The organism is Paenibacillus sp. NPDC055715 (genome assembly GCF_053617595.1).
Map to the genome: position 1 here is coordinate 518,068 of NZ_JBSHGA010000001.1, position 57,285 is coordinate 575,352.

Genomic DNA, 57,285 nt, shown 5'->3' on the forward strand with positions numbered 1-57,285 from the left:
ACGAATTTGAAGTCGATGAGCTGATCGGCCCCCTCGTTTCAGAGCTGGCTCGTCAAAAAGATGTCGTATCTCTGCTGTTAATCATGGAGCGGGGTGATCACTATACGTACAATCATTCTCTCCAAGTAGGTATACTGTCATATTACATTGCCATATGGCTAGGATATACGGAAGAAGAAGCCTATACCGCCGGTAAAGCCGGATATTTACACGATATAGGCAAGTCCATGATACCGAATGAGATTCTGAATAAACCTGATAAGCTAACACCTGAAGAATTTAAGGAAATGAAAAAACATTCCCTCTACGGCTATGATATCATTCGCAATTCAACCAGCGATGAGATTTCAGCAATCGTCGCCTTGCAGCATCACGAAAGAGAAGATGGAAGCGGATACCCTCATGGACTGTTCAAGGAGGATATCCATCCTTTCGCTAGTATTACGGCGGTTGCGGACGTATATAGCGCTATGATCTCCAACCGTGTGTACCAGACGAGGCAGGAGCTGCTCACCGTACTGCGCGAGCTGCACAGCATGAGCTTCGGACATCTGAACCCGGAAGCCACTCAAGTCTTCATCCAGCATATGCTTCCGAACTTTATTAACAAGCAGGTCCTTCTGACTTCGGGTCAGACGGGAACGATTATTTTGAACAATCCTGCCGATTATTTCAGACCTTTAGTGAAAATGAATGAAAATGAGTATATAGATTTGTCCAGAGAGCGACATGTATCCATTGATGAAGTTTATTTGGAATCCTGATTTGTGACCCCGCACTGATTTCCAATTACCGCCCAACGGTTCTTCGGTAGAACAGAACGGAATGTTCTGCCGAGGCACATGCTACGCGAAAGAGACTGTCCTTAAATCCGTAGATTCTTTCTACGAAGGACAGCCTCTTTTTATGTTACAACAAATGCTTGGTGGTTATCATGGCTCAGCTCCAGGCTAACCCTTATAAAACAAGGATAGCACATTTAAAGTTGGAAAGTTCAACGTTTATCGACTTTACGAGTATCCCGATCACGACGTCTTAAACCGAGTAATCCAACTAAACCTAAAAGGCCAAGCCATCATCAATACCGTTAAAAACATCATCTTAACCTTTTTTAACATATGATCGACTCTTCTAATTTAGTGTTTACAATAGATTAAGTATGTCCAATGTATTATTCTGTATGCAGCATACTTTTAATACCTATTAATATGAAGTGTCTATGTGAAAATTATGTATTCTTAGCTCATATCTGGTCTTACTTAATTTTTTCATTGTTGGGCACTCTATATTTGCACGAAATAAAATATAAAGGAGCGACAAATACGATGGGTATCCTAAGCGGTAATCCAAAAAATGAACCTATGCACTATGGAGAAATTTATACCGTGTGGCAGTTTTCTACATTAGCAAAGGGCAGCGTTTCATTTTACCAAGCATTTTTAAACCACGCTGGAGACAAGGAACTAAAAAAAGTACTGGAAAATCTTATTGATCAGGCTAAACTTGAAATTAAAGAATGCGATACATTGCTCACTGATAACGGAATTGCTCCCGCTCCTACCATGCCAGAAAGACCACCTGTGAAACTTGAAGATATCCCTGCTGGGGCTAGGTTTACTGATCCCGAAATAGCAGCTAAAATCGCATTAGATACATCAGTCAGTTTGGCGTCTTGCAGCCAAGCTATGGGCCAATCAATTAGAGAAGACATCGGTGCTTTATTCGCTAAATATCACCTCACTAAGACCGCTTTAGGGGTTAGAATACTCCAAATGAACAAAGAAAAGGGCTGGCTTATTCCCCCACCTCTTCAAATAAAACGCCCTGAACCTGTTCAAGCATAAATTTATTTAGGAGCTTGTTCGTAACGACACATATGTACAAAAATCCCCGCCGACTCATTATGGTTAGCGGGGATTTCCTATTTAAAAGCGTCAAGATCACCACAGACACGTATTTACATGTTACTGAAGAGATTGAAGACGATGCCCTTACCCTTTATGAACAAAAAAGGGGCAAAAGACGTTTAGCAAACCAGGAAACCCCACTATATCAGGCTTAACCGATGCTACCTTCCATCTCGAATTTGATCAAACGGTTCATCTCTACCGCGTACTCCATTGGCAGTTCTTTCGTGAACGGCTCGATAAAGCCCATAACGATCATTTGTGTCGCTTCCGCTTCGGTAAGGCCACGGCTCATCAGATAGAACAGCTGATCTTCCGATACCTTGGATACCGTTGCTTCGTGCTCCAGCGTAATATCGTCGTTCATGATTTCATTATAAGGAATAGTATCCGAGGTCGACTGATTATCCAAAATCAACGTATCACACTTGATATTCGATTTTGCCCCTTGAGCCTGACGACCGAATGAAGCCAGACCACGATACGTTACTTTACCGCCATGCTTACTGATCGACTTGGATACAATCGTCGATGTCGTATCTGGTGCCAAGTGGATCATTTTCGCCCCTGCATCCTGATGCTGGCCTTTGCCTGCAACTGCAATGGACAAGACCATGCCTTTGGCTCCACGGCCTTTCAGTACAACGGCTGGGTACTTCATCGTCAGCTTGGAACCGATGTTGCCATCGACCCATTCCATCGTTGCATTTTCTTCTGCAACCGCACGTTTGGTTACCAGGTTGTAGATGTTTGGTGCCCAGTTCTGAATCGTTGTGTAACGAACGCGCGCGTTCTTCTTACAAATGATTTCCACCACGGCGCTATGCAGCGAGTTTGTGCTGTAAATTGGAGCCGTACAGCCTTCTACATAATGCACAAAGCTGTCTTCATCGGCAATAATGAGCGTACGCTCAAATTGTCCCATGTTTTCCGAGTTAATACGGAAGTAAGCCTGCAATGGAACTTCACATTTTACACCCTTCGGTACATAGATAAAACTTCCGCCTGACCATACCGCACTGTTCAGTGCTGCAAACTTGTTGTCCGCAGGAGGTACAACTGTTGCAAAATACTCTTTCAGAATTTCAGGATGCTCACGCAGCGCTGTATCGGTGTCCATGAAAATAACGCCCTGATCTTCCAGTTCCTTTTGCATGCTATGGTAAACAACCTCGGATTCATACTGTGCGGATACACCAGCCAAAAACTTTTGCTCCGCTTCAGGAATCCCCAGTTTATCAAAGGTTTCCTTAATTTCCGTAGGAACCTCTTCCCACGTTTTTCCTTGCTTCTCGGAAGGTCTTACATAGTACTGGATATCGTTGAAATCCAGCTCATTCATATCTCCGCCCCAGTTTGGCATAGGCATTTTTTCAAACTGCTTTAGTGCTTTCAGACGGAATTCCAGCATCCATTCTGGCTCATCCTTAATTTTGGAGATTTCTTTTACGATTTCTGGAGTGAGACCCTTACCTGTTTGGAAAATGGATTTGTGCTCGTCACGAAATCCATATTTATACTCTTCCATTTCCGGTGCTTTCTTGGCCATGTTTCTCAAACCTCCTCTATTCTAGTTAATTATTGTTCTTCATCAATTCCTTTGCGCAGCGCGTTCCAGGCCAAAGTCGCACATTTGATACGGGCCGGGAACTTATTGACACCTGACAAAGCTTCCAGTTCTTCATAATCGTCGAATTCAGCGGCTTCACCCTTCATCAGAGAGGAGAAGCGATTCGCCATATCCAGCGCCTGATCAATCGTTTTTCCCTTAACCGCCTCTGTCATCATTGAAGCGGAGGACATGCTGATTGAACAGCCTTCCCCTGTAAAACGAGCAGCCTCGACAACGCCGTCCTTCGTCTTGAGTTGAAGAGAAATCCGGTCGCCGCATGTAGGATTGTTCAAATCCACCGTGACCGCGTCATCCTCAAAACGTCCGCGATTCCGCGGATTTTTATAATGATCCATAATTACACGTCGGTACAAGTCATCAAGTTGCATCGCCAAAATACTCCTTCGTTTGGATTAAGGCGCTGATCAAAACGTCGACTTCCTCTTCTGTGTTATAGAGATAAAAGCTGGCTCGCGCCGTTGCACTGGCTTTCAACCAGCGCATCAATGGCTGGCAGCAGTGATGGCCTGCACGTACAGCCACCCCTTTACTATCCAGCACGGTCGCTACATCATGCGGATGCACATCATCCAGATTGAATGTTACGAGTCCCACATGACGTTCAGCAGGACCGTAAATCGTCAAGCCTTCCACTTCACGGAGACGTTTGAGAGCATAGTTCGCCAGACGGCTTTCATGCTGTGCAATCGCGTCGAGTCCGATGCCTTCCAGAAAATCAATAGCTGCTCCCAAGCCAACAGCTCCAGCGATAATTGGAGTTCCACCTTCGAATTTCCAAGGCAGCTCCTTCCATGTGGATTCATACAATCCCACATCGTCGATCATTTCCCCGCCGAACTCAATCGGCTCCATGTTTTCCAGCAGTGCCTTTTTGCCGTACAGTGCCCCGATCCCTGTAGGACCACACATTTTGTGACCAGAAAAGGCATAGAAATCAGCATCTATGTCTTGTACGTCTACTTTCATATGCGGCGTGCTTTGTGCACCATCGACAACGATGATCGCGCCTTTGCGATGTGCAATAGCCGCAATTTCTTTGACAGGATTCACAACGCCAAGCACATTGGAGACATGCGCAATAGCTACAATTTTGGTGTTTTCTGTAATGATTTTTTCCACGTCAGCCAGATCAACGCTACCATCCTCTTGAAGCGGAATATATTTTAAAGTTGCGCCTGTGGCTTTGGCTACCTGTTGCCACGGAATCAGATTGCTATGATGCTCCATCGGTGTGATGACAATCTCATCACCTACCTGACAGTTGGCTCTACCATAGGAAGAAGCGACCAGATTCAGCGCCGTTGTAGTTCCTCTTGTAAAAATAATTTCCTGACTGCGCTTCGCATTCAGAAAACGGGCTACTTTCTCCCGCGCACCTTCATAAGCATCCGTAGCGCGACTACCCAAGGTATGCACTCCACGGTGAACATTCGAATTGTCATATTCGTAGTAGTGCTTGATCGCCTCGATGACCGCCAACGGTTTTTGCGAAGTCGCCGCATTATCCAAATACACCAGCGGATGACCGTTAATCTCCTGATGTAAAATCGGGAATTGTTCACGGATTAATGCAGTATTCATTGGCCCAACTTCCTTTCAACAAGGCTTTGCAGCTGCTGTTGAAGTCCTTCGAGCGGAATTTCAGATACGACAGGTGCCAGAAAGCCATAAATAATCAGACGTTCGGCTTCTGCACGACTAATCCCGCGGGACATCAAGTAATACACTTGTTCGCGGTTAACCTGACCGACCGATGCTGCGTGACCTGCCGTCACATCATCTTCATCAATCAACAGGATCGGGTTAGCGTCTCCACGCGCTTTCGGGCTAAGCATCAGAACACGTTCTGTTTGCTGACCGTCTGCTTTAGTAGCCCCTTTTTCGATTTTTGTAATTCCGTTAATAATGGAAGAAGCTTCTTCACGCATAACTGCACGCGTAATCATCTGACTTGCGGAATTTTTACCAAAATGCTGTGCCTGTGTCGTATAATTCAGCTTTTGCGAGCCGGAACCTACAGCAATGACCTTGGCATCCGAGTTGGAGCCGTTGCCTTTCAGCACGGACATGGTATTGCTCGCTGTGTTGCCATTGTTCATTTCGCCCACAATCCATTCGATGGCTGCGTCATTTCCCAACGTGGCACGACGAATCGAAATATCCGTTACTTGCTCTCCAAGCTGGTGCACCGTCGCAAAACGAACTTTAGCTCCTGCATTCGCAACCACTTCTACTGCACCGTTATGAATAACAGGTGTCGCCATATCCGCAGATACATAGTTGTCTACATATGTTACAGAGCTATGGCTTTCAGCAATGAGCAGCACATGCGGTGCAAACGTTGCTGTCGCATCATCCGTCAGGAAAACAGCCTGAAGCGGAACGTTCAGTTCTACGTTTTTAGGCACATAAGCAAATACTCCACCGTTCCAGAGTGCTGCATGCAATGCAGACAATGAATTTTCCTCAGCCTTAACAACTGTGTTCAGATGGGCTTTAACCAAATCACCATGTTCCTTGACCGCTGTTTGTAAATCCGTGAAAATGACACCTTGTGCTGCCAGTTCCTCGTTCAGCTTTACATATACCGCGCCGGAGTTGCGCTGAATAATCAGACCGCCCTCCTGCTGTTCTTTAACCAGATCAGCAATCGCTGCGGGAACCTGCTCCAACGATGCAATGGCCTCACTGTTTTTATGTTGACCGTAATCGTTCAAATTCCAACGCTCAATTTTGGTTTTTTCAAATACCGGAAGTTCCAGTTTGCCTGCAAGCTCAAGTGCTTTTTGTCTGTCTTCGATCAGCCAAGACGGCTCGCCGTTACGCTCAGACAGAACACGCAGTTGCTCGGAATCTACCGGAAGGATTGTTTGTGTACTCATCAGTTTTCCTCCTCGATTCCGGCTTACGCCTCTTGTCCTACAGTTTCATCAACGATGCCCAGCTCTTCCTTGATCCAGTCGTAACCGTCTGCTTCCAGACGTTCAGCCAGCTCAGGACCGCCGGATTTAACGATACGTCCTTGCATCATTACATGTACATAATCAGGTTTAATGTAGTTCAACAGACGTTGGTAGTGAGTAATCACAAGAAAACCACGGTCTTCAGAACGCATAGCGTTCACACCGTTAGCCACGATTCTCAAAGCATCGATATCAAGACCGGAGTCGATTTCGTCAAGAATGACAATTTTCGGATCAATCATCATCATTTGCAGAATTTCATTCCGTTTTTTCTCACCGCCGGAAAAGCCTTCATTCAGGTAACGGTGAGCAAACTCCGGATTCATTTCAAGCTCCTTCATTTTGCCTTCCATCTGACGGATAAACTTGATCAGAGAAATTTCTTGTCCTTCTTCACGGCGTGCGTTAATTGCACTACGCAAAAAGTCGGAGTTCGTTACCCCTGCAATTTCACTCGGATACTGCATAGCCAGGAACAATCCCGCACGTGCGCGCTCATCCACTTCCATGTCCAGCACATCTTCTCCATCCAAAGTTACTTTGCCATCTGTGACTTCATATTTGGGATGCCCCATCAAAGCAGAAGCTAATGTACTTTTACCCGTTCCGTTAGGACCCATGATGGCATGGATTTCTCCACCCTTCATTTCGAGGTTGATGCCTTTCAGAATTTCCTTGCCTTCAATGGTCGCTTTGAGACCTTCAATCTTAAAGTTTGTAGCCATATTCGGAATACCCTCCAAAATTTGTAGTGTGGTGTCGAAATCAGAAAGTATATTTAACAGGGGAGCCCCCTGATTTCAAGCAAACGAAGTATTTAAAAATTTATTTATAATCATTCTAAACTGATTATCAATGATTCTCAAGTTATTTTATAATAAATATCTTTAAGGGTGCAACCAACAAAAACAGGTTAAGCAACTTTCTTCATAAAATATTCATAATAACTCAGCTCAATAACATACGAACCTGACTAAATTATGAAGTGTGTTCAAAAGCCAACGTGATGAACAATGAAGAAGAAAGGTACCAAAAAGCAATCAAAATGCTGTAAATGTCTTTTTCAGCTATAAAAACGCTACCGACAGCATGCCGTCAGTAGCGTTTTTCGTTATATTTAGCTATATCCAATTGAAATGGTCGGTTTAATATTTTAGCATTTTCAGAAATCGACTTATGCACATTTTATGGAGGTGACTTCGTTGTCCCAATATCATCCTCTAACGACAGAAGAAGCTATTGCATTCGTGAAGGGCATCCCCGGATTTTTTAGTCAGGACGCCCGTCTGGAATGCCGCGAAATCGGAGATGTCAACCTGAATCTGACAAGAGTATCATTGCCAAGCAGGCGCTTCCCTATGTAAAAATCGTGGGTGATTCCTGGCCGCTGTCACTGGATCGTGCCCGTATTGAACGCGAGGCACTTCAGCAGAAGCACCACATTTGCCCTGAGCTAGTTCCCGCGGTGCTCGGTTATGACGATGAACTTGCCTTGACTGTGATGGAGGATCTTAGCTCATACACATCATGCGTAATGGATTACTCGAAGGAAACGCATATCCGCATTTTGCTGACCATATTGGAGAGTTTCTGGCACGTACGCTCTTCTTCACCTCGGATCTGGGCATGAATCAAGCAAGACAAAAAAGAGTGGGTCAAACGCTTTATCAACCCGGACCTTTGTAAAATCACCGAGGATCTTATTTTGGATGAGCCTTATCGGTTTTCGGACAATAACAACTATGGTTCGTACATCGAAGACGAGGCTGAGGCACTTCGTACAGATCATGCCATTCACCTGGAAGTGGCTTTGCTGCGCGAGAAATTTCTGACGCGAACAGAAGCGCTACTGCATGGTGATCTTCATACAGGTAGTATTTTTGTAACAACGGAGTCCACTAAAGTCATTGATCCCGAATTTGCCTACTACGGACCGATGGGCTTTGATATCGGAGCAGTGATTGCCAATCTGCTGTTGAACTACGCAGCACAGCCCGGATGGACTTCTGGCGAGACAGCTGTACAGGAGCGCCGTGACTGGCTTTTAGAGACTGCCATTCAGGTATGGGAGCGGTTTGAGAGCGGGTTCCGCAAACTGTGGGACGAGCATGTTGCTGACCACATGGCCCGTACACCGGGATATCAGGACTTGTACCTCCAGAAAGTGCTGCAAGATACGATTGGCTTTGCTGGCTGCAAGGTCATCCGCCGCATCATCAGCTTGTCACATGTGGCCAATATAGACACGATTGCCGATCCTGCGATCAAGGAAGCAGCGGAAAGACTGGCGTTATCTATCGGGAAAACCTTGGTTCTACGCAATCGTGAGGTGCATTCGATTCGTGAATTGGGAGACATTATTCAGATAGCAACGGCTGCCTCAATTAAAGGAGCTTAATGGATATGAGTGAAAATAAAGAATCTGTGACTAAAGCTTCCAATGAAGCAATAGTGCCTGGTCAGGCTCTATCGTCGCTAGTATGGAAAGGTGACCACCTGTCCATGCTGGACCAGCGCCTACTGCCTGAATCCATCGTGATGTTGGATTTATTCACAGCCGAGGAAGTGTGGGATGGCATCCATGCCATGAAGGTACGCGGTGCGCCGGCCATCGGGATGGCTGCGGCCTACGGTGTTGTTCTGGGTGCTTCCGCTTACGGCGGAACCGATGTTGCTGGATGGCTGGAGCATGTACACAGCGTTTGCGGGCATTTGGCTACATCACGACCGACCGCGGTGAACCTGTTCTGGGCACTGGACCGCATGAAGAAGCGAGCCAAGGAACTAACCGCCGAAGCGACCGGAGGACGGGTCGAGGATTGGAATGCCGGATTGGAGCGTGAAGCTATATCCATTCAGGCAGAAGATGAGGAAGTATGCCGCCTGATCGGCGTCCATGCTTTACCTCTATTCCAAGACGGCATGGGCGTGCTCACTCACTGCAATGCAGGCGGGCTGGCGACAGCGAAGTATGGGACGGCGCTCGCGCCCATGTATCTCGCACATGAGAACGGCATACACCTGAAAGTGTTTGCCGACGAAACGCGTCCTGTGCTCCAAGGGGCGCGACTGACGGCTTTTGAACTTCAGCAAGCTGGTATTGATGTAACCCTGCTGTGTGACAACATGGCTGGCATGGTCATGGCCAAAGGATGGGTTCAGGCCGTCATCGTCGGCACGACAGAGTCGCTGCCAATGGCGATGTCGCCAACAAAATCGGTACTTACAGCTTAGCTGTGCTGGCCAAGGCGCATGGTATTCCTTTTTATGTAGCTTCGCCGCTATCTACAATTGATTTGCACACGGCAACAGGTGCAGACATTCCCATCGAGGAACGCCCTGCGGAGGAAGTTACCGAAAGTTTCGGCAAAAGGACGGCTCCACAGGGTATCAAGGTCTATAATCCGGCTTTCGACATTACGCCTCAGGAATACATTACCGCCATCATTACCGAAAAAGGGATCGTTCAAGCCCCCTTTAGAGACAGCCTGCCCGCTTTATTTGCGGATTAATTTGTCTGCCAGGCCATGTAGCTCGTATGAAGGCTGAATCGTTTTACTCGATAAAATGCAACTTTTCTATTGAAAGAACCGGAGCAAAGCCGAAGCAGCTCCGGTTTTTTCGCGTTTTTCTACCTTCGTACAGCAAAAGCTCCACCACTTAGACCAATTTCAAAAGCGCCTCATACCCCGGCATACCCGGCTTAATCCCAAGCTGCTCCGCTTCCGTCGTCACCGACTCCATGGGTGCTTCCAACAATTCGCGTAGCGTTTTTACACCCACAGCTCGTGCGGCAAGAATTTTCCGATCTCCCAGCCGTTCATTCAGCAATCCGACATCCAGTGCGCCGCACATGATGTAACCACGGGAGTTGGAGATAGTCAACAGTGTTGTTTTAGGCAGTTTGACCTCAACTCCGATAAATGTATGCTCACCCACCTGTACGGGTTCCATGTGTATCATTGTTCTCACAAGCACCTCCTCTTTGTTCATCCGGGATATTTTATGCAGTATTTGCGCGTGAGTGTGGACACCCGTGGATATGTATTGAATTTTAGTACACTAATTTTGTGGAGTGACTATTGAGTAATGTGCATTTTCTGCGCATTCCAAATCAATTGGGTAATTCAGAATGCAATTCTTTAAATCTCTATGCTGTCCCACAACTCTAAAATAGTCTTATCGTCAATCTTCCCATTCGCCAATAATTCTTTTGCTGATTCAAAAGACTGCGAAAAACTGTCTCTTTCACGAGTAAGAAAGTACTCTTCTTTATTCTGGCTAATCCAATAGCTATCATTTTTATAGTAGAACTGGAACTCTTCCCCCATTTCAAAACGTTCCACCAATTCATTGCCTCTTTTGATGGCATCCAATTTTATTTTGTCGATTTTTATAGAAATAATAGGCCTATAGCATCAATTTACATTTTATGCATAATAATAAACAGATTATACCTTTTTTATGTTATTATTAAGTAATCCAAAAAATAGAAGAGGAGGTGTGCGTGTACCACAAAAAAATTAAAGAACACAGCAATTATTTTACTGGTGTATTGCTGGTTTAACCATATTCGGATTCATGGATCTCTGGATTACTTGAGTCCGGCTGAATTCAAACAGAGACACCACAAAAAAGCTGTCTAGTTTAGTGTTGACAATCCAGATCTGGTTGACCTAATAATACGAATAAAATCCTAGAGTCCTGCTGTTTTATTGAACTAACGTTCTCCGTTAGTTCAACGCTTCAGATACAGATAGGGATAATTGATTACGCAATCGCTTTTTGTCCACCTTATCCACGGCCGTTCGAGGCAAAGTATCTAGGATGAACAAATGAGATGGCCATTTGTGCCGTGCGAGACTTGGTTCGCAATACGTCTGCAGCTGTGCCAGGTTCAAGCTATAGCCTTCCCGTAGAACTATGCAAGCGACAAGTGTCTCACCCTCGCAGTGAAGTGGGATTCCGATTACGGCCACATCATGAACCATCTCATGGCTTGCGATCACCTGCTCTACTTCAGCACAATACACGTTTGAACCGCCAACTATAACTATATCCTTCAGTCGATCCAATACATAAAGATAACCATCGACATCCAGATAGCCAACGTCACCGGTCCGAATCCAGCCGTCGAGCATCGCTTCGTTGGAGGCCTCCGGTTGACGCCAATACCCAATCATAGTCTGCGCACCTTGAACAACTATTTCGCCGGGCTCGTTTGCTTCTACCTCCTGATCGTCCCCGCTGATGATTCGAACCTGAAAGGCCTGTTCCCCCTGAGCGGCTAGATCGGCTGGACGACCTACAGATCGAAGGCGAATGGGATCGTCTTGATGCTGGATAGGAAATAATCTGCTGATGGACATTCCGCATTCCGCTTGCGAATAGTTGTTGACAATCATCGCTCCCGGGAATTGCACAATCGCGTCCCGCAGGGTTTCCGGTACAATGATGGACCCTCCGCAACCGATCACCTTCAGGCTTTGCATATCCCTGCCGGTTGCAGCTGCCTCTCGAGTGAGGTCACGAAGCAGCTGGCCGACTGTACTGAGATGTGTAATCCGGTCGCGTTCCACGGCCTCCATTATGCGGTGCACGTTTGCCGGATACTCGTCCAGAAAGACCAAGCAGCCTCCAGCAGCCATAGTCGCCCACAGCTGGAATTGCCCAACAAGATGCGATATGTTGAGCACCAGTACACGACGCCCGATATCATAACCGAAACCAGCGGAGGGGATAAATTGATTCCAGGTTGCCATGCCACGATGCGAATGCATTACCCCCTTCGGACTACCCGTTGTTCCGCCTGTATAGATCAGAACGGCTGTATCGTCTGAACTTCGCTTGCAAGTGCCAGCTGGAGGCGATCCAAGTTCCTTAAGCAAAAGAGAATTCAGCGAAGTAGAAGTCGATCCTTCTTCCGTTGTGAACAGCTTTGGAGGATTCGAGAGAAGCTTTATCGTGGAGTTAGCGGTATCGGAGTGACGATTGTCATGAATGAGCATATACGGTTCCGCATCCTCAAGAATGGCTGCGATCTCGGGTGCAGTAAGTAAAGGGGACGGCACGAGCGGGATAACACCAATCCCAACTGCGGCATAAAGCGCTAGAACAAGCTGTGGATCAGGATTACCGAGTAGAGCAAGTCGATCACCTGGCCGGAGGCCCTCGGCATACAGGGCGTGACTGAGTCTTTCAGCGTGGCGATGAAGTTCCCTATAATTTATATACTGCCCGTGACTCAGAAGCGCTGGCGCCTCAGGGTACAAACTTGCTGCCAATGGTAAGCGTTCAGATAGAAGCAACATTATCGTCTCCAATATTTTAATTTAATTAGGTGTGAAAACTAGGAATAAAAAGATCATACCATAAATATGGAAACATTAGGTATATATTTTTCCAATCATACCCATTAATTCTTCTGATAAATCACTCTTTTACCAGAAAATTTGGTTAAAACCCATGGTGTTGAGCTAATCTGCCCGTTAGCTTAACGCCACTACATAGTCTAGAACTTTATTTTTACGGTCTAATACCTTATTTTTCAGTCTAATACTTTATTTTCTAGGTACATTAGCCGATGGATTGAAGAAGTTTCATTACCTGCTCTTTATGATATCCGTCATGATACACGAACATTTCTTGCAAAAAGCTTTCCATGGTGTACGAGCTATTATGGAATTGACTTATAAAAACGGATTCTGAAACCATTTTTAGTTTTCCAATCATCCGCTTACGTTGAGAAATAGCTTCATTTAACAAATCATGAAATTTTTATCCCAACCCATAATATGACTGATAATATCTTGAATTGACCAAGTACCAGCTATCTGTTTGCAAAGTATATCATCTGAGTAAGGAGATAATGTAGAAATGAAAGCAGTCCATTTTTCTAAATCATCAGAGATCTCAGCAATCGTTGCCAAGTGAATTCCTTCTGTCTGATATTAGAGCGAGAAGTTCTAAATCAGATTGATCTCAATTCGTACAAGCCATTTTGAAGCGAAAGACTGGCAGGACATGTGCCTTTAATCAAGACTTTGGTGTTGTACTCGCGCGGCACCCTATCGTCCGGGAACCAAGGCCGCTGCTTGTCTATTACAATTAATAATCCTTCCGCGTCCCCTAACGGCGCGAATTGGTTCCCGGCCCCGCCCCATGAATCAAGTTGGAACACTTCTGTTATTGTTTGACAAAATTCTGGAACGTTATATACGGGAAGTCCAATCTCACTTATACGAAGTAGATGCTTTGGCCCGAAAGCTTCATCTACGGCGTTATTGAGCGAATGGTGAGCGATGAACTCAATGAGGTTATGATCTGGATCATAGAAGTAAAGTGCTGTTGCATTCCAGCTTTCGAAAAGAAACTCATCCTCTTCGGTTCTTGAAATCAATGAGATGCCCCGGTCGATTACCCATTGTTTTGCTTCTATGAACTTATTGGTTGGAATCGTAAACGCAACGTGATAAAACTCATTCTCCATGAGGGAATCTTCCTGAAAAGCAAGAACCGATTCGCCAGCTCGAAATGACAACCGTGAAGCGGTTTCCTCCAGAACTTCCAGACCCAAGAGAGAGCCGTAAAAAGCTTTCATGGCATCAAATCTGTGTGTATTTAAGAGCACTTCTGTTATTTTCATCGCGTTCGTCATCCTCCTCTTTATGTTCCCAAATTGTAATGATTTTTGCTCAAGATAACTTGATCACATAAGCTGTGGATTGATATCCTGTGTCCTTCAAGACCCCTGTTGGAATCAGCAGCTTTTTACCGGAAGGGCTCCAGCGTAGCTGGTCACTTATGCCATTATCGCCCAGGACCGGAGTTTGCTCCCCTGTTTCTGCTTCTGTAATGAAAAAACGGTATTTGTCTCCATCCTCAGAAACCGCATAGGCCAGCTTGCTGCCATCCGGCGACCAGATTGTACCGAACAGTTGCATACCCGAAGCCAATGTGGACAGCTCTTTCCCTTTGGTATCGCAGAGAACCAATACGTTCTCCCCAGGTTTGGTGTGTTTAACAACCGCCAGCTTGCTGCCATCTGGGGAAGGAAGGACCACCCAGACGTTTTTTTTCAGGACTTCGGGTTGCTTGGTTTCGATATCATAGGCGATCAATTCCCCCATTGCAACATAGTAGATCATGTTTCCCGACTGAGCCACGCTAGAAACGCTTCTCTGTCCAGTCTTGACTGCGACCTCACTTTTTCCGTTCACATCAGCCCTGATAATGTCCCCTTCCATATTGGGAAAAATAACGTGACCTGCATCCTCCCATACGCCTCCCCCGGCCATAAACTCTGCATCGTACATCTTCACGGAAACGCCGGTTTCAAGATTCATGATGTAGCCGATTCCTGTGGATTCATACAATTGCTGATAAAGCATATGCTTCCTGTCAGGGGACAGCTTTGCAAATCCGTAGCTTTTCTCCCCCTCCAGCAGCGGCGTCTCCCCACTGGAAGCAAGATCATATTGATAAAGGTTATGTGGATAACGTTTCTCACCTTCAATCATCACGGGGGACAGCTTCCTGTTCTCTTTATCAACGGCAAGCGTGCCTTCACTCACCCAATCCATCCCGCGCACACCCTCGATCTTAGCAATGCCCTCCAGCTTCAACTTGGTGTATACGGATTCAGTGGTGTTATCCATCACAGTAATCTTTTTGCCGGACTTCTCTACGACCTGCCGCGCCTCTGTTTTTCCTGTACTACAAGCGGTCATGGATATAAGAGTCGCCGTGACAAGCAGAATCAGTCCCGTCTGGCCCAGCTTGCTGTGGATATTTGCGTTCATTGCATGATTCCCCCTAAAAACGTTGTACAGCATGGACATGATTGAATCCGATTCGTACAAACTCACTGCGGAAGCCTAATCATTAGTTTTGTGTAACCTTTGCTTACTCTAAGCATACTGGAGGAGTATTTCCAAACCACGGCTGTTTGTTTCCAAGTTGTAAACTTTTTGCGTAGCTTTGATACAGAGTGCAGACCTGTTAAGATGTGGCCGGAAAAGATAGCTCAAAAACCGAACCTTCGCCTTCCGTCTCCAGCAACGTAATGCTTCCATTCTGCTTCTCAACCAGATTGCGTACCAGTGACAGCCCGAGTCCCGTGCCGCCTGATTGCCTGGATCGATCGCGGTTGACCGTGTAGAAGGGCTCGAAAACCCTCTCTCTAGCTTCATCAGGAATGCCTATGCCGGAATCACGGATCGTGATCCTTACCCGGTTGTCTCTAAGTTCGCTATGAACATGAATTGTTCCTTGAGGGACATTATATTTGATCGCATTATCCAGCAAATTAATAAAAATATGCATAAAGCTCTCTTTATCAATCCAGATGTGAGCTGGCTCCGAATCACAGGAAATAGTGATACCGAAGCGCTCCGCCTTGCCGCTCATACGTACACAAACATCCCGCAGCCCCTCTGCAACCTCCAACAGCTCGGCCTGTGACTCAAAATCATATTTTTCCAGCGCTGACACCTGTAGCACCTTCTCCACCATTTCATATAGCCGCTGAGTTTCTTGGGCGATGCTGGCCTTGGCTTCCAAAAGCCTGGCATTTACGCCTCTACAGGATTTACAGCATATAAATCCATGAACTTCTGGTTTGAAAGCTGATCACGCTTAAGAAATTCATTTTTCATATTGTATAATAGATTTAATACATCTTCGTCATTCACATTCACGATACGATTCACAAATGCATTGCGTCTTTCCACGTTATTCAATATGATTTGGATAGCGTTGCGTATATGCCAAGCCTCCGGGCCAATACTGAGCATATGAATTAAATCGTTCGTAGTCAGGTCAGGGTAAAATGGGGCTGGTTGAATTATTCGTGTCCACACTCCATCGTTCCCGTTCTCAAACACTTGAATCGCATCAGTTACATTCATCCCAATGGTCTGCCATTGGCGGTTGAGGGCATCTGTAATGTGATAGTAGTGCAGCCCGGCTTCTTCGTTTTCTTCTGTTTGCTCCCAAACCTGTCCCATACGAACAATGGTTTTGATGGCTTGTTTGTTGGTTTTAGTGTTTTGCATTATGGTATCATCCCCCAATTCAATTTTTGGAAAAATGGCAATAGCAAAGCCAAGGGTATGTTGTGCATCCCTTTGATAAGGTATCAGTATTATTACATGATCGTTTAACGATCAAATGCACAAACACAGTATAGCATATGAACGTTTAGTGTGCAATAATTTACATGCAGTCTTTGGAGGTTTTTTAATGGATAATAAGGATTGGGTCTTATACTGTAAACTGGGAGAAATAATTGAAAAGCACGATGTGTCTGTATTGAAGCTATCTGAGGATATTAACCATAGAAGAACAACGATTATGGATTTAATGCATAATAAAGACATGGAGAACAAGCGTATACCTTCCTCCCTTATCACTAAATTGTGTGTTTATTTCGATATCACTCCTAACGATTTATTTGAAATTCGTAAGCTCTAAATAAAACGGAGACCCGTAAAATATAGACTCTGAAAAGAGTTATTTTTACGGGTCCCACGTTTACGTAATTAGTAAATAATTATCATTGGAAAGCTCATTCCGATCTCCGAAGACGCTTTATAAAGGAAAGCACTCCCCAGATAAACAACGCCAAGATACCACCGAGGATTAAGATTGTAATTAAAATATTACTCCATTCGAAATGCAATCAACATCACTCCATGCATCATTTTATGGTCATCATGTAGGGTACTCTTCTAATGTCTATCCATATTTTAACTCACGTTTACTTTTTCTGCATTCGATTTGAACATTTTTACTTTAATGATGATTGTTAAAAAAGCCAGAAGTGTAAACATTATTCCGCTCCAGATAAGCTGGTGTATTCCAAAGTGAGAGATAAACCAACCGCCAATTGAGGCCCCTATAGTAATGCCAAGATTAGAAAATGAAACAAACAAGCTGTTACCGAACTCGGGAGCTTCTTTCGTCTCTGCCGTTAGCCATGCTTGGCTAATAATAAGCCCTCCAGAATGCACTGCCCCCCAAATGAGTACGACCACAATCATCAGAAGGAAAGAAGAACTCAAATAATAAATAAATAAGTAAATGATCACATAAAGCAGTGAAAACATAAGGACGGTCTTTATAAGATTTTTATGTAATAACCCTCCAAATAAAAAATTCCCAAATATCATGATGATCCCAAAGACCATCAACATGATACTAATCCATGACCCATTCATATGGGTGACCTCACCAAGATATTCAGCAAAGTAACTGTACACAGAGAACATAGCTGCAAAGATAAAAATAACGGTCACGATATTGAACCATAATTGAGGTTTACGAAGTATACCGAGCTGTTTTCCATAAGACATTTTCTCTTTAACCGGCATAGAAGGAAGCCAAATAAGGATTCCTGTAAAGGCAATCATGCTTACAACAGCCCCAAACAAGAAAGCGGCTTCTAACGATATTTTTTCTGCGAGATAAGAAGTTAAAGGTACGCCAAAAGCAAATCCGACCGTTATTCCGGCGAAAACCTTGGTGACTGCTTTACTGCTTTTTTCCGGCGGGACAAGTTTAGCAGCGGTCACTAGGGCAACCGAAAAAAAGACAGGATGAAAAATAGCAGGGAGAATGCGGAAAATGAGCATCACATCGAACTCGGTTGTAAAGGCATAAACCATATTTGAAATCACAAAACTGAGCACAGCCGTTAAGAGAATGACTTTACGATTTATACCGGAAACGATTAAGGTCAGGAATGGACCTGAAATAGCAACAACTAAAGAAAATACACTTACAAGCCAGCCAGCCCGTGAAGTCGATATATTAAATTTTTGAGTGACCTGGGGTAAAACACCTATAATCCCCATTTCCGTTGTAATAATGCCGAATACGCCTAAGGCCAGAATCATAATAAGCAAAGAGTTAACCTGTTTCATTTTAAATGTAAGCCCCCATTATATTTATATATACAGATTTATAGATGTGTTTTACAAAAAAAACCTCCTTTCTGTCTATAGTTCCTTTTGGATGTACTCGGCAAATTCCTGTATTGTCTTTTCGTTCCGACGATAGTACGTCCACTTCCCAATTCGTTCAGACTCCAACAAACCAGCTTTTTGCATCGTTAATAAATAACTTGAGATTACAGACTGTGCAAGTCCTGCTTTAGCCTGAATATCTCCCACACATACACCAATTCGAAAATTAAGACCTTGGTTCAAATAAGCCTGTTCATCAAAAAATTCCTCTGGATTTTTTAACCACAGCATAATTAGACGACGTGTCTCATTAGACAAAGCTTTATAAATCAATGACGGTTCCATACAGAATATTATATCCACTTTATTAGATTTGTAAATATAAAATCCAGATTTGTGTACCACTTCAACTACACTGACTTACTACGATTGGAGCGATACATCAAGTACAGGAAATACGGCGCACCGATCAGAGCGATCAGCAGCCCGGAAGGAATCTCCGTCGGCGCAAGCACCGTCCTTCCAATCGTATCTGCCAGCACCAGCATAACCGCTCCCAAGATGCTTGACAAAGTAATGGAACGGCGTACATGGTGCCCGATCAACGTACGCACGATATGCGGAGCAATCAGCCCGATGAAGCCAATCGTACCCACGCAGGCTACCGCTCCTCCCGCCAGCAGCACACCCACTGCCATCGCCAGCAGCCGGGTGCGACGCACCGGAAGCCCCAGTCCCATAGCGCTGCTATCGTCAAATATCAAAAGATCGAAGCGGCGAGCTAGCCACCAGGCTACTGGCAACAACACGAGCAGAAAGGCCAGAATCGTCGTCACCTGCGCCCAGCTTCGAGCGTAGGTACTACCGGTCAACCAAATATAGCCCGTACTGCCCCACAACGAACCTTGGATAATCAATACCTGAATGCCGGCTGATCCGATTGCTGATACAGCGATACCGAGTAATATGACAACAGACGGATTCAGATGTTTGTTCCAGGATAGAAAGAAAATCACTGCCGCTGAAACTGCCGCTCCAGCGATCGCAGCAACTGGCAGCACATAAACAGGCAGCCCGGGCCAGACGATGATTACTGCAAGCGCGCCGAATCCCGCCCCAGAAGAAACTCCGATGATCGAGGCATCCGCCAAGGGATTGCGAACGGCTAGTTGGATCAAGACACCGCTCACCGCAAGCGCGATACCAGCCCCGGCCGCCACCAGCGTGCGTGGAATTCTAAACTGTAGCAAAGCCGAATTCGCGCTCTCACTGCCGAACAGGCCAGACAACAGATCGCCCACCGGAATGCGCATTCCTCCAAACATTAGGCTGAATACGATTAGCAGCACGGCCCCACACGCGAGCAATGTGACCAGCCTGCCATACGGTAATTTACGACAGCGCACACCTATGTTCATTGAAGACTGTCCGCCGATGCCGGAAGACAGCTTCATCTTCCACAGGATCAGCCAAATTAACCAAGGGGCCCCGATCAATGCCATCACCGCTCCGGTCGGTAGATCCATGCTTGATTGGTGGACCATTTTCGCCAGCACATCAGCGCCCGTCAACAACAGTGCCCCCCACAGGAAGGAACCAGGCAGCACCCAGCGATGCATTTTCAGGCCGCTTAAGCGCACCAAATGCGGAGCCACTAAACCTACAAACCCGATAGGCCCGATGACGCTCACTGTTATAGTCGCCAGCAGGACTGCTAGTACAATGCCCACCGCCCGGGTCAAGTCCACCTTTTGCCCGAGGGACGTGGATGTGGACTCATCCAGATCCAGCACATCGAATTGCCTCGACAGCAAAACCGCGATAACCGAGAGTCCTACAACCCAGGGCCAAGCATAAGTAGTGCCACTCCAATCGTTTTGCACCAGCGAACCGGAACCCCATAGAAACAATCCCTGCGTTTCAAAGGAGTAAAAAATATGTAATGCTCCGGTAAACGAACCGAGCACCATAGACACAATGAGGCCAGCAAGCGCCAGCCGGATCGGACTGCCAGCTCGCCCACCGCCCATGAAGTAAGCAAGCACCACTGCCAGTAGGCCGCCGATGGCGGCAAACAGAAACGGAGCCTGATGCAGCAATCCGGGGAACATCACCGCGCCAAGCACGACCACAAAATAGGCACCCGCGTTGATTCCAAGTGTATCAGATGCCGCCAACGGATTTTTGGTGATGGACTGTAGCAACACACCGGCAATAGCCAGCGCACCACCAGCCAAGATTCCGATAACCGTACGCGGCATCCGCAGATCCCACACCATATTATGCTCAAGCGTATTCTGGCGCTGGGTCAACGCCTCAATTACTGTGTGCAGCGGGATCGACGCCTCTCCATAGCACAAGCTTACAAAAAAAAGCACAATGAGGACGGCCAATCCGCCCCCAAAAATACTTCCTACACGCCAAGCCTTCGACAAATTCGTTCTGTCTGCTCGGGTCATTTCGTCAGAACTCCAACCACCTGATCAACCACCACTTTGGATGAGATTGGGCCGCCGAACGTCCACGTTGTTCCGTCCAGTGGGTAGGTCCGTTTTTCTTTGACAAAGTTCAGTTGGTTCCAGACTGAATTGTTCTTCATCGCAGCTCCGAATACATCGTCCGTCTTCTGCGTAATGTAGATAAAATGGCTGTCCTGTACCGCCGGAAGAGCCTCAATACCAACTGTGCTGAATCCATATTTCTCGGTTTTGTCCGACTTCCAGTCATTCACCATACCGATTTTCGCGAGCGTTTCCACTACAAGCGAGTTATCCTTGAACATCCGTAGGCTGGCAGCATTTTGAACTGTGAAAGCCTGAGTCAGCGCATAGTGGAAGTCTGCTTTATTCGCTTTTTCCAATGTAGCCTTTGCATCTACATAGTGCTGGTCAAGTTCGCTTAGGACCTTATCCGCCTGCTCCGTTTTTCCAGTAGCCATAGCGATCTGCTTAAAGATCTCGACCATGCGGTCGTAATCATAACCGTTTCCCTTGTAAGGATCGTATTCTATCGTTGGTGCGATTCCCTTAAGCTGTGCGTAAATCGCTGCATTATTGTCTGCGTTAGAGATAATAAGGTCCGGCTTGAGCGCCACGATCGCTTCCAAATTCGGTTCACCCCGTGTACCGATATCAGTGACCGAATCAGCCAGTTTCGCCTCCGGCGTTATCCACAGCCTGTAGTTTTCGTTGTCCGCATTACCAACAGGCTGCACACCCAGCGCGATCAGATCTTCGGTAAACGTCCACTCCAGTACAACGACACGTTCGGCTGGCTTGTCCAGCTTGACTTCTCCGTGATCGTCTTTAACCGTAACCAGCCCGGCTGCTTTGGTGGTCTGTTCAGACCCAGAAGTGGCTCCTGTCTTCGAACTATCCCCGGCTGATCCGCAACCCGCCAATACAATAGCAAAAACCGTAAACAACAATAGACCATTCAACCTCTTTTTCATTTCTCTCATTCACCCCTGTACGTATATGTCTCAATAGAAAATGATAATCATTATCAGTAAAAGAGTATAGGGGTTGATGGTTTTTGTCAACAAAGATTGTACTAAAGAAAAGGAATTATGTCGCATTGGAAAGCTCCATCTGCCCGCTACCCGGAATTCCAAATTGAATCGCAAACGGGTTCCGTATATGATAGCTTTATCATTGTTTTTAAGGGAGGCTTCATTTACGTGGCAGTATTAATCAACGAGCAAATAAAAGCTTCCGAGGTCATGCTTACTGGACTCAACGGTGAGAAGATCGGTATCGTCTCGAGAGATGAAGCCCTGGCTATGGCCCGATCCAAAGGAATGGATCTGGTCTGTACATCACTGATGAGCAGTCCTCCGCCATGTAGCCTAGTAGCTAAGGGCAAGGGAAAAGCGCTCGCGCAGAAGGAAACCGGAGCACGCAAGGTGAGCGGTGGCAACATGGCTGGAAAGAGCAGTAAGGAAAAGGTCAAGGAGCTTCGCTTCACGGCTCATATCGAGGAACATGATTACGATACAAAGCTGCGCCAAGCAGACAAACATCTTCGCTCCGGCAAGCCGGTGCAGTTGGTCGTAAAATCGTCCGGCGCGAAGGAAGCGGCCGCCGCCAAAGCGGTGTTAGAGCGGCTATTGGTCGAACTGAAAGAAGCCGGAGTGAAGGAAACCGGAATCCAGACGGGCGGCAAAGGCTCACAGGTGAAATTAAATCCACGTTGAGTAAATCAGTATCGTTTCTTGAATTGGCGAGCCCCATCTCATAGCAAAAAAAGGCCGTTTACACAGAATGAAAAAGGGGCCGTTTCGGCTCCCTTCCTTCTATTGATACCCTTTTATCATTCGTACAATCCTACTGAAAGGCCAGGCTCTATCCGAGTAATCATAATTCTGCTGTCACGGTTTTCAATATTAAAGAAAAATCCTGCCAGATTCGTTACAGGGTAATAGTCAACGTCATCCGTCATCTTATCTGTACCTTCAAATAACTCCTTCTACGTTCCTCATCAAAATCATAGTGACCAGTTCATTACGAATCCTCAAGGCTGGCATCGTTGCCGCTTAGGAAGCAGCAATGGAAGCCATCGAAATGTTTCGTATCCATGTCAACCAAAACCTGAAGCAGACTGGTGTCCTTCAACTGACGAAAGAAAAATGGCATATTTCTAGGGAGGAAATGAACTTGAAAGCAACGGGGCAACAACCAAGAGCACGGATCGTCAAAGAGGAGCTTTTATCTGATAACTGATATACTTTAAGAAAGTCACGTTCGAGTATGAACTTGATATACAGTTTATACAGGCCCTATTTTTGTTAATCTCCATAACAGGGCCTAAGGTACTATGACAGATTACGTTTTAATGATATATTGGTAAGTGCTAAAAAAGACTATTTACCCAGGGCTTGGGCTGGAGGATGTATGAAAAAGGAATCAAATCAAGACGAAACCAGTTATTTATTTAATGTAGATGTATTAGTTAAAGGTCGTTCGAACGTAGAGGCCCTTCAGTTCCTGCTTAACCTCTTAAGCCAAAACGAACAAATTGCGGATAGCCGGATTCAATCCGGTATCGAACTTGGTAATTTAATTGAAGCTGCACTGTATCTAAAAAAACAGTCAGACGCTAACAGCTCATCTGACGCTGCCGCTAAGCTTGCGGAGAAGTTCTCCAAAAAAAAAATAGCCGCAGCCACGAACAAGCCACCTAGCGTTCAAGAGATCAAACACGCCCACGTACTGCCGAAGCCTGCAACACAACAAGAACTTGGCACGTATGATTGGATTAAACGTTATATACAAGATAATACGCTTATACGGTTAATCGTGAACCGCTATGGTGGACAGCGAAGCATTCCCTGCCGCATACTCAACCTGGATCATGAGAACAACTTGCTGAGCGTGTACCATGTAGATGAGAAGCAAGTGTACTCCTTTAAAATGAATGAAATTGATGAAATTACATCGTAAATGTAAAACTCTTACAACATGAAATAAGCACGCAAAAAGAGAATTGATTGGAAAAAATAACATATTTCCAATCAATTCTCTTTTTTTGGATATTATCCAGAAAGTTAAACTAATCCTCTTTCTTCAAACCCAAAGCAGCTAATGCCAGCAAAAACCAACCTGCGATAAAACACACGCCCCCCAGCGGGGTAATAGCACCTAACACGCGAATTCCGGTCAAGCTCAGCACATACAAGCTGCCGGAAAATAAAATGATTCCCGTAAACAGCAGCCGCGCTGCCCATTTTAAACGAGCCGACGCTCCCCATTGTCCCGCAGCCAATGCAATGATCAGCAAGCCGACAGCGTGAATCATATGATATTTCACACCGGTTTCATACACGGCTAAAGCGTCCGCGTCGATCCGCGTTTTCACGATATGAGCCCCGAACGCTCCAATAGCTACCGCTAGCAGCATCATTATAGATCCTACAATTATCCATCTGCGTTGCATGTTTGTGTACTCCTTTTCATCTCATTCTCTAACCCAAGCTATCTCCTTATTTTATCGAATTCTTATGAAGTTTACCAGCCACTCCATTTCAATTTAAATCCAACAGTATTCCATGATTAACCCCTGTCTTTTGGTAGGTAATGTTTAAGGTCCCTTGCTTTTTTGTTCATTTTGTGGAAAATTAGTACCTGTTCGGATACTGTTCAAGGAGTTGAAAAAATGAGTAACCAAGATCCTAATCTGCAAAAGCCTGTTGCGTCTGAGGAGCATCCTGTTTTTTCAGAAGCTCCCGTCTTCCGGCCTCCAACCAAGCTCAAGCACTCCGGTCCCGGTATTGTTTCTTTTATTATGTCGCTCGTCAGCCTGATCGGGTATATCATTCTGGCTGTTATGGTCATTAATCTGTTGGCTCATTTCAGCCAATACCAAACCCTGGACCCGGAAGTTGTTCTGCAACAAACCGGAACCGTCCTGCTTCCTTTTGTATTTTTAGGCAGTCTATTATTGAATTGCGCCGGACTTGTGGTCGGCATTATTGGAATTGCGTTGAAGAACCGTAAGAAAGCCTTTGCCATTGCAGGTTTAATCATTAATGCGTTTATTATTCTGGGCTTCATTGCACTTCTGGCCATGGGTCTCGCCATTCCGAGTAGCACAGCGGATATCTATCCTTCCTCTGTGCAATCCTTATAATTTCTCCGCATCACACAGAGAGGATTCAATGTATGAACAAAATCAAAATTTTTGCGGACAGTACCAGTGATATTCCGGTCCAATGGCGCGAGCAGTACGAGATTAGCATTGTACCCTTGTATACGGTGTTTGGGGAAGAATCATTACGAGATGGCGTGGATATCCAGCCAGAACAGTTATTTCAGCGCGTAAGTCGTGAGGGGCATTTGCCGCGAACCGCCGCCCCTTCTCCATCGGACTTTATTCAAGCCTTTGCTCCCTACATAGAACAAGGGGACGACATTTTATATATTAGTCTGTCTTCCGAGCTGTCCTCAACCTGCCAAAATGCGCTGCTCGCTGCCTCCGAGTTCCCGGAAGGCCGCATTACCATCTTTGATTCCCTGAATCTGTCGTGCGGCTTGGGCATGCTCGTGATGAAGGCCGCACGCGCCGCAGCCAACGACAGTACAATGGAACAGATTGTGGACATGCTGACGAGAACCCGCCCCCTGATAGACACGGAATTCGTGATTGATACGCTCGAATACCTGTACAAAGGCGGAAGATGCTCAGGGATGCAAAACCTGATCGGTAGTCTGCTCAAAATTCGTCCGGTGATCAAAGTCATAGACGGAAAAATGACACCTGCATACAAAGTCCGCGGCAAACGTGAAAAGGCGCTGGAACAAATGCTGCAAAATGCCCTGAACCAGCGGGAACATATGGATAACGATATCATTATTATCGTACATGCCTTGGCTGAGGAAGATGCGCTGATGCTGCAAGCCCGTTTGCAGGAAGAAACGGAAGCGCAAGAGGTGCTGTTGACAACAGCTGGATGTGTGATTTCCAGTCATTGTGGTCCGCAGACGATTGGTATAATGTATGCCAAAAAAGAATAGTTTCGAACGTGAAGCCCCTTGCCTCTACAGGTAAGGGATTCTTTGTGTTTTCCAACAATTTAGCAATGAATAACTGTACTATTTTTGATAGTATTAGTCGTCATGTGACGAACGATTCGTCTGACAATCTATCATAAAAAAGAAGGTTATTGTGTATGAGCCTCATACAATCACGCTTGCTGACCAAACTCACCCTATTGGCGACTGCCGCCATAGCTATAATAACGGCATCCGCTTCATGTTTATCCGTTCCTGCGGCCGCAACCGGTGTGGCGTTTCGGGATATTTCAGACAGTTATGCTTATCAATCGATCACCTCACTGCACGCCAAAGGAATTTTGGCAGGTACACAACCCGGCTACTTTTCTCCCAAAAAGGCGGTTACGAGAGCCGAATGGGTTACCGCACTGGATCGCACACTCGGTCTGGAACCTGTACAAGCACCGGTCTCCTCCTATCGGGATGTATCCAAACAAGCCTGGTATTACGGATGGATTGAAGCAGCCTCCCAGCTTGACGTGGTACAGGGAGGGACATCCGCCATGTTTCAACCCAACAGCCCTGTAACCCGGCAAGAAGCAGCCTTGATGATCGCACGCCTCATACGCTCGACGGGATCAGAAGAAGTGGTTTCCACTTTTGCAGACGCCGATCAGATTGCAGATTGGGCTCTTGAAGCTGTAACCACCGTGAACCTTTACGGCTTTATGAAAGGGGAAGACAACCAATTTCGTCCCACATCTCCCCTGACCCGCGAAGAAACAGCAGCACTTCTGGAACGGCTGCTGACGTATTCAACACAGCATGCCTCCAAAACAGCGTCCACGGCATCTTCCATCCGACTAGGCTGGCAATATGACCAGAACGTTCAACAGTTTGAAAGCTCCGTGCTTCAATCTAACATCAACACCCTATCACCGCGCTGGTTTTTTCTAAACGAAACGGGTAATATTAGCGATCTCACGAACACCTCACTCCTCACCTGGTCCAAACAGCATCAAAAAAAAGTCTGGGCGATGGTAGGCAACCGTTCCAATCTAACGATGACGCACCAAATCCTGTCCAGTGATGTGTTGCGGAACAAAACCGTAACTCAGCTTGCGAATGCCGTATCTACACATCATCTGAATGGGCTTGTGATTGATTTTGAAAATGTAGATGGTCCGGATCGTACCCAGCTTACGTTGTTCATCCAACAGTTAAAAGCCAAGTTAAAAAGCCTGAATGCTGTGCTGGCGATCTGTGTATCTCCTGATTACGGTACAGATTGGACAGCCGCCTTTGATTATGAGCAGCTTGGCGTTGCGGCAGACTATTTGATTCTGATGGGATATGATGAACATTGGGGAGGCAGCTCGACTCCCGGTTCCGTATCCTCATTACCGTGGCTCCGTGAAAGCGTACGGCGCTTTGTACTAACCACCGACCCGGATAAGGCAATATTGGCATTGCCTTTATTCACACGGAACTGGACCCTCAATGCGAGTGGTCAATCGGTCGCTTCCTCGGTTATTACACTGATTGAGCAAAACCAGCTTGTGTCTCGTTCCTCTTCCAAACCGATCTGGCATGAGGATATTCAACAGTATACAGTTTCCTACAAGGATACTCAGCTTCATAAGCTATGGCTGGAGGAAGGGCGATCTTTTACCCGTAAATACCGTTTGGGACAGGACAAAGGGTTTGCAGGCTTCGCCTACTGGTATCCGGGCGGGGCAAGCTCTGAACTATGGTCCAGTGTGAAAAATGCCGACCGTTTCGCACAGCGTGGTTTGTAAAAGTCAGAAAACCTTCAACTCCACTTTTAGCGTGAGGTTGAAGGTTTTTTTGGCATACATCCCTATCGCCCATCTATGCCCGGTACGCAACGATTCCGTTCACAACCGTCATACGTATTTTAACGTCAAGCAAAGCCTGAGGGCGCTCCGACAGGTCTCGGTCAATGACCGTAAAATCGGCGGCTTTGCCTACAGCCATCGAACCCCGTTCATCCGCTTCTCCTGCAGCCACTGCGCTTCCGAGAGTAAACAGATGAATAGCTTCGTGAATGTCCAGCTTTTCATCGGGAAGATAACCCTCATGCGTCTCTTCTGGCTTGGTACGGGTCACAGCGGCATGCATGCCGAGAAAAGGGTCCAACGGCTCAATCGGCGCGTCACTACCGCCAGCACATGGAATACCAGCGTTCAGCAGCTTTTTCCAGGCATACAAATATTCAGTCTGTCGCTCGCCAACCCGATCCAGCACCCACGGGAAATCACTTGCCACAAAACGCGGCTGGATGTCCGCAATCAACGGCAGCTTCGCCATTCTCTTGACCAAATCAGCAGTCAGCACCTGTCCGTGAATCAGACGATCCGGCAAACCGCTTTCCTCCGTTAGCGCATGGGCTTCCATCGCTGCCAAAATCATATGCGCCGCTCCGTCCCCTATCGCATGTACAGCGACCGGAAAACCTGCGGTTCTCACTGCCGCCACCATCTGGTTCAGCTCTGACTGCGGTTGAATCGCCATGCCACTGGTATGTGGAGCATCACTATAGGGCGCAGACAATAGCGCAGTTCTTCCACCAATCGCACCATCGGCAAACATTTTTACCGCACCGATTTTAAACCACTCATTTCCGTCACCAGCACGCAGCCCTTTCGCTTTCACTTCCTCCATGAACGGATAATAGATGAGCTGATGCGTGCGAAAAGCAATGCCTTCCTCCCTCAGCTCCCTGTAAATCCGCTGCATGGTGTCCACGCTGCCCAGAAAACGCAAATCCTCCGCGTGTGCAGCCGTCAGGCCGAGTCGTAGTGCATCCAGACAAGCTCGGCGGATTGCATCTTTTTTAACCGAATAATCCGGCTCTGGCTGGACACTTGTAAAGGCAGTGGATGCTTCCTCATAAATCAATCCGTTCAACTGTCCATCCGCATTTCTTCCGTAGGTTCCCGAAGCCGAATCGGGGGTGTTCTCGCTAATACCGGCACACCGAAACGCTTCTGAATTCGCCAGAAACGTATGAAAGCAAGTACGAGTCAAATATACTGGGTGCTGATCCGTAATGGCATCAAGCTCCGACAGGGTCGGAATCTCAACAGGAATAAACGCATTTTCGTTCCAGTTCAGCCCTAAAATCCATTCTCCCGCCGGTGTTACCGCAACACGTTTGCGCAACATATCAAGCATCTCTTCCTTCGAGGTAGCCGAGGTAAAATCCAGCATCGCCAGCTTCATGCCATGCATGGACAAATGCATATGTGAATCGGCCAAGCCCGGCAACACATAAGCGTCCTCCCAATCCACCGTGTCATATTCCTTACCCGACAATTGCAATTCAAGCTCCCGTGCTTGTCCGATGGCCTGAATGATGCCGTTTTGTACAATAACCGAATCTCCCTTGACAGCCCAGTCCCCATACAGCTTGCCGTGCCTGAACAATGTTAGCGGCAACCCAGCTCATCTCCCTTTTTTCAACTAGATTACTTGTTCCGTCATTTTCAGCTTCATATCACGCCTGTGCTGCCGATTCCAGGCATAGTGTATGTATGTCTACCTGCTGCACCAGATCCGCAAAGCGGTTATGCATTGCACAGACAGCCATTTTGTAGTGTTCATCGAACTCATACTGTTTAAAATGGCAATACTCGGTGGTAAAGCCTTCCGTCGTAAAACCGATCAATGGACGCTCACTTAAATCGAATGAAAATGACTTTAGCGGCAACGATAATCCCTGTCCTTCGGCCTTCACAAAGCTTTCCTTAAGCGTCCACAAATCGTAAAAATACGATAAGCGGCTCTCCGCCTCCTGACGCATCAACGCATCATGCTCCGTGTCCGAAAAGCACACCCTCCCCACCTCAAAATCAATAGGACGATGCTGTTCAATGTCGATTCCGAGCGGATGCTCATCCACAGCGCATACCACCCATTTTCCCGAGTGAGAAACATTAAAATGGAATGCGGATGCATTCAACAAGGAAGGCTTGCCGAAAGCATTATACGTAAACTGAAGACTGGCGTTGGAAACCTTCAATTGCCGACAGGCCAACCACCTTAACAGCACATCGGCGTATAAGCCCCTTAATGCATCTTCCCGATGTAAAAAACGATCCAGCTTCTGCCGCTTTTCAGTCGAAACCCGGTTCAGCAATGACTCGTAATGACCATCTGCCTCCGGCTTGCTTGTGTCAATCGCGTATATTTCCATAATTGCCCCCTATGTCGTAATGAATATCAGCCCATTCATAACTTCACCGCTCTATTCAAAATTCATTGATGTTTATGGTTCGCGGTGTACATGGTCAATATACTACTCTAGCACTTTCAATTCAATATGGATAAAATTGGGGTATAATCTTCTTCTTGCTCACATCTCAACTACTTTCGAGACCGTTTTATTTGTATTTACTCAATTGACAAATGGAAAAAAGTTCAATATTATGTTGATGAGAGGTAAATCTAAAAAGGAGGATTTGGGAATGGATGGAATTGAAAACGACGTACTTAAAGACCTGCTTAGTGTAAAAGATTTAGACGCAATCGTTCATTACATTCGGATGTGTTTTACATCGGAAGACTGGGAAAGACTTCTTAGGTTGACAGAACATTTGTATACATGTGCTAAGTTAAACTATGACGAGATGTTAAACGGCACAGGCACACATGGAAATTTACATAATAAACCTTTAAAAAAACCTCTAGTATTTTACTATGGTTACAGTCACCTAATGCGGGGTGTTGCACACCTAAAGTTACAAAACTACGCAGCCGCTAGAGGTTATATTGAAAAATACGCAGAGCTTGGTTGGTTTAATGGGTTGGATAAGGATGATCAGGAGGTGGTAGAGGACTTCAAACTATTGGCAAAATTAAATGAATATGAGTTAATGCTGTTTGAAGGCAACAGGCATATTATTGCTGAGTTTGTAAGGTTCTTAGAAATATCCCCGGAAGACGATTGGCTTCCGGCCCACGTCTCCATCATCGGAGCAGCCTTACAACATGGGTGGGACGTAGACTCTGAGTTAGCTGCAATGATTCAGCATAGTGCATCGTTTGCCGAATTGGAGGATTACGGAAATATTTTTCAATTTATTGATTATTCTTATCATTTAGCCCTGTACCATTTGAGAAAAGATAACTTCGTTGATGCTCTAAACTGTCTGCTACAAGCATTGGAATCTTCTATTACAATAGAAGATAGTAAGTACTTTAAACGGTGTGTAGCTCTATTCGAGGCGTTTAGAGGTTTTGCTACCCCGTCGCAGCTTGACAGTTACGCCCTGCTATTCAAAAAAATTCTGGAAGGGGAACTGAAAAATGAAAAAGGTATTTATTACTTTGACAATCGTATTAGGTTTGATCATCATCATGCCTCCTGTTGATACAGGACATAATCCAATTACACCCGCTACTTATGGGGTATTCTAATAAGATTGAGTGTACATGAGTACACTCAAAGGCAATATGCAAATGAAACAAAAAAATAGTTGATACAGTTATATCACGATGTTCGTCAGTCTAAGCCCTCATTTGCGATGAGGGCTTAGATTGACGCTACCGCTGCGTTTTCCCACCGGGACTTCTTTGGCGATAGACTGGTTTGACAGTATGAACATCGACACCGCCAGCGGTGCAGTTCAAGGCCTAACCACCGACGATGGAGCCAAAGCGATTCAATGGGGAGATAACAGCGGAACGAAGCAGCAGCTTCCAGTGATTAGTTATTTTAAAAGAGCCGTCTTCCCAGCAGATCACTGCTATCGGAAGAACGGCTTCTTTTTGCGGGAAAATGATAGTTGAACCTGTATCTGGGCTATCCCTTGTCCAGATCGGCTTGAAGCGCGTCAGCCTTCCCCTTCGCGATATCCACAGTCCACAGCATCAGCATACCGATAGCGAAAAAGGCAACGAAAACACCAACCACCATACTGCCACCGAAACAAACGCAAGACGTGTTCCCTCCAGTGTGTTTCCCAATCCGAACCATTGAGGCTTTTGGATCATCAGCATGTTGATCGCCAACAAGATCCCTCCGCCAATGTAACCATAAGCGTAGCCTTTGGCCGATACGGTTTCCCGCTTACCGGAAGGAACCAGATCAGGGAGCATCGCATCATAAAAGGTGTTGCCGCCCGCGAATCCGATGGTCGACAAGACCAGCAACGCGGAATCCAGCAGCCAGTCTCCTTCCCCTACCAAGCTAAAGCCCAGTGTGGCGACGATGCCAATCCCCGTAAAAATTCGTAGAAAAGACAGATTGCTGCCTGTCAGATCGGCAACCGCTCCCAGCACAGGAGACAATAACGCTACACATAACATGCCGATTGGTATGTGTGTACCCCAGATAGGAGGATGCAGTTGTCGCATCCAGCGTCGAAGCTGCAACTCATCTCAGGACCATTGTCATTTATTGTATCAGTAATCCATGACACAAGCTCGCTATGTTTGTAAACCTGCGGTGCTCTGGCAACCCACATAACAGGAGATTACAGCTCCCACGGATAATCTGTTGTCAGGAAGCTCGCCAGTTGCTTGCTTTCCTCCCTGCGCTGACGCCGTATCGCTGCACGCGATGCCGCAGTCTGGTGCAATTGTATTTCCTCTTCTGTCTCCGGAATGACCTGCGGCACGATGGCTTTACGGTTGTTCTCGTCTATCGCCACAAAGGTCAGGAAGGCGGTGGCTGCAATTTTTCGGTCGCCAGTCATCAGTCCTTCGCGGATTACCTTCACAAATACCTCCATAGAGCTACGGCCTGTCCAGGTTACGAACGCCTCCAGCGTGACAGAATCGATCGGATGGATGGGTAGCAAAAAATCCACCGAATCCGTGGAAGCTGTGACCGTATTCGTGCGGCACAGCTTAGCGGCTGCGATGGATGCAATATCGTCTATGTACGACATGAGCCTGCCTCCGAAGAGCGTGTTGTGATTGTTAACATCATTGGGAAATACACGGGACGTTTTAAAGCAGTAGGTTTCTCGGATGTACTTGCTTTGCATGGGTTCTTTCCTCTCTTTTTCTCATAGCTGTCTTTTTATATAGTGGAAGCCTGTTTTAGGCTATGCTCATCATCCCATTAATCCGCATAATAAATCAATACATAAAAATTTGCATCCTCATCCGAATCATTGCGGTAGGTATGTATGTCAGATACTTGAAATTGCACAGCATCCCCTGCACTCAGCTTGAGCTGTTGCCCCTGCATTTCAAAGTACATTTCCCCACGGATCATGAGAATAGTTTCCTCTCCCAGATGCTTCTCTGCCTGGTGTGTAAAGCCTGGCTTCAGGCATACCGTGAACACCTCGAACTTTTTTTCCGAATGATACGGGAATACAGGGTACACAAAATAGTTGCCGTTCTCATCAATCACCGGATGTAGGTCTTTCCTGCTGATTTTAGTGATTTGCGGCGGGTCTTCTTTGAGGAATGTGGAAAAGGACACATGCAAACCGTTGGCGATTTTCCAAAGTGTAGTCACCGTAGGATTGGATTTTCCCTTCTCAATCTGTGCCAGCATTCCTTTGCTGACCCCTGTCAGTTCAGCCACTTTATCCAGACTAAGTCCTCTAGTCTTCCTGATTCGAGCCAAATTTGAGCCGATAATATACTGCATTGAATCCACAGACCCTGCCTCCTCGTATCCAAAAAGTCTATACAAGAAAAATACACAAAAGTGTGTCCGCTGTAATTAGTTTTGTCATGAATACAGCCTATAAACACCACTTTCTGTGCCATGAAAATGACACTTTCTGTATTATCATTTGTCACTTCTTATAGACTGTATTGTAAAATATCATTTGTTAATTTTGCGACTTAACGGAAACTTACGTGTTTAAAATTGAGGTCAAATGCTTAATTGGCAACCACCTACACTAAACCACCCTGCACTAAAGTGCAGGGATTTATCTAAGCGACTGAAAGTCGCCGTTCCGGCTCAAGCCGGCTAAAGAACTCTGACTGAAAGTCGCGCTCTGCTCTGAAGCGCACTGAAATGCCCTCTTGCTCAAGCAAGCTAAAGCTCGTGACTGAAACTCACTCTTCAATCCTGAATACTTCGTCGATTTTACCATTTCCTTGATCTTCGATGTATTCCTTAATCATCTCTTCCGTCACAGCTCCTACTGTTCTGCAAAAATACCCGGGTGCCCACAGATACTGGCCCCAGTAACGCTTCTTCAATTCCTGAAATTCTTCCTGCAACATCTTAGAGGATCGACCTTTCAGGTACTGTAATCATTTACTTGGTGCAATCGTCGGTGGGCATGACACCCGTAGATGTACATGTTCTTTACCTATGCTTCCACGAATAATTTTGATATTTCTCACTTCACACCCTTGGCGGATTAACTCCCGTACCGTTCTGCCACTGCACCTTGTAGCACTTTGTATCGGTATTTCGTCGTCCATATTCGAGATCATACCTTGTATGGCTTCCGTTTTGAATATATCCCATGTCTTCTCACCCTAGTTCAGTATATCCAACCTTCCTGAGGACACTGAAGTGTCTGCTAGTCCTGAAAGGATTTACTGGCTGAAAGCCAGTGGGTTTAGACCAGGAACTTATTAACTAAATTCTAGGTCACATCATTTCCAAGATGTTTGCAGCATTAAACCAAAATAGCCTGGACCCTCTTATTCAGGATCCAGGCTGTATAACGTTTCTATTTTGACCGTTCGAGCAGTATGTCTGTCGGAGCGAATTATTCTCCATCTGCCTTTTTAAAAATTGTGAGTGGATCCGTGTACAAGAAAAATGTCGCAGATTGATTGATAAAATCGCCCTTTCTTTGAGCAATCAATGCCAGTTCAGATTGATACATTCTAAACGCCGCTGTAGTATCGAACCACATGGTAGCCACTCCATCATAAGATATGGTTTCTGTTGAACCGAAGTAATTTGATTTTCCGACAGATATTTGTACATTGTTAATAAATCTTCTCAATTGATTTCTCACAGCTTCGTGACTCGTCATAATCTCATTATGGGCTTCAAACCACAAACGATTAAACTCCTCACTACTCAAGGTATCGTTCTTCTTGATAAGATAAAAGATCTTAATGCCACCAGGTGAAGGATTGGTCACCTCCACCTCCTGTTCGGTGACTAACAAGGGTAACGATTTCCCGAGATCACTAAAATTAAGCCCATCAGGACCAACTACTTTGTATACATACGGATCGGAAAATGTTTTGTCCAGAGCCTCGGTATCTTCAAAATACAATTCAGTGACGGAGTCTCTCGCATATACAATTTTATATCCACCATCTAGCACATCACTTTTAGCACCATATGCAGCATCATATACATAATTTTGTATATATTCACTTATGCCCAAGGGATTGGAGGATGTGATTTTATATCCATGAATATGCTTTACATAATTAATAAACTCTTCATGCGTCATATCAGGTCTTCTTGTACCTATTGCCATTTGTTTAATCATTGCCGGTTCCTCCACTATTGTCAAAATAGTCAAATTTCAAACTTTGTGATATGAGATACGGTTTCATGATATCCACGGATCACATCATTCATAATGTCCTTAGCAGTCCTAATCTCTTTGACTAATGGAACGATTTGTCCTGCCATTACAGCCCCCTTCTCATGGACATCGCCTTCGAGCATGGCTTTCCGTAATGAGCTTTCAGCTACAGCCTTCAGTTTTAAAGCTGCCTCTGCTTTAGGAAAGCTATTTTCTATATCAATCATTTCATCCGAAAGCTTGTTCTTTAGCTGCCTACATGGTTCATCTGTACAAGTTCCAGTAATCACCGTCTGCATATCATCTGCTGAAATCATGATGTCCTTCACGTTTTGATGCACAGGGGTCTCCTCTGCACACATGAAAATCGTTCCCATCTCAATTCCTTTAACACCAAGGGCTATCGCTGCCGCCATTCCTCTTCCGTCTGCAATTCCACCCGACGCTATAATCGGGATCGATAGCACATCCGCAGCTTGCGGAACCAACACAGTTGTAGCTTCATAAGACGTATGTCCTCCTCCCTCCCATCCTTTTACGATCACTACATCAGCTCCTGCTCTTTCCGCAGTAACGGCGTCTTGAATCGTACTTGCCTTTACAACTACTTTTAAGCCAGCTTCATGCCATTTCGCAAAGTATATTTTAGATAGCTCCAGATCAAGCCCGATTAACGTATCTGCATAAATGACTGCCGGTCTCTCCTCCAGCGCAATCTTAGTTACAGGATCCAACAATTCAGAATTCATAATGACATTGATCCCAAAGCCATGGGTCCTTGGATAATAGGTTTATCAATTCCTAAAACCTTGCACACGCGATTATTAGACATAGGAGCACTTCCTTTATATGTTTTAAAACACTTGACATTTCTATGATTAAGCTATTCCTCGCCTGAAACTCCTGAAAGAATTAATAGTCTTTTCGGTTCGGTTTTTGTTGCTATACTTATGCAGTATGTATACATATGCTTGAAGAGAAGTATACTTCTGCGGCATTATTAATGTAAGAATCAATTTTCTACTAATGTATATTTAAACTACAACAAAGGGTGAAGTGTAGATGAAATATAATGAAGAAGTTAAAGATCTCCGTGTCAGAAGGACACATACGTTTCTTTGGAATGCACTAGAGGAGCTTCTTCTTTATCCGAGGAAAGATTTCAACTCAATCACCGTTAAGGATATATGCGAAAAGGCAATGGTGCATCGAACTACATTTTACAAGCATTTCGTGGACAAATATGACTTATTAAATTTAGGTTTTTTACAATTTCAGGATGAATTGAGGAAAAACAGCTTAGAAGAACGTATACAAAAACCGTTTCAAACTATTGAGAAGAACTCTAAACGAAAAATGTTAGATATGATTGTCTCAAATCAAAAAAAAGATGATACTCTAATGAATCTTTTGAAAAATCATATTGAGGAAATTCTCATGCTTGATTTCATAGAATTAAATCAAAGAGGTAAAAATTTCACAGTCCCTCTTGAAATCATTGCGGAGTTTTATGCCAGCGTTATTTCTTCCCTTAATATATGGTGGATTCAAAATAGCAGGGATGTATCGGCTGTTCAAATGGATGAATATTTTAATCAAATGATTAATAGGAGCATATTTTCAATTTAAAGTGCTTATTGCTATCCTTCCTACACTGGTGACTGCATTATGGAGCAAAAACCTGCTGGCTACCGTCGTTGTCGGTATTGTGAGTATGGCTGTCGTTCGACTGCTGTGGATGGGATAGAGAAAAAAGGTGCAGTCCCGTTTTACGACTGCACCTTTTAGATATTCATTCTGCGTTCGTTACCCTGCTCCCTTATACAAACTTGCGATGATGCTTCTTGCCGTCGTATGAGAATAAGGCCAGCTTGCCTTCAATCATCGTTTCCAAATGAACGGTCCGCCCCCACAGCTGATACACATTTGGAAGCGTACGCTCCATATACTTTAAATCCAGCTCAATCCCTTCAAACTGATGCTTGAGCTTTAACTCGCCAGTGTGCAGATAATCTCCATCCTCAACGACGATATAAGGGGAGCCGCCATTCACACGCGAGAATACGAGCTGGTCCCGTATGTTCTCCCACGATTTATCTGTAATTTTCCAATCCGGCCCTCGTTTCTCAAACACGTATAGATCCAGATCCTCTGTCAGTTTCTTGGTCATGTAACTGCGTATAAAAGAGGTATCCGAGTCAAACTCCCGTACCTCGAACATTTTAGCGCGTCCTTCGCCCGGTTTGCGTCCTTGTCGCTCCTGCTCCTCACGGGTCGGGTTATCCCATCGCTTCTCAATATCTTCGAATATTTTAAGCCCTAAATAATACGGATTCAGGCTTTGCTTGGAAGGCTGTACGACAGAAGCATTCAGCATTGCAAATTCAACGGTTTCATCCTCGGTCAAATCCAGTTCCCTGACAATCCGCTGATGCCAATAGGAGGCCCAGCCTTCATTCATGATTTTTGTCTCCATCTGTGGCCAGAAGTACAGCATTTCGTCCCGCAGCATCGTCATAATATCCCGCTGCCAGTCCTCAAGCACCTCCGAAAATTCCTGAATAAACCAGACGATATCCTTCTCCGGTTCCGGCGGGAACTGTCGTACCCGAATGCCTTCGCTCTCGGACGGATCAGGCTGCCCCTGTACCGTGTCCAGTGACCACAGATCATCGTAGGGCCCGTCTGGGCGCTTCCGTTTTCCCGGTTCCTTGTACTCACGGATTTTAAGCTCCATATATCGCTGTTTGTCCAGATGCTGCGGCTTGATCAACTGCGGATCAATATGCTCCTGTATAGCCAGTACCGAATCAATGAAGGATTCGACGGCCTTCGAACCATATTCCATTTCATAACCGTTAATCCGGTCTGCCGTAGCGGACATACTCTCCACCATATTGCGGTTGGAGGCCGAGAAGTGCGCATTGTGCTTGAAAAAATCACAGTGCGCCAGCACATGCGCGACAATCAGTTTATTTTGAATCAGGGAATTTCCGTCCAGCAGGAAGGCGTAGCATGGATTGGAGTTGATGACCAGCTCATAGATTTTACTTAGGCCGAAATCGTACTGCATCTTCATTTTATGAAACGTCTTTCCAAAGCCCCAATGGCTGAATCGAGTGGGCATTCCGTAAGCCCCAAAGGTGTATATAATATCTGCCGGACAAATTTCATACCGCATCGGATAGTAGTCCAACCCGAATCCGTTGGCTATCTCCATAATTTCAGCTATGGCGTATTCTAGCTCCTGATGGGCACTGCTCATCCAGCGCTTCCCCCTTCCCGTTTGCGAAAAAAGGTACGCAAGGCTTGATACACCTCGCCCTTTTCCTTGATGACGTAATACATGAACTGATCCTTTTTAATGTTCTTATAGGCCGCCATCAGTGTGCTGCTGCGATTATATTGATTCACTTCCCCATAGCCGAACATATTGCTGCGCTTCATCAGTTCCTCAATTAGCTTCACGCACCGATCGTTATCTGAGGTCAGATTGTCGCCATCCGAGAAATGGAAGGGATAAATATTATAATGGGAAGGAGGATAGCGCTTGTCGATAATTTCCAATGCCTTGAGATAGACCGAAGAACAGATGGTCCCGCCACTTTCTCCACGGGTAAAAAATTCTTCCTCTGTAACCTCTTTGGCATTGGTATGATGCGCCAGAAAGACAATCTCTACCTTTTCATATTGGCGGCGCAAAAAGCGGGTCATCCAGAAAAAGAAGCTGCGGGCGCAATATTTTTCAAAAGATCCCATCGAGCCTGAAGTATCCATCATCGCAATGATCACCGCGTTGGAATGGGGGATGGTTTTTTCCTCCCATGTTTTGTAACGGAGATCGTCCGGACTGATATGATGAATGCCCGGATTCCCCTGACGTGCGTTGCGGCGCAGATTCTCAAGAATGGTTCGCTTCTTATCAATGTTTGCCTGCATGCCTTTTTTGCGTATGTCATTGAATACGATGGACTCAACCTCAATCTGTTCCTTGTCTTTCTGCTGCAAATGCGGTAATTCCATGCCCTCGAACAGCATATCTTCCAGTTCTTCCATGCTGACTTCCGTCTCCATGATATCGTATCCGGGCTGGTCTCCGGCTTTCTCACCTTTACCGGACTTCTGGGAAGCAGGATCGCGTCCGATGACATCGCCTACCTGACTGTCGCCGTCCCCTTGGCCTACATGCTTTTGCTTCTGATAATTATAAATGAAGCGATATTCGTCCAGACTTCGAATCGGCACTTTAATAATCTGCTGACCGTCTGACATGATAATATTTTCTTCTGTAATCAGATCGGGCAGATTTTGCTTAATCACATCTTTGACCTTCTGCTGATGACGCTGCTGGTCTTGGTACCCTTTGCGATGCAGCGACCAATCTTCGCGGGATACGATGAATGAATATGGCTCACGTGGTTCCGGCATTGTTAGGCACCCCCCAAGTGGATACACGGCACAGTTTGGCCTTGTTGGTTATTAAGTATATTCGCGGGGATGTACGATATGTGATGGAAGCCAAAAAACCTTTCCAATTTCAGGGCACCTGTTTCAGTTCGGATGAGGGGGGTGTATTGTAATAATACAAGGAATGACCCGTGAGTCATGTATGTAAGTCATATATGTAAATTAGAACAGGAGTGTCGAGGTACGCGCCATACATGCGTATTGTGCACATCGGGGAGCCAATTTGTCGCTCGGCTTTTGCCAAAACGGGCGCATCGTGCTGGAAGAGGATCGGGCGGTGGTGGAAAGCCAGCATACGCGTCCTATCCCTGAAGCGCTCCGCATGGAGGCGCGCACGTACCCGCAGACGGGCCTCAGGTTCGCTTTCGCAACCGCTGGTACGACTTTCTCGTCAACGATGAACCTCGTGTCCGGCTGGATCAGGAATCGACCTGGTGAAATAGATAGGGTCCAGCGCCAAGCAACTGGCGTTCGTTCACAACATCTTTTCCGCCTTATAGCCGATTCCATACACCGTCAGCAATAGTGACTGATGCGGTTCAAGCTTCTTGCGCAGGCGCTGGATATGAATATCCACTGTCCGTGTTCCACCTGCATAATCGAAGCCCCATACCTGCTCCAGCAGCTCGTCCCGCGTGTATACCCGCCCAGCGTGTGACACCAGAAGCGCCAGCACATCAAACTCCTTGGGTGTCAGCTCCAGCGCTGTTCCCTCCAGTTCTGCCGTCCTGCTGGACGGACGCACTCGCAACGGGCCAAGTATCGTTTCTGATCCTTCCGGCGCGGGCGCTCCTTCCCGCTCCAGTCTTCGTACCAGCGCCTTGATGCGTGCGAGCAGCTCTCGCAGATCAAAGGGCTTGCTCATAAAATCGTCCGCGCCCAGCTCCAGCCCGAGCACCTTATCCACGATATCGTTTTTGGCGGTCAGCAGCAAAATACCGATGCCCTTCCGACTTTCCAAACGGCGGCATACCTCATATCCGCCCAGCTTGGGCATCATCACATCGAGCACCAGCACATCCGGGTGAAACAAACGGACTTTTTCCAATGCGTCCTCCCCGTCAACAGCGGTTTCTACCAAAAAACCTTCCCTTTTCAACGCATAGGCCAGCGCATTTCGAATGCTGGGTTCATCGTCCGCTACTAATATTTTTTTATCCATACCTTTTCCTCCTTGCCCTCAAAAACCAACCGTTTCCGCCTACTTATGTTCCCGCAAATAATAATGAATCAGACATGTATGGCATTATGAACTGCTCGCGTGGATCGTCGAGATCAAAATCCGCAATGTCACGACTCCGTTCCAGTCTGTATTTGACCGAGTTACGATGTATAAAAAGATAATTCGCCGTATCCATCAGACTGCCCTGGTTTTCCAGATAATAAAATAACGTTTTAAGCAAATCGCTACCATGAGACCGATCATACTGCTGGAGTTTGCCTAGCTTACGTTCAAACAAATCGGCAAATTCCTCTTTGTTCATTGCTTCTCCAAGGCATATAGTGCATTTCGATATCTCCGAATTTACATACCCCGTCATGGTGATCATTCGCATGAAGAGTAGGCAAAAATAGTATCGCCCGATTGCAACGGAACTCAATATGGGATACCACACGCCGCCGGGTGGATTCCTGACTCAGCAATCCGGACAGAATCTCTTCTGGCGGAGCGGTAGCGCTTTCCAGTACAGCGACCTCCCAATCATATGCCGGGTTAAATCCCAATTGACGTCCTCTGCGCTCAACCTCATGTCGCAACGGCACCGGAGGTGTCATCAGCTCATCGATAAAATTACCCCGCAGTCGGCTTTCCGTATCCTCTACCGCCTTTTCACGCATTAATTCCAGCGCCATTACCAGACGTGCCTGCTCAATACCCACCTGCTCCATATCATCCAACTCATTCCGGGCAATGACCAGCTTGGCAACCGTGCGTTTATCGACATTAATCGGAAAATGACGGGAATCCTGCGCCTCCACCCAATTCCATTCCTGTGGTGAAGTGACGATGGCTCGGCCTCCATTATCAATCAAAGCAACCAGGGATTTAAGCAGCTCTGCCTGCCGATTCAACACCATATCCATGACTCGCTGTGTATATCCGTATATGGAATATCGGTCGGAATCTCAATCACGGGCAGGCCGCAGGCATTGCTTTCCTCCAGCGCACTGCGGGGAATTTCCTTGAGAAAGCGGGTCGGCTTGATCGCAAGTGCTGCGGCCCCGCCCTGATGCAATAATTGAATAATTTGACACAATACCTCAGGCTCATGACGGATGGAATAAGCGGTTGTTATCAATAAAACGGACAATCCGATTTAATCCTTGCTCTCCGCTTAGTACCTTCGCCTCCTTCAATACGGGCATTGTCATAAGCTCCTGAACGGTTACACCCGGTATTTTCATATGGACAGACCACCTTGCTACTTATTTTGCGGTAACAGCACATATATTTAGGATTTTGCAAAGTTCTCGCCTAACTTAATTTTCAGGATAGTGTACCAAAAAAGTTTACAAAACAAAACCTTTTACCGGATGGAACGCAAATAGACCGCTCTTTTCAGGAAAAGGCGGTTTATTTCAAGAACCAATTATTTTATGAGCCAGGCAAATGCAAAAGACTCAAACGTTTTCGGGTGGCGTTTTTCTTTTTCGTTTTCCATATGACCCTCCTGTGGCTTAGACATGATGTATTTCTTCCTTTGTTGAATAGGTTTAACTTATGTTACTGCAACTTTCCTTCCATAAACAATGTTCGTCCTGACCAAAACAAAGGCTTGTTTATTGTGCATACAGGATAAAAGACGATATATATAGCGCTACCATGGCATTTTATTCCTTTATAATGTAAGGAAATATAACATATCATAAAAAACTCGCTCAATCCTTGATATAAAAATACTCTATGAATAAATATGAATGACCTAGTATTTCCTACAAATCTCGTACTACTTAAGTGTGTCTTACCCGACCGCTTATGCTAAAATACTTCCGTATCGGCTATTCGCCTACAAGGGGGCATGACCATGAACCAATCCATTCTGATCGTGGAAGACGAAGAGAAAATTGCCCGGCTTCTGGAGATCGAACTTGAGTTTGAAGGATATCACGTATGCAAAGAAAAAAACGGAATTGACGGACTAGAGACCTATTGCAAAGGTCATTGGGATCTGGTGCTGCTGGATATTATGATTCCCGGTCTCAGCGGCATCGAACTACTGCGGCGGATTCGTAAGGATGATGCGAACATTCCTGTCATTTTACTGACGGCTAAAAGTTCCATTGCGGATAAGGTCGAAGGGCTCGATCTGGGAGCTAACGATTATATTACCAAGCCCTTTGTGATCGAAGAGCTGCTTGCACGTGTCCGCGCCGCGCTTAGAGTAGGTGCAACGAAAGAAAACCTCCCCGAAGTGGAAGATGCATGGCTCCGTTCCGGGGATTTACGCCTCCATGAAGGTACCCGTGAAGTACTTCGCGGTCAGCACAGTATTGAGCTTACGCCGCGAGAGTTTGACTTACTCGTTCATTTGCTCAGACATCAGCGGCAGGTGCTTAGCCGGGAACAATTACTGGAGAATGTATGGGGTATTGATTATTACGGCGATACCAACGTAGTGGACGTGTATATCCGATACGTGCGCAATAAAATTGACCCCACGCGCCAGCTCCCTGAACTGATTCATACCGTACGCGGAATTGGCTATGTGCTGAAGGAATCGTTATGAAGCTGCAAAACAAAATCCATATGTACACCTCGTTATTACTCGCGATCTTACTTGTGGCCATTAACTTTTCGGTCTATTTCCTGTTCAGCCACCTTTCGATAGACAGCCGCAAAGATCAGGTAGAAGCCGTAGCGGACAACATGATTCGCGGCATTCAGCGCGCCCCGGCATCGGTAGTCGCAGGGGATCTTCTTCGAGCCTATGTGCCACCAGACGGCATGCTTCGGCTAATGAAACCGGAGAGCGATTTTCTTCCTCCGATCACCTCTTCTTCGGAGCAATCTCTCAGTTTGATGAAGGCTGTTTATGATGAGACACGACAAGTACGCGTGATTACCCATGAAAACAACCGTTACATTCTTGTATCGGTTCCCATGATCTGGACCGATGGAGAGGTCGTCAATCTTCAGATAACTGAAAGCCTGCAACCGACGATGCAGACGCTACAGGTACTCAGAATCGTACTTATAGCGGTCACAGGGATTGCGCTCAGTCCTGTCGTGATCTCGGGAAGATTGCTCGGCAGACTTATTACACGTCCAATCACATCTATGATTAGCACGATGAAAGAGATTCAACGTAGCGGGAAATTTAAGCGCCTTCCGCTCAACTCCTCATCACGCGACGAACTGGTAGAAATGGGAGAAACGTTTAATGACATGATTGAATTGCTGGAGCGCAACTTTGTCCGGCAAGAACAATTTGTTTCCAATGCGTCCCATGAATTAAAAACACCCCTCACCATTATTGAAAGCTATGCTAGCCTGCTCAAACGCCGGGGACTGCAGCATCCCAAGATTTTCGCCGAGTCCGTTGAAGCCATCCATTCCGAAGCGATACGAATGAAGGAAATGGCAGAGCAGCTTCTTCTTTTGGCGAGAAACGAGGAGCAATGGAATGTCGTGTTGGAGCCGGTTCGCCTGAGCAAAATCGTGACAGAGTTGAAGGTCACATTTGAAAATGCTTTTGCCCGGGAAGTGCAACTGGACGTGCAGGCGGACTGTATGGGCTACAGCGATGAAAATAAGCTGAAACAGCTACTGTTTATCTTTTTGGATAATGCACGTAAATACAGTGACGAGTCGATACGCCTAACTATTGGAACCACGGGTGAGATGGCTCAACCTTGTATCAGAATCACAGACCAAGGGATTGGAATTCCGCAGGACAAGCTATCTAAAGTATTTGACCGCTTCTATCGTGTGGATGAAGCCAGAAGCCGCGAAGAAGGTGGAGCCGGACTAGGCTTATCGCTGGCTACAGGAATTGCAGAGGCCCTTCATGCTCACATTGGGCTAGAAAGTATTCAGGGAAGCGGAACGACAGCAACGATCATCCTCCCCGCCGTTCCCACAGATTAACCAAAAGGAGAGAATAACGATGAAAGCCATCTATGCGTGGATGATTGGGGCGGCAGTGGCGGCTATACTGATCACACTTTACCTTCTGCAATCGCCTTGGGCGCAGTCGTTATCGGCTTCACCGTTGGAGGAAAAAGCGGCCATCCAGTCTGTATTGCATCAATATCCCGGCGAGGTGCTGGAATCCAAACGCTTGAATGATGCTTATCTGATCATGCTACAGCGTCCCAAAGGAAAATACGAAATACAAGTCAACGCCTATAACGGCCATATTGACTCCATTCGACGAACACAAGCTTATACGGATACGATACAGGAGCCCCAGAAAAACATCCCAAGCTCCCCTAACCCTGATCCTGCATCTCTCGTCATCACAGAAAAGGAAGCGGCCCAGCTTGCTGCAAAGGCGATGAACGGAGGAACCACAGATGATATTGAGCTTCATCGTAACGAAAAGAGCCTTTATTATCTCGTTGAGGTTGATGTAAAGGATGGGCGTGAGGCCGTGGTGCAGGTCAACGCGGTATCAGGCTCTATTGATTCTGTAACTTGGGAAAAAGAAAAACAGGACAACGAAGATTAATGATGACTCTCTTCTCATCATCGCTCATTTTCTCTCATCGTTTTCTAATGATTTTATTACGTTCCTCTCATTTTCAATAGATAAGCTGTACTCAAGCTTACATCACAAGGAGGAACTATACATGAAAAAAAACTATACATTAGGAATCATGGGGGCAACAGTTTTGCTCGGTGCTACAGTAGCAGGTGTTTCGGCAAATGCCGTCTGGGCAGCCAAGTCTGCGAATCTCATTGAAGCGACAGCCGCTGCCAATATCGCCAAAAAGGCTGTGGGCAATGGTGCTAAGGTTGAAGATGTAGAACTGGAACATAAAGCCGGAAAAGCCTACTATGAGGTGGAACTTCAACAGGGTAATAAAGATTGGGACGTGGATGTGGATGCTTATACTGGAAAAACCCTTCGGTCCCATTCAAAGTTGGATGATAACTTGAATGCCAAGAAGCCCCTAAACAAGCCAAGTAATATCACCATAACCGAGAAACAGGCCGGACAGATTGCTCTTAAGACAGTACCCGGTACCCTTCTGTCTACCCAATTGGACAAGGAAGACGGACAGTTTATCTATGACGTGAAGATTCTCACCAACGAAGGAGCCGTTGACATCGAAATCCATGCGACATCTGGAAAAATCGTGGATACGGACGATGATCATGATGATGATGATGACCGTTACGATGACAGTAATGATTAATGATCCAGACCCCATTCCAGCTTGCAAAATACAGAGTTAATTCAAAAGGAGCAGCGAACTTTCGCTGCTCCTTTTTTATGGCTCTTGCAATATTTGAACTCACCTTCATCTTCCTCATGAATAGACTGATAACTAACAGACGATTGCCTTTTTCTTTTATCACGACTCAAGTGAGGTTCTTATGACGAAATCCTATACAAAAGCAGAGATTCACAAAATTCCCCGTCGTTTCGGTCTGTTTCCGTTAAAATCAAACTCAATCTCATCGCTGTACCGAAAAAATGCAGTCATCCAGATCAAGACGAGGAAGGGAACTTATGCATTAAAGCCCTTTTGCAGTCGCACAAAGCTTACCCGAGTAAGTACGATCCAGCAGATAAAGCAGGTTGCGAGCTATATAAGGATTTTAAGGAAGAGAAAGTACAAGTACATGGCCGCGTGGCTTCCAACTCATTCCGGGAGGTTATGGACTTCACATCAGGGAAAGCCGTTTTATGTAAGTCAATGGATCAAAGGAAGAGGATTGGAGAACCCTGATGATTTTGAAAAGCTTGGACGGGCACTTGCCACGCTTCATACCATTCCCATTAGTTTGTATCGAATTCGAACAGAAAAATCCCACACACTACAACAAATCCGGACGTGGAAAGCTCAAGACCATCGCTTTCAAAATGACAAAGCAAAAAGTAGTCGTAATAAAGAGTACCATAGATGGTACAGAAAGTACGGCAAAGCCTGCAAACATTTATCCTCACAAGCATGGAGGGATTTACAAGGCACTTCTATTTTAAACCTTCTCCAAAAGGAAAGGCATCTTCCCGCCTTAATACACAGCGACATTACAACCCCCAATGTTATTATTTCCGATGCCGGGGAGCTCAAAATCATTGATTGGGACGGCATCAAGGTGGGTTCTGTCTATACTGATCTGTCCAAGGCCCTCATGAATACAACTCAATTCAATCCCGAACTTGTCCAATCGCTGCTAGACGGATACGAAAGAATCAAACCCCTAAACCGAACAGAACGGAAAACCATCACGGCCTTATGCAAATTGCCGCGAGAAGCCTGGCATGCCTCTCGCCACTCGAACCGCTCAAGAGAGCTGGAAATACTGGACAGTTGGGATCAAACATGGCCTCTTCGATTACACATCATTGATATCTTGCATGAATGGTCTAATTCATAAGAGAAAGCGAGGAGAAAGATGTCCCTCTTGCCTTTAGTTGAGCGTACCTACGGTATAAAGATAAGAGATTCTCATCAAATCAAAGACGTGTACAAAATCGAGACCGCCAACGCGACCTATTGCTTAAAACCATACAGCTTTTCGGAAGATGAGGTTCGTTTTATTGTACGGATCTTGTCCTGGCTAGATGAGCAAGGATTTACCCGAAGCCAAAAGGTCTATCCCACGGTACAGCAGTCCGCTTACATGACTCATGAAAGCAGCTCTTACACATTAACGAATTGGGTCAATGGACGAAGGCCAAAATTCAAAAAAAAAATAGATTTCAAAAAGGGAATTTCCACCTTAGCCAAATTTCACTCCAGCGCCGTAGGCTTTCCTGTCACCGAAGCTCCGGCAGCCAGAATACGTTACGAAGGCTTGGTTGATGAAATAGCTGGATACAAAAAACACCTCAGTCCCTACAAAGGCACAGCACATCTCGTGGATCTCTGTGAAGAAGTGACGAATCATTTACAGCAGACCAAAGTTCGAGAAGCAATCGACTCGGAACAAAGGGCCGCCGCATTTATACATGGCGATTACAATTACCCCAATCTGATTATAGACAGACAGCTCAAGATCCATTTAATCGATTTTGAAAATTGCTCCCTGCACGAAAGAATGAAAGACTTATCCCATCTTCTTCATCGAAATTGTCTTTGGAACGGGACCAAGATGCTGCGCGCGGTCGACTACTATCAACGATATCGCCCGTTGAACGCCCATGATTTACATTTGCTTCACACGCTTTTGATCTCTCCCTATCATGTGGTCCGCAACCTCAGAATAGGCGATATCCGTTCTGCCAAACGCGTTATTCCATCATTCGTGCAGTTAAACAAATACCGACGTGAGCTTAAAGCGCTGCTATAATCTGTCGGCTTGGAACTAAACAGGATCGAAATTCAAGACATTCAGCCTCCTACCCAATCCATTTATTTGAGCTGCATAAGGCCCATGTAAAACATCTTTTTTGGAAAATATTGGACATTTTTGCAAGAAAGCCGGCAGCCATTGGTTTTCAAGAACAGAATCAGTTCAACTTATTTTACAGGGTAGAAGCGGTTATTGTTTTCATCTGAATGGTGCCTTCAGCGTACTATTACATTCACTGGGCTACAGGGTCTGCCTGCATCGTGCCGGGTTCAGCCTTTAGGGGCAGAGCCACGCACGGGCTGAACGGATTGGAAAAAATAGAGCTGGATCATAAATCGCAGTGGCTGGAAGTGTTGGCAGATGTATTGGGTGAGCCGCTTCTTAGCTATAGTCACCAAGAGCGTGACGAGTTATGGAAAAGGGCATTTGCGGCTCATACTGAATGGAAGAAATCAATCATTTCCTTATAAGTACTACGCTCTTCCTCGGTTGCGTTGATTGGACCGCCATGGAGGGAGAGCGTTATTTTCCTCAAAAAGCTCTCCCCGAGATACAACTCATTCTATCCTCTCACACCTACATCCTTTCTTTGGGATGTTGAAGCGCTTCCAATTCTTTCACCATATTTTCGATTAGCTTTGTAAAGGAAGCCAATTCCTCAGAACTGAAGGCCTGTTGTCGGGCACTGGCTGTTGTGGCAGCCGTTTCGGATTGCACACTCTTCAGCATACGGGCTATATCCAGTACCTTGCCCTGAATTTGCTCCTGCGCCTGCTTGGAATTGGATGCCAGCTTGCGTACTTCCTGTGCCACAATCTGAAACCCGCGCCCTGCTTCCTGCGCATGTGCTGCTTCAATCGCCGCATTCAGCCCCAGCAAGTGTGTCTGATCCGATAGCTCGCGAATCGTGCCGCTCATCTGCTCAATATGCTTGATCTCATCGCCCAACTGCTGTACCAATTCTTCCGCATGTTCTTGCGAAGAGGCTGTTCTACGGGCACTATCTGCTATATTGTCTGTATTTTCACGCAATTCAGCAATCATACCAGTCAAATTTTGAGCGATGCTGGAAACAACAGTTAATACTTGTATCTGCTCATCGGTCAGCTTGTTAATTTCCTCCTTTTCCTTCTTCTGATAAGCTTCCAGTACAAGCTGAGAGTCCAGATTGAACATTTTGGAAAGAGCATGAACAATCGGATACCAGTCGTCGATCCCCGAATGCTTCAAAATATCTACTGCAATGTCCAAGTAGATTATATATGTGCCCAAATAATAATCCTGGGACAGACCAATGCGGGAATGCACCTGACCTACAAGAAGACGATGCTCTATAAATGGTTCATCTATTTTCCCATCTGCCAGAGAAAGCCAGTATTCTCGTTGTGTTTTCTTTAAGCGTTCAATATTGGACCATTGGGAGATAATCGACATGAGGTGCGGAACCTTTTCCACACGATCATAAAATCGATCCACCACCTCATCCACAATAGATTGGAACAAACCCTGATGGAGATGCAATAAAGCCAAATCATCATCCGTAATTCCAATATATTGAATCTGTTTCAATCTACTTTCATCTACATTAATCATACAGGTCCCTCCAAATAAGATAGTTTACATCCATTTAATATTACCATATTTATCGGCACATTTTTGGGAAATGTTATAAATTCAGTGAATTCATTGTTATTACTCACATATCCATGATGGACAAGCATCTAAAATAACTCCTTCACAATAAAAAAAGAATCCGGCAGCACTTAAAACTCCCAGTGCTTGTTACCAGATTCCTCATAGGCTACGCAATCGATAGATATCTTCATTCAGCTACGACGTCCTCCATCACAACTCATTAATCCAGCCTATTTCTCTTGCTTACCGGATTTTATCGATTCAACAGACTACCTACATACCGAAGTAGGTCGTTAGCACTGGCACCTGTATAACCGTGTTCCTCAATCAACCGCTTAATCACCTCATTCATGCGTTTGAGTTGATTAGCGTTGGGTGTTTTGGTCGAGGTCGTAATTTTCACAATATCCTTCAAATCCGCGAACAATTTTTTCTCAATCGCTTCTCTCAGCCGATCATGATGATGATATTCGAACTTGCGTCCCTTGCGTGAGTAAGCGGAAATCCGGATGAGAATTTCTTCGCGGAACGCCTTTTTCGCATTTTCCGATACCCCAATCTGCTCTTCAATCGAACGCATCAACCGCTCATCCGGGTCGAGTTCCTCATCCGTAAGCGGGTCGCGGATTTTCACCCAATTGCAGAAGGCTTCGATGTTATCCAAATAGTTGTCGAACAGCGTCTTGGCTGATTCCTCAAACGAGTACACAAAGGCTTTCTGGATTTCTTTTTTCGCCAGCTCGTCATACTCCTTACGGGCCACGGAAATGAAATTCAGATAGCGCTCCCTTTCCTCCTTCGTAATAGAAGCATGCTGATCCAGACCATCCTTGATGGCTCTTAAAATGTCCAGCGCATTGATGGACTCTACATTTTGCTTAATGAGCGCACTGGAAATGCGGTTGATGACGTACCTTGGATCTACCCCGGACATGCCTTCCTCCAGAAACTCATTTTGCATTTCCTTCAGATCGGCTGCCTTGTAGCCTTCCACCTCTTCACCATCATACATACGCATCTTTTTGACCAGATCCATGCCCTGCTTCTTCGTCTCCTTCAAACGGGTAAGCACGGAGAAAATAGCAGCCGTCCGCAGCGCATGTGGGGCGATGTGAATATGCTTCATGTCGCTTTGTTCAATGAGCTTGGCGTAAATTTTTTCTTCTTCCGAGACTTTAAGGTTGTAAGGAATCGGCATCACGATCATCCGCGATTGCAGAGCCTCGTTCTTTTTGTTCGAGATGAAGCTTTTATACTCCGACTCATTGGTATGGGCAACGATCAGTTCATCTGCACTGATTAATGCAAAACGTCCCGCTTTAAAATTACCCTCCTGGGTCAGAGACAGCAAATTCCACAAAAACTTCTCATCGCATTTCAGCATCTCCTGAAACTCCATCAGTCCACGGTTAGCTTTGTTCAGTTCTCCATCAAAACGATACGCGCGCGGATCGGATTCCGAGCCATACTCCGTAATCGTAGAAAAGTCGATGCTGCCCGTTAAATCAGCAATATCCTGTGACTTCGGATCAGAAGGACTGAACGTACCGATGCCGATCCGATTTTCTTCCGATATAAACACCCGCTCCACGCGGACCTTTTCAATATCTTCATCAAATTCCGTGCGCAATCTCATCTGGCAGGCTGGGCACAGATTGCCTTCAATCCGCACGCCTAACTCCTTCTCAAATTCGGGACGCAGTTCATGAGGAATGAGATGAAGCGGATCTTCGTGCATGGGGCAACCTTCAATGGCGTACACCGCCCCCTGATCCGTTCTCGAAAATTTCTCCAGACCACGTTTTAGCAAGGTCACCAGCGTCGATTTCCCCCCACTCACGGGTCCCATCAAGAGAAGAATACGTTTGCGCACATCAAGTCGCCGAGCTGAGGAATGGAAGTATTCCTCCACCAGCTTTTCCAGCGCCCGGTCCAGCCCAAAAATCTCCTGCTCGAAAAATTTATATCGCTTATGTCCCCCAATCTCTTCTACACCAAAAGATTCAATCATCTTGTAAACCCGTGCATGAGCGGTCATCGCCGGCGTCGGGTCTTTCTTGAGTATCTCGATATACTCTCTAAAAGTGCCGCTCCAGGCCAGACGGTTGTTTTCCGCCCGATACTCCGCAACGCGTTCAAAAATATTCATGCTCGGTTCCTCCCATGACTGCGTAATGACTATCCTCCACTCCGGATGGTTAATGGCTACACTCGTCCACGCCTTTCAGGATATGATGCAATCCTCTTAAAAAAAAGTGTAATACATACCTATGCAGATTGATTTCAGAATTGACCTGTTTTCTGTGACAGGTTCCCCGGATTTTTCGAAAAACAGAGAGATACACTGTGCTAAAATATACAACAACGACGCGGACCTGAAGCATTATGGTACAATATAAGCTCGGAATAATGGGATAAAGGAGCGGGAGAAGCATGGCCGTTCGGCATGAGACGGAGCTGTACGCTCCGATCAAAGCCTTTTTTGAGAACTTGGGATACGAAATCAAGGGAGAAGTACGTAACTGCGATTTGGTGGGTATAAAGCCAGAACAGCAGGAGCCACTGATTGTGGAGATTAAAAAGACGTTCAATCTGGCGCTTGTGCTGCAAGGCATGCAGCGCCTGAAGCTAAGCAGCAATGTGTATGTGGCGGTGGAACGAAACCGTGCGAAAAAAGGAGCTGTCAATCAGCGCTGGAATGAGTTGGTCGGACTGTGCCGCCAGTTGGGGCTGGGCTTGCTCACCGTCACCCATTACAAGACCAAGCCGCCGCTCGTAGAGGTACTTTGCAAGCCTGTGGGTATGAACGCTGGTGACCGCAAAACGGTAGCAGCCCGCCCCGGCTCGCGCAAGGAAAAGCTGCTACGGGAGTTTCACGCACGCAGCGGCGACCACAACACTGGCGGCAGTACCCGGCGCAAGCTGGTCACGGCCTACCGGGAAAAAGCGCTGCGCGTGGCCTCAGCCTTGCAGGGCTTGGAGGAAGCGGCCCCGGCGCAGCTCGCCCGCACAGCAGCCGTCAGCGGGGCCGCAGCCGTGCTCCAGCGCAACTACTACGGCTGGTTTGAGCGCGTAGCCCGTGGTCGCTATAGGCTGACCCCGTTTGGCGAGGTTGCCCTGAGCGAGTATGCGGCGGTGCTGCAAGAGCAGAGCGCCGAAACGGCCGCTGACAAAGCCGTAGAGCCAAATGACGGCGGCGGACAACACCGGATCGCGGAAGTACCAGCCGCGAATGCAGACGATCACTGAGAAGCCTAGAGCTTACTTCTGACGCTACGAACTGCCGGAAGTTCTGCCACAGCAAGTAGATCGTTCGGCCCCTGCTAGCTTCGCGCAGTGAATTCACTGATCGTCTCACCGATCAAGTTCATGCCCATGAGTAGCTGCTCGCGGCCCGGATGGCTGAAGTTCAGGCGGATATGGGACGCGCCTTCGCTGCCAACCGCGCACAACTCCCCTGGCATAAAGGCTACACCTTTGGGTAGAGCCGCCTTTAGCAGCAGTGCGCTGTCCAGCCCATCGGGCAACCGAACCCACACATACATGCCGCCGGACGGAATGTGGTACGACACATCTTTCCAAAACGGGCGCTTGAGCAGCTCCAGAATTAATTGCAGACGTGTTGAGTACTCTTTGTTCAGCATTGCTAAATGCTCGTGCCATTGAAAACGCGAGCTGGTCAGCAACTGGAACAGGAGTCGCTGGTTCATCGTACTGGACTGCATATCGGCCAACTGCTTCAAAGCGTACATACCTTCGATCAACAGGGCGGGGCCTGCTGCCCATCCGGTTCTCAGCGCGGGCGCAACCGTTTTGTTAAATGAACCGATATATAGCACCTGACCGCCCTGCCCAGCATGATCCAGCGCAAATAGCGAAGGATAGGCTTCTGCAAATTTCCGGCTTTGCCCATGCGGGCTCTTGTCGCCGGATTCATTTTTTTGTTTAAAATGTAGTTCTCCGTAAGAGTCGTCCTCCACGATCAACACCTGATGGCGCCTGCACAGTTCCAAAATCTCCTGACGTCTTGCCACGCTCCATAAGGAACCGGTCGGGTTCGTAAACGTGGGTGTAGCGAAAAAAAGCTTGGGATGGTGATGAACGATTAAGGCTTCAAGCTGATCGGGAAGCACACCTTCTCCATCAGATTCAACGGGAACGATCTGCGCTCCCTGCATCGACAGCACTTGCAGACATCCGGGCGACGTCGGATTTTCGACTAACACCGGGTCGCGTTCGTCCACCATCAGCCTTACGATCAGATCAATGGCCTGCTGACTGCCTGTCGTCAGGAGAATCTGTCCTGGTGGCACTCTAACTCCTTTGCGCTGTTCCCACTCTCCTGCAAGCCATGCTCGCAAAGGAAAATAGCCCTCCGGGTCACCGTACTGGAGGGCGTCAGGGCCGGAGCCAAACACATCATGAGCCGCTTCTTCCAAAAGCTGTACCGGAAACAGCTCTTGTGCAGGCAATTCTTCAGCCAAAGATATAAAGGAGTGTCTTCTCGCATTTTCCCGGATATGACGCACTGGAGAAGCCAACATTGCAGCTGTTCGTGAAGCAAAGGAATATTGCATAAACATCCTCCTTTTCCTGAAAACATGACTTTCGGACTGGCGCGTCAGGCATATAGTTGCTTGGTCTGACGCGCATACAGAGCATAACGTTCAATCGCCTGCGCCCGGCTGGACACGCCCAATTTCGCATAAATTTTACGTAAATAATTATCAATAGAACGCCGACTGACTTCGATCTCAGTAGCAATTTTGTCATATGTAATTCCTTGTAGAATATGTTCCATAATAAAAACTTCAGTTTGTGTCAATTCGTCAAAGGGCTCAGAAGCCATTAGCGGTATAAAAGGCCAGTTTTCACAACGAATCCAGTCCATCGGTACCGAAGCAAATCCTTCGCGCAAACCGTTGATCAGATGAATCAACTGGCTTGGTGTCGCCTGTTTGGATAACATTCCATTCGCTCCCAGCGAAATCAGCTCTTGGAAGAGCGTAATATTATCCTCATCCGTCATAATAACAATATGGCTGTCTGGAGACAAGGCCCGAATTTGTGTTAGAAACGGTTCCGCCGTTCCCTCAGGCAACCTGTAATCCATTAAAATGATTTCCGGCCGAATGGAGCAAGCCAATTCCAGACCTTCTGTTCCGGAGGAGGACATCCCTCTGACAAGCAAATCCTGCTGGTCTTCCAAAATAAGCTTTGTTCCCAGCATACTCGTAGGATGGATGTCTATGATGACCACCTGCCATACTTTTCTCATGTCTAAACCTCCTGATTTAACAAAAAAATACATAAAATATATAATTGGCAAAAATGAATCTAAAAATAAGGGGTGCATATGTATAAATTGCGTGAATGTGAACGTATAGGAAGCGAAAACGGTTTAAGGAAATTGTATCCTAGGACTTCCTTCCGATGCAATCTCTTTTTCCAGATATGTTTATGCATCTATTTCGCTTTTGCGAAATAATGACTGGAAATTTGACTTTACACGGGAGTTGAAAATCGCATGCAAGCTTCACCTGAACACCCTCCTACCAAAGCCCGGCGGGGCACTTCAAGCAAGGGATTGCCCGTTAAGGCTTTTCTGATATTTTGGTTCATTCTCATTATACTAGGTGCTCTCGCAACCTATCTGTATAGCAATCATTTGAAGCAGGAAATGCTGAACGAAATGCAAATCCATACGGACCAGCAGCTCCATATACTTCAGAAAAAAATGGACTTGTTGAAATGAATATGAATACAAAACAAGTGAATCGGTTCTTTATGTTGGTCCTTGCTCCTTTTATCAATTTGTTGGGGTGTGTTTTGTTAGTGCATCCCCCTTTAAGCTTTTCCGAGCCCACTGCCCTGACTCTGCAAAAAGCAGACGTCACTCTACAATCGCAATTAGTAGGGAAGCAACTCGATAAAGTTAAGCAAACAGCGACCTACACTTTGTCCACGATCCGTCGGACATCCGAGTTGTACAAGCAAACGACCCAAACGATGAATCAACTTGTCTAAACAGCCTCCACTCAGTCCAAACGCCCCGAAACCATCTATGATCGACGTATCCACCTCCAAGCTCGGAGTTCCCTATGAGCGGGTAGACAGCAACCGGATGCCTATTCCAGACAAATGGAAGATATCGCCCAAACGGGCGCCACGTACAGCTATCGGTAATTATAAAGATGGTCAACTGCTCATTACTGTCGTAGACGGCTACAATGAAAGCGGGGGTTCAGGTGCAACACTCGAAGAACTACAAGGGAAAATGTACAAACTCGGCGTTCAGGATGCTTATAATCTGGACGGGAGCGGCTCCTCCTCACTCATCCTGAACGGTCGGGTCGTGAACAAGCCTTCGGATGGTAAACTGCGTCCGGTCCCTACTCATTTTTTGTTCTATAAATAGGAGCTTATCGTTTACAAGCATGTAAACGACGCTTTCTCCCTTATACTCTATAAGAAAAAAAGGCATCACGAACGAATGTCGTGATGCTTTTTCCTCATTTTAGGAGTACTGTGTCATTTCCGTCAAGCATTGAGCACAAGTAAAACGCTCTTTAAAATTGTTCACTTGTTCAACTGATCCACAGAATACACATTTCGGACGATAACGCTCCAAAATAATATGGTCGCCCTGAACCAAAATTTCGACAGGGTCTCCCTCATTCATTTGATATCTTTTACGCAGTGACTTGGGCAAGACTATTCTCCCCAGTTGATCTACTTTACGCACCACACCGGCTGGTTTCATCGTGATCGTACACCTCTCCTAATTCATTATGACTTGCAATTTTCTTCCCTGCGAAAAACTAGGTACAAAGACACTATTCTTTATGTAGTATTCGCTGTCTTTTTGTCGAATCCTGCTGGTCACAGGAAATTTTATTACATTTTTTTTTAAAATCATAGACCATATCAAAGTATGGTACAGAATGTCTGTAATATTTTTATCGACCGGAAAGTCTATTATCATTAGCTTCCCCTGAGGATTTTACAAATTACTGATTATAACCTTCTTTTCAAGCTCTACGTCGGGTTTATCTAAACAACAGAGACGAGAGGCTTGATTAGCAACTAAAGTCCTGGTTCTTTATTCGCAGTTATGCTCGCTCACCTGATATTATTCACGATAAACCTGGGAAATTCATTTGCCGCAACGCTTCATATACGATAATTGCAGCGGAATTCGACAAATTTAGCGATCTTACTTTATCTGACATAGGCATCTTAATGCATGTA

The 57,285-nt window shown here is 46.1% G+C and carries 57 protein-coding genes and 8 pseudogenes (2 of these 65 cut by a window edge); 28 read left to right on the forward strand and 37 right to left on the reverse strand.

Translation table 11 applies throughout. The features are described 5' to 3' along the window. A protein-coding gene (locus ACWGOO_RS02425; protein ID WP_452481193.1) for an HD-GYP domain-containing protein crosses the window boundary here: on the forward strand, positions 1-764 show its 3' portion. 301 nt of this gene lie to the left of the window's left edge; only the last 764 of its 1,065 coding nucleotides appear in the window; its start codon lies beyond the left edge, outside the window; it ends in the stop codon at positions 762-764. 230 nt (positions 765-994) lie between these two features. On the opposite strand, the pseudogene ACWGOO_RS02430 reads toward ACWGOO_RS02425, so the two are convergent. Continuing rightward, positions 995-1,075: pseudogene (locus tag ACWGOO_RS02430) on the reverse strand (WGxxGxxG-CTERM domain-containing protein); the annotation flags it as partial. A gap of 250 nt (positions 1,076-1,325) precedes the next feature. Here ACWGOO_RS02430 and ACWGOO_RS02435 point away from each other — a divergent pair. Further along, positions 1,326-1,844, forward strand: a complete 519-nt coding sequence (locus tag ACWGOO_RS02435) for a DUF3231 family protein (RefSeq protein WP_452481195.1) — start codon at positions 1,326-1,328, stop codon at positions 1,842-1,844. A gap of 214 nt (positions 1,845-2,058) precedes the next feature. On the opposite strand, the gene sufB is transcribed toward ACWGOO_RS02435, so the two are convergent. The 5 genes from sufB to sufC are packed head-to-tail and all read right to left on the reverse strand — an operon-like array spanning position 2,059 to position 7,228. Next, positions 2,059-3,456, reverse strand: a complete 1,398-nt coding sequence (sufB, locus tag ACWGOO_RS02440; protein ID WP_137062402.1) for a Fe-S cluster assembly protein SufB — start codon at positions 3,454-3,456, stop codon at positions 2,059-2,061. Between the two features lie 29 nt (positions 3,457-3,485). Continuing rightward, positions 3,486-3,908: a Fe-S cluster assembly sulfur transfer protein SufU gene (gene sufU, locus ACWGOO_RS02445; protein ID WP_452481197.1), complete on the reverse strand. Its 423-nt coding sequence runs from the start codon at positions 3,906-3,908 to the stop codon at positions 3,486-3,488. Further along, positions 3,898-5,121, reverse strand: a complete 1,224-nt coding sequence (locus ACWGOO_RS02450; RefSeq protein WP_452481199.1) for a cysteine desulfurase — start codon at positions 5,119-5,121, stop codon at positions 3,898-3,900. The genes sufU and ACWGOO_RS02450 overlap by 11 nt, the downstream gene beginning before the upstream one ends. Next, the gene (gene sufD / locus ACWGOO_RS02455; protein ID WP_452481201.1) at positions 5,118-6,422 is read right to left on the reverse strand and encodes a Fe-S cluster assembly protein SufD; all 1,305 of its coding nucleotides are present in this window, start codon (positions 6,420-6,422) and stop codon (positions 5,118-5,120) included. The genes ACWGOO_RS02450 and sufD overlap by 4 nt, the downstream gene beginning before the upstream one ends. Positions 6,423-6,445: 23 nt before the next feature. Next, positions 6,446-7,228 carry a Fe-S cluster assembly ATPase SufC gene (sufC, locus tag ACWGOO_RS02460; RefSeq protein ID WP_452481203.1) on the reverse strand — a complete coding sequence of 261 codons (783 nt, stop codon included), beginning with the start codon at positions 7,226-7,228 and terminating at the stop codon, positions 6,446-6,448. A gap of 477 nt (positions 7,229-7,705) precedes the next feature. Between sufC and mtnK the strand changes: the two are divergent. Together mtnK and mtnA are read left to right on the forward strand one after the other, a co-directional pair. After that, positions 7,706-8,901, forward strand: a pseudogene (mtnK, locus tag ACWGOO_RS02465) (S-methyl-5-thioribose kinase). Positions 8,902-8,906: 5 nt separating this feature from the next. After that, positions 8,907-10,015, forward strand: a pseudogene (gene mtnA / locus ACWGOO_RS02470) (S-methyl-5-thioribose-1-phosphate isomerase). A gap of 148 nt (positions 10,016-10,163) precedes the next feature. Here mtnA and ACWGOO_RS02475 read toward each other — a convergent pair. Both ACWGOO_RS02475 and ACWGOO_RS02480 read right to left on the reverse strand, forming a co-directional pair. After that, the gene (locus tag ACWGOO_RS02475) at positions 10,164-10,466 is read right to left on the reverse strand and encodes a YunC family protein (RefSeq protein WP_134914362.1); all 303 of its coding nucleotides are present in this window, start codon (positions 10,464-10,466) and stop codon (positions 10,164-10,166) included. 179 nt (positions 10,467-10,645) lie between these two features. Beyond that, on the reverse strand, positions 10,646-10,849 hold the full coding sequence (locus ACWGOO_RS02480) for a hypothetical protein (RefSeq protein ID WP_452481205.1): 204 nt from the start codon (positions 10,847-10,849) through the stop codon (positions 10,646-10,648). Positions 10,850-11,053: 204 nt separating this feature from the next. Here ACWGOO_RS02480 and ACWGOO_RS02485 point away from each other — a divergent pair, with 204 nt between their 5' ends. After that, positions 11,054-11,149: an IS3 family transposase gene (locus tag ACWGOO_RS02485; protein ID WP_452481207.1), complete on the forward strand. Its 96-nt coding sequence runs from the start codon at positions 11,054-11,056 to the stop codon at positions 11,147-11,149. 87 nt (positions 11,150-11,236) lie between these two features. Here ACWGOO_RS02485 and ACWGOO_RS02490 read toward each other — a convergent pair whose 3' ends face one another. The 6 genes from ACWGOO_RS02490 to ACWGOO_RS02515 form a co-directional block, all read right to left on the reverse strand. Further along, entirely contained in the window at positions 11,237-12,814 is a 1,578-nt protein-coding gene (locus ACWGOO_RS02490; RefSeq protein WP_452481209.1) for a class I adenylate-forming enzyme family protein, read from the reverse strand. A gap of 447 nt (positions 12,815-13,261) precedes the next feature. Continuing rightward, a complete protein-coding gene (locus ACWGOO_RS02495; protein ID WP_452481211.1) occupies positions 13,262-13,432 on the reverse strand; it encodes a hypothetical protein in 171 nt (56 codons plus the stop codon). 41 nt (positions 13,433-13,473) lie between these two features. Further along, positions 13,474-14,148, reverse strand: a complete 675-nt coding sequence (locus ACWGOO_RS02500) for a VOC family protein (RefSeq protein ID WP_452481213.1) — start codon at positions 14,146-14,148, stop codon at positions 13,474-13,476. 49 nt (positions 14,149-14,197) lie between these two features. Further along, positions 14,198-15,304: a hypothetical protein gene (locus ACWGOO_RS02505; protein ID WP_452481215.1), complete on the reverse strand. Its 1,107-nt coding sequence runs from the start codon at positions 15,302-15,304 to the stop codon at positions 14,198-14,200. Between the two features lie 199 nt (positions 15,305-15,503). Beyond that, positions 15,504-16,064 carry a sensor histidine kinase gene (locus tag ACWGOO_RS02510; RefSeq protein WP_452481217.1) on the reverse strand — a complete coding sequence of 187 codons (561 nt, stop codon included), beginning with the start codon at positions 16,062-16,064 and terminating at the stop codon, positions 15,504-15,506. Between the two features lie 11 nt (positions 16,065-16,075). Beyond that, a complete protein-coding gene (locus tag ACWGOO_RS02515) occupies positions 16,076-16,558 on the reverse strand; it encodes a hypothetical protein (RefSeq protein WP_452481219.1) in 483 nt (160 codons plus the stop codon). Positions 16,559-16,745: 187 nt separating this feature from the next. Between ACWGOO_RS02515 and ACWGOO_RS02520 the strand changes: the two genes are divergently transcribed. Further along, entirely contained in the window at positions 16,746-16,976 is a 231-nt protein-coding gene (locus ACWGOO_RS02520; protein ID WP_452481221.1) for a helix-turn-helix domain-containing protein, read from the forward strand. Between the two features lie 275 nt (positions 16,977-17,251). Here the strand turns inward: ACWGOO_RS02520 and ACWGOO_RS02525 are convergent, their stop codons facing one another. The 4 genes from ACWGOO_RS02525 to ACWGOO_RS02540 form a co-directional block, all read right to left on the reverse strand. Further along, complete coding sequence (locus ACWGOO_RS02525; RefSeq protein ID WP_452481222.1) at positions 17,252-18,427, reverse strand: MFS transporter; 1,176 nt, start codon at positions 18,425-18,427, stop codon at positions 17,252-17,254. 75 nt (positions 18,428-18,502) lie between these two features. After that, entirely contained in the window at positions 18,503-18,814 is a 312-nt protein-coding gene (locus ACWGOO_RS02530) for an ArsR/SmtB family transcription factor (protein WP_452481224.1), read from the reverse strand. Positions 18,815-18,879: 65 nt separating this feature from the next. After that, a complete protein-coding gene (locus ACWGOO_RS02535) occupies positions 18,880-20,928 on the reverse strand; it encodes an iron ABC transporter permease (protein ID WP_452481226.1) in 2,049 nt (682 codons plus the stop codon). After that, complete coding sequence (locus tag ACWGOO_RS02540) at positions 20,925-21,920, reverse strand: ABC transporter substrate-binding protein (RefSeq protein WP_452481228.1); 996 nt, start codon at positions 21,918-21,920, stop codon at positions 20,925-20,927. Before ACWGOO_RS02540 ends, ACWGOO_RS02535 begins: the two co-directional genes overlap by 4 nt. Positions 21,921-22,148: 228 nt before the next feature. On the opposite strand from ACWGOO_RS02540, the gene infC reads away from it, so the two are divergent. The 3 genes from infC (at position 22,149) to ACWGOO_RS02555 (ending at position 23,910) form a co-directional block, all read left to right on the forward strand. Further along, positions 22,149-22,664, forward strand: a complete 516-nt coding sequence (gene infC, locus ACWGOO_RS02545; RefSeq protein WP_452481230.1) for a translation initiation factor IF-3 — start codon at positions 22,149-22,151, stop codon at positions 22,662-22,664. A gap of 352 nt (positions 22,665-23,016) precedes the next feature. After that, positions 23,017-23,190 carry a hypothetical protein gene (locus ACWGOO_RS02550; protein WP_452481232.1) on the forward strand — a complete coding sequence of 58 codons (174 nt, stop codon included), beginning with the start codon at positions 23,017-23,019 and terminating at the stop codon, positions 23,188-23,190. 171 nt (positions 23,191-23,361) lie between these two features. Further along, positions 23,362-23,910, forward strand: coding sequence for a hypothetical protein (locus ACWGOO_RS02555; RefSeq protein WP_452481234.1), 549 nt, complete (start codon positions 23,362-23,364; stop codon positions 23,908-23,910). 109 nt (positions 23,911-24,019) lie between these two features. On the opposite strand, the gene ACWGOO_RS02560 is transcribed toward ACWGOO_RS02555, so the two are convergent. Beyond that, positions 24,020-24,403: a DUF423 domain-containing protein gene (locus tag ACWGOO_RS02560; protein ID WP_452481236.1), complete on the reverse strand. Its 384-nt coding sequence runs from the start codon at positions 24,401-24,403 to the stop codon at positions 24,020-24,022. A 219-nt stretch (positions 24,404-24,622) separates the two neighbouring features. Between ACWGOO_RS02560 and ACWGOO_RS02565 the strand changes: the two genes are divergently transcribed. The 3 genes from ACWGOO_RS02565 to ACWGOO_RS02575 all read left to right on the forward strand — a co-directional run bounded on the left by ACWGOO_RS02565 (position 24,623) and on the right by ACWGOO_RS02575 (position 27,758). Beyond that, positions 24,623-25,096 (forward strand): hypothetical protein, encoded by a 474-nt coding sequence (locus tag ACWGOO_RS02565; protein ID WP_452481238.1) that lies wholly within the window; start codon positions 24,623-24,625, stop codon positions 25,094-25,096. A gap of 32 nt (positions 25,097-25,128) precedes the next feature. Next, on the forward strand, positions 25,129-25,980 hold the full coding sequence (locus ACWGOO_RS02570) for a DegV family protein (RefSeq protein WP_452481239.1): 852 nt from the start codon (positions 25,129-25,131) through the stop codon (positions 25,978-25,980). Positions 25,981-26,135: 155 nt separating this feature from the next. Then, positions 26,136-27,758, forward strand: a complete 1,623-nt coding sequence (locus ACWGOO_RS02575) for an S-layer homology domain-containing protein (protein WP_452481242.1) — start codon at positions 26,136-26,138, stop codon at positions 27,756-27,758. A gap of 73 nt (positions 27,759-27,831) precedes the next feature. On the opposite strand, the gene ACWGOO_RS02580 is transcribed toward ACWGOO_RS02575, so the two are convergent. Both ACWGOO_RS02580 and ACWGOO_RS02585 read right to left on the reverse strand, forming a co-directional pair. Continuing rightward, entirely contained in the window at positions 27,832-29,421 is a 1,590-nt protein-coding gene (locus ACWGOO_RS02580; RefSeq protein ID WP_452481244.1) for an amidohydrolase, read from the reverse strand. Positions 29,422-29,479: 58 nt separating this feature from the next. Then, positions 29,480-30,178: a 4'-phosphopantetheinyl transferase family protein gene (locus tag ACWGOO_RS02585; protein WP_452481246.1), complete on the reverse strand. Its 699-nt coding sequence runs from the start codon at positions 30,176-30,178 to the stop codon at positions 29,480-29,482. Between the two features lie 271 nt (positions 30,179-30,449). On the opposite strand from ACWGOO_RS02585, the gene ACWGOO_RS02590 reads away from it, so the two are divergent. Further along, positions 30,450-31,355 (forward strand): hypothetical protein, encoded by a 906-nt coding sequence (locus ACWGOO_RS02590; protein WP_452481248.1) that lies wholly within the window; start codon positions 30,450-30,452, stop codon positions 31,353-31,355. A gap of 166 nt (positions 31,356-31,521) precedes the next feature. Beyond that, entirely contained in the window at positions 31,522-31,773 is a 252-nt protein-coding gene (locus tag ACWGOO_RS02595) for a hypothetical protein (RefSeq protein ID WP_452481249.1), read from the forward strand. Between the two features lie 81 nt (positions 31,774-31,854). Here ACWGOO_RS02595 and ACWGOO_RS02600 read toward each other — a convergent pair whose 3' ends face one another. The 6 genes and pseudogenes from ACWGOO_RS02600 to ACWGOO_RS02625 form a co-directional block, all read right to left on the reverse strand. Beyond that, on the reverse strand, positions 31,855-32,340 hold the full coding sequence (locus tag ACWGOO_RS02600; protein ID WP_452481251.1) for an MFS transporter: 486 nt from the start codon (positions 32,338-32,340) through the stop codon (positions 31,855-31,857). Positions 32,341-32,459: 119 nt separating this feature from the next. Then, entirely contained in the window at positions 32,460-32,975 is a 516-nt protein-coding gene (locus tag ACWGOO_RS02605) for an acyl-CoA thioesterase (protein WP_452481253.1), read from the reverse strand. A 77-nt stretch (positions 32,976-33,052) separates the two neighbouring features. After that, entirely contained in the window at positions 33,053-33,601 is a 549-nt protein-coding gene (locus tag ACWGOO_RS02610; protein ID WP_452481255.1) for a helix-turn-helix domain-containing protein, read from the reverse strand. A 410-nt stretch (positions 33,602-34,011) separates the two neighbouring features. Continuing rightward, positions 34,012-34,388: pseudogene (gene tnpA / locus ACWGOO_RS02615) on the reverse strand (IS200/IS605 family transposase). Between the two features lie 291 nt (positions 34,389-34,679). Beyond that, positions 34,680-35,423, reverse strand: coding sequence for an EthD domain-containing protein (locus ACWGOO_RS02620; protein WP_452481257.1), 744 nt, complete (start codon positions 35,421-35,423; stop codon positions 34,680-34,682). Between the two features lie 29 nt (positions 35,424-35,452). Beyond that, positions 35,453-36,211, reverse strand: a complete 759-nt coding sequence (locus tag ACWGOO_RS02625; protein WP_452481259.1) for an NAD(P)H-dependent flavin oxidoreductase — start codon at positions 36,209-36,211, stop codon at positions 35,453-35,455. Positions 36,212-36,524: 313 nt separating this feature from the next. On the opposite strand from ACWGOO_RS02625, the gene ACWGOO_RS02630 reads away from it, so the two are divergent. Both ACWGOO_RS02630 and ACWGOO_RS02635 read left to right on the forward strand, forming a co-directional pair. Then, entirely contained in the window at positions 36,525-37,091 is a 567-nt protein-coding gene (locus ACWGOO_RS02630; RefSeq protein ID WP_452481261.1) for a TetR/AcrR family transcriptional regulator C-terminal domain-containing protein, read from the forward strand. Beyond that, positions 37,090-37,209 (forward strand): annotated as a pseudogene (locus tag ACWGOO_RS02635) (AzlD domain-containing protein); the annotation flags it as partial. The gene ACWGOO_RS02630 and the pseudogene ACWGOO_RS02635, both read left to right, overlap by 2 nt. 72 nt (positions 37,210-37,281) lie before the next feature. Here ACWGOO_RS02635 and ACWGOO_RS02640 read toward each other — a convergent pair. Then, the gene (locus tag ACWGOO_RS02640; protein WP_452481263.1) at positions 37,282-38,727 is read right to left on the reverse strand and encodes a SpoVR family protein; all 1,446 of its coding nucleotides are present in this window, start codon (positions 38,725-38,727) and stop codon (positions 37,282-37,284) included. Then, positions 38,724-39,890: a sporulation protein YhbH gene (gene yhbH, locus ACWGOO_RS02645; protein ID WP_452481265.1), complete on the reverse strand. Its 1,167-nt coding sequence runs from the start codon at positions 39,888-39,890 to the stop codon at positions 38,724-38,726. The genes ACWGOO_RS02640 and yhbH overlap by 4 nt, the downstream gene beginning before the upstream one ends. 295 nt (positions 39,891-40,185) lie before the next feature. Between yhbH and ACWGOO_RS02650 the strand changes: the two are divergent. Further along, positions 40,186-40,367: pseudogene (locus ACWGOO_RS02650) on the forward strand (aromatic ring-hydroxylating oxygenase subunit alpha); the annotation flags it as partial. 37 nt (positions 40,368-40,404) lie between these two features. On the opposite strand, the gene ACWGOO_RS02655 reads toward ACWGOO_RS02650, so the two are convergent. Both ACWGOO_RS02655 and ACWGOO_RS02660 read right to left on the reverse strand, forming a co-directional pair. After that, positions 40,405-41,091 carry a response regulator transcription factor gene (locus ACWGOO_RS02655; protein ID WP_452481267.1) on the reverse strand — a complete coding sequence of 229 codons (687 nt, stop codon included), beginning with the start codon at positions 41,089-41,091 and terminating at the stop codon, positions 40,405-40,407. Positions 41,092-41,130: 39 nt separating this feature from the next. Continuing rightward, positions 41,131-42,335: pseudogene (locus tag ACWGOO_RS02660) on the reverse strand (PucR family transcriptional regulator). A 620-nt stretch (positions 42,336-42,955) separates the two neighbouring features. On the opposite strand from ACWGOO_RS02660, the gene ACWGOO_RS02665 reads away from it, so the two are divergent. The 8 genes from ACWGOO_RS02665 to ACWGOO_RS02700 all read left to right on the forward strand — a co-directional run bounded on the left by ACWGOO_RS02665 (position 42,956) and on the right by ACWGOO_RS02700 (position 48,869). After that, the gene (locus ACWGOO_RS02665; protein WP_452481269.1) at positions 42,956-43,657 is read left to right on the forward strand and encodes a response regulator transcription factor; all 702 of its coding nucleotides are present in this window, start codon (positions 42,956-42,958) and stop codon (positions 43,655-43,657) included. Beyond that, on the forward strand, positions 43,654-45,018 hold the full coding sequence (locus tag ACWGOO_RS02670) for a sensor histidine kinase (protein ID WP_452481271.1): 1,365 nt from the start codon (positions 43,654-43,656) through the stop codon (positions 45,016-45,018). The genes ACWGOO_RS02665 and ACWGOO_RS02670 overlap by 4 nt, the downstream gene beginning before the upstream one ends. Before the next feature lie 19 nt (positions 45,019-45,037). After that, positions 45,038-45,601 (forward strand): PepSY domain-containing protein, encoded by a 564-nt coding sequence (locus tag ACWGOO_RS02675; RefSeq protein ID WP_452481272.1) that lies wholly within the window; start codon positions 45,038-45,040, stop codon positions 45,599-45,601. A 121-nt stretch (positions 45,602-45,722) separates the two neighbouring features. After that, entirely contained in the window at positions 45,723-46,292 is a 570-nt protein-coding gene (locus ACWGOO_RS02680) for a PepSY domain-containing protein (RefSeq protein WP_452481274.1), read from the forward strand. 181 nt (positions 46,293-46,473) lie between these two features. Next, the gene (locus ACWGOO_RS02685) at positions 46,474-47,481 is read left to right on the forward strand and encodes a phosphotransferase (RefSeq protein WP_452481276.1); all 1,008 of its coding nucleotides are present in this window, start codon (positions 46,474-46,476) and stop codon (positions 47,479-47,481) included. Positions 47,482-47,499: 18 nt separating this feature from the next. Next, the gene (locus tag ACWGOO_RS02690) at positions 47,500-48,396 is read left to right on the forward strand and encodes a phosphotransferase (protein ID WP_452481277.1); all 897 of its coding nucleotides are present in this window, start codon (positions 47,500-47,502) and stop codon (positions 48,394-48,396) included. Between the two features lie 100 nt (positions 48,397-48,496). After that, positions 48,497-48,679, forward strand: coding sequence for an arylamine N-acetyltransferase (locus ACWGOO_RS02695; protein WP_452481279.1), 183 nt, complete (start codon positions 48,497-48,499; stop codon positions 48,677-48,679). Next, entirely contained in the window at positions 48,606-48,869 is a 264-nt protein-coding gene (locus ACWGOO_RS02700) for a hypothetical protein (protein ID WP_452481604.1), read from the forward strand. The genes ACWGOO_RS02695 and ACWGOO_RS02700 overlap by 74 nt, the downstream gene beginning before the upstream one ends. A 106-nt stretch (positions 48,870-48,975) precedes the next feature. Here the strand turns inward: ACWGOO_RS02700 and ACWGOO_RS02705 are convergent, their stop codons facing one another. Further along, the gene (locus tag ACWGOO_RS02705; RefSeq protein ID WP_452481281.1) at positions 48,976-49,992 is read right to left on the reverse strand and encodes a protoglobin domain-containing protein; all 1,017 of its coding nucleotides are present in this window, start codon (positions 49,990-49,992) and stop codon (positions 48,976-48,978) included. A 295-nt stretch (positions 49,993-50,287) separates the two neighbouring features. After that, positions 50,288-52,183, reverse strand: coding sequence for a PrkA family serine protein kinase (locus ACWGOO_RS02710; protein ID WP_452481283.1), 1,896 nt, complete (start codon positions 52,181-52,183; stop codon positions 50,288-50,290). A 284-nt stretch (positions 52,184-52,467) separates the two neighbouring features. Here ACWGOO_RS02710 and ACWGOO_RS02715 point away from each other — a divergent pair, with 284 nt between their 5' ends. Further along, entirely contained in the window at positions 52,468-53,283 is an 816-nt protein-coding gene (locus ACWGOO_RS02715; RefSeq protein WP_452481284.1) for a DUF2161 domain-containing phosphodiesterase, read from the forward strand. Positions 53,284-53,357: 74 nt separating this feature from the next. Here ACWGOO_RS02715 and ACWGOO_RS02720 read toward each other — a convergent pair whose 3' ends face one another. Then, positions 53,358-54,611: an aminotransferase-like domain-containing protein gene (locus ACWGOO_RS02720; RefSeq protein WP_452481286.1), complete on the reverse strand. Its 1,254-nt coding sequence runs from the start codon at positions 54,609-54,611 to the stop codon at positions 53,358-53,360. Positions 54,612-54,655: 44 nt separating this feature from the next. Continuing rightward, positions 54,656-55,312: a response regulator gene (locus ACWGOO_RS02725; RefSeq protein ID WP_452481288.1), complete on the reverse strand. Its 657-nt coding sequence runs from the start codon at positions 55,310-55,312 to the stop codon at positions 54,656-54,658. A gap of 249 nt (positions 55,313-55,561) precedes the next feature. Between ACWGOO_RS02725 and ACWGOO_RS02730 the strand changes: the two genes are divergently transcribed. Further along, a complete protein-coding gene (locus ACWGOO_RS02730; RefSeq protein ID WP_452481290.1) occupies positions 55,562-55,789 on the forward strand; it encodes a hypothetical protein in 228 nt (75 codons plus the stop codon). After that, a pseudogene (locus ACWGOO_RS02735) lies at positions 55,786-56,452 on the forward strand (phosphodiester glycosidase family protein). Before ACWGOO_RS02730 ends, ACWGOO_RS02735 begins: the two are co-directional and overlap by 4 nt. 99 nt (positions 56,453-56,551) lie before the next feature. Here ACWGOO_RS02735 and ACWGOO_RS02740 read toward each other — a convergent pair. After that, positions 56,552-56,797, reverse strand: a complete 246-nt coding sequence (locus ACWGOO_RS02740; protein ID WP_452481292.1) for an AbrB/MazE/SpoVT family DNA-binding domain-containing protein — start codon at positions 56,795-56,797, stop codon at positions 56,552-56,554. A 373-nt stretch (positions 56,798-57,170) separates the two neighbouring features. After that, positions 57,171-57,285: the 3' portion of a tRNA (uridine(34)/cytosine(34)/5-carboxymethylaminomethyluridine(34)-2'-O)-methyltransferase TrmL gene (gene trmL, locus ACWGOO_RS02745; RefSeq protein ID WP_452481294.1), read on the reverse strand. Its footprint extends 350 nt past the window's final position; the window shows 115 of its 465 coding nt (coding positions 351-465); the start codon falls outside the window, past its right edge; it ends in the stop codon at positions 57,171-57,173.

Excerpts from the sequence above, each read along its gene's own strand:
- ACWGOO_RS02540 (WP_452481228.1), bottom strand. The coding sequence starts at position 21,920 with ATGAAAAAGAGGTTGAATGGTCTATTGTTGTTTACGGTTTTTGCTATT.
- ACWGOO_RS02655 (WP_452481267.1), bottom strand. The coding sequence starts at position 41,091 with ATGGATAAAAAAATATTAGTAGCGGACGATGAACCCAGCATTCGAAAT.
- ACWGOO_RS02490 (WP_452481209.1), bottom strand. The coding sequence starts at position 12,814 with ATGTTGCTTCTATCTGAACGCTTACCATTGGCAGCAAGTTTGTACCCT.
- ACWGOO_RS02710 (WP_452481283.1), bottom strand. The coding sequence starts at position 52,183 with ATGAATATTTTTGAACGCGTTGCGGAGTATCGGGCGGAAAACAACCGT.
- ACWGOO_RS02535 (WP_452481226.1), bottom strand. The coding sequence starts at position 20,928 with ATGACCCGAGCAGACAGAACGAATTTGTCGAAGGCTTGGCGTGTAGGA.
- ACWGOO_RS02700 (WP_452481604.1), top strand. The coding sequence starts at position 48,606 with ATGGTGCCTTCAGCGTACTATTACATTCACTGGGCTACAGGGTCTGCC.
- ACWGOO_RS02720 (WP_452481286.1), bottom strand. The coding sequence starts at position 54,611 with ATGCAATATTCCTTTGCTTCACGAACAGCTGCAATGTTGGCTTCTCCA.
- ACWGOO_RS02725 (WP_452481288.1), bottom strand. The coding sequence starts at position 55,312 with ATGAGAAAAGTATGGCAGGTGGTCATCATAGACATCCATCCTACGAGT.
- sufB (WP_137062402.1), bottom strand. The coding sequence starts at position 3,456 with ATGGCCAAGAAAGCACCGGAAATGGAAGAGTATAAATATGGATTTCGT.
- ACWGOO_RS02665 (WP_452481269.1), top strand. The coding sequence starts at position 42,956 with ATGAACCAATCCATTCTGATCGTGGAAGACGAAGAGAAAATTGCCCGG.
- ACWGOO_RS02475 (WP_134914362.1), bottom strand. The coding sequence starts at position 10,466 with ATGATACACATGGAACCCGTACAGGTGGGTGAGCATACATTTATCGGA.
- ACWGOO_RS02575 (WP_452481242.1), top strand. The coding sequence starts at position 26,136 with ATGAGCCTCATACAATCACGCTTGCTGACCAAACTCACCCTATTGGCG.
- ACWGOO_RS02525 (WP_452481222.1), bottom strand. The coding sequence starts at position 18,427 with ATGAAACAGGTTAACTCTTTGCTTATTATGATTCTGGCCTTAGGCGTA.
- ACWGOO_RS02740 (WP_452481292.1), bottom strand. The coding sequence starts at position 56,797 with ATGAAACCAGCCGGTGTGGTGCGTAAAGTAGATCAACTGGGGAGAATA.
- ACWGOO_RS02675 (WP_452481272.1), top strand. The coding sequence starts at position 45,038 with ATGAAAGCCATCTATGCGTGGATGATTGGGGCGGCAGTGGCGGCTATA.
- ACWGOO_RS02600 (WP_452481251.1), bottom strand. The coding sequence starts at position 32,340 with ATGCGACAACTGCATCCTCCTATCTGGGGTACACACATACCAATCGGC.
- ACWGOO_RS02550 (WP_452481232.1), top strand. The coding sequence starts at position 23,017 with ATGGAAGCCATCGAAATGTTTCGTATCCATGTCAACCAAAACCTGAAG.
- ACWGOO_RS02690 (WP_452481277.1), top strand. The coding sequence starts at position 47,500 with ATGTCCCTCTTGCCTTTAGTTGAGCGTACCTACGGTATAAAGATAAGA.
- ACWGOO_RS02605 (WP_452481253.1), bottom strand. The coding sequence starts at position 32,975 with ATGCAAAGCAAGTACATCCGAGAAACCTACTGCTTTAAAACGTCCCGT.
- ACWGOO_RS02590 (WP_452481248.1), top strand. The coding sequence starts at position 30,450 with ATGGATGGAATTGAAAACGACGTACTTAAAGACCTGCTTAGTGTAAAA.
- ACWGOO_RS02640 (WP_452481263.1), bottom strand. The coding sequence starts at position 38,727 with ATGAGCAGTGCCCATCAGGAGCTAGAATACGCCATAGCTGAAATTATG.
- ACWGOO_RS02435 (WP_452481195.1), top strand. The coding sequence starts at position 1,326 with ATGGGTATCCTAAGCGGTAATCCAAAAAATGAACCTATGCACTATGGA.
- ACWGOO_RS02450 (WP_452481199.1), bottom strand. The coding sequence starts at position 5,121 with ATGAATACTGCATTAATCCGTGAACAATTCCCGATTTTACATCAGGAG.
- ACWGOO_RS02730 (WP_452481290.1), top strand. The coding sequence starts at position 55,562 with ATGCAAGCTTCACCTGAACACCCTCCTACCAAAGCCCGGCGGGGCACT.
- ACWGOO_RS02630 (WP_452481261.1), top strand. The coding sequence starts at position 36,525 with ATGAAATATAATGAAGAAGTTAAAGATCTCCGTGTCAGAAGGACACAT.
- ACWGOO_RS02620 (WP_452481257.1), bottom strand. The coding sequence starts at position 35,423 with ATGATTAAACAAATGGCAATAGGTACAAGAAGACCTGATATGACGCAT.
- ACWGOO_RS02585 (WP_452481246.1), bottom strand. The coding sequence starts at position 30,178 with ATGGAAATATACGCGATTGACACAAGCAAGCCGGAGGCAGATGGTCAT.
- ACWGOO_RS02680 (WP_452481274.1), top strand. The coding sequence starts at position 45,723 with ATGAAAAAAAACTATACATTAGGAATCATGGGGGCAACAGTTTTGCTC.
- sufU (WP_452481197.1), bottom strand. The coding sequence starts at position 3,908 with ATGCAACTTGATGACTTGTACCGACGTGTAATTATGGATCATTATAAA.
- ACWGOO_RS02500 (WP_452481213.1), bottom strand. The coding sequence starts at position 14,148 with ATGAAAATAACAGAAGTGCTCTTAAATACACACAGATTTGATGCCATG.
- ACWGOO_RS02625 (WP_452481259.1), bottom strand. The coding sequence starts at position 36,211 with ATGAATTCTGAATTGTTGGATCCTGTAACTAAGATTGCGCTGGAGGAG.
- ACWGOO_RS02555 (WP_452481234.1), top strand. The coding sequence starts at position 23,362 with ATGAAAAAGGAATCAAATCAAGACGAAACCAGTTATTTATTTAATGTA.
- ACWGOO_RS02520 (WP_452481221.1), top strand. The coding sequence starts at position 16,746 with ATGGATAATAAGGATTGGGTCTTATACTGTAAACTGGGAGAAATAATT.
- sufD (WP_452481201.1), bottom strand. The coding sequence starts at position 6,422 with ATGAGTACACAAACAATCCTTCCGGTAGATTCCGAGCAACTGCGTGTT.
- sufC (WP_452481203.1), bottom strand. The coding sequence starts at position 7,228 with ATGGCTACAAACTTTAAGATTGAAGGTCTCAAAGCGACCATTGAAGGC.
- ACWGOO_RS02565 (WP_452481238.1), top strand. The coding sequence starts at position 24,623 with ATGAGTAACCAAGATCCTAATCTGCAAAAGCCTGTTGCGTCTGAGGAG.
- yhbH (WP_452481265.1), bottom strand. The coding sequence starts at position 39,890 with ATGCCGGAACCACGTGAGCCATATTCATTCATCGTATCCCGCGAAGAT.
- ACWGOO_RS02505 (WP_452481215.1), bottom strand. The coding sequence starts at position 15,304 with ATGAACGCAAATATCCACAGCAAGCTGGGCCAGACGGGACTGATTCTG.
- ACWGOO_RS02670 (WP_452481271.1), top strand. The coding sequence starts at position 43,654 with ATGAAGCTGCAAAACAAAATCCATATGTACACCTCGTTATTACTCGCG.
- ACWGOO_RS02515 (WP_452481219.1), bottom strand. The coding sequence starts at position 16,558 with ATGCAAAACACTAAAACCAACAAACAAGCCATCAAAACCATTGTTCGT.
- ACWGOO_RS02715 (WP_452481284.1), top strand. The coding sequence starts at position 52,468 with ATGGCCGTTCGGCATGAGACGGAGCTGTACGCTCCGATCAAAGCCTTT.
- ACWGOO_RS02570 (WP_452481239.1), top strand. The coding sequence starts at position 25,129 with ATGAACAAAATCAAAATTTTTGCGGACAGTACCAGTGATATTCCGGTC.
- ACWGOO_RS02705 (WP_452481281.1), bottom strand. The coding sequence starts at position 49,992 with ATGATTAATGTAGATGAAAGTAGATTGAAACAGATTCAATATATTGGA.
- ACWGOO_RS02530 (WP_452481224.1), bottom strand. The coding sequence starts at position 18,814 with ATGGAACCGTCATTGATTTATAAAGCTTTGTCTAATGAGACACGTCGT.
- ACWGOO_RS02685 (WP_452481276.1), top strand. The coding sequence starts at position 46,474 with ATGACGAAATCCTATACAAAAGCAGAGATTCACAAAATTCCCCGTCGT.
- ACWGOO_RS02560 (WP_452481236.1), bottom strand. The coding sequence starts at position 24,403 with ATGCAACGCAGATGGATAATTGTAGGATCTATAATGATGCTGCTAGCG.